Origin of the sequence: Ornithinicoccus hortensis (assembly GCF_006716185.1) — a bacterium.
GTDB lineage: Bacteria > Actinomycetota > Actinomycetes > Actinomycetales > Dermatophilaceae > Ornithinicoccus > Ornithinicoccus hortensis.
On sequence record NZ_VFOP01000001.1, the window covers coordinates 3,876,693 to 3,933,066 of the forward strand.

52 protein-coding genes and 2 riboswitches (2 of these 54 only partly in view) are annotated in these 56,374 nt (G+C 70.4%); of the genes, 24 read left to right on the plus strand and 28 right to left on the minus strand.

The window, feature by feature from the left end:
* Positions 1-604: the 5' portion of a GTP-binding protein gene (locus FB467_RS18105; RefSeq protein WP_141786339.1), read on the minus strand. Its footprint begins 494 nt before the window's first position; only the first 604 of its 1,098 coding nucleotides appear in the window; it begins with the start codon at positions 602-604; its stop codon lies beyond the left edge, outside the window.
* A 78-nt stretch (positions 605-682) separates the two neighbouring features.
* On the opposite strand from FB467_RS18105, the gene FB467_RS18110 reads away from it, so the two are divergent.
* Both FB467_RS18110 and FB467_RS18115 read left to right on the plus strand, forming a co-directional pair.
* Entirely contained in the window at positions 683-1,816 is a 1,134-nt protein-coding gene (locus tag FB467_RS18110) for a GNAT family N-acetyltransferase (RefSeq protein WP_141786340.1), read from the plus strand.
* Complete coding sequence (locus FB467_RS18115) at positions 1,813-2,565, plus strand: class I SAM-dependent methyltransferase (protein WP_141786341.1); 753 nt, start codon at positions 1,813-1,815, stop codon at positions 2,563-2,565. Before FB467_RS18110 ends, FB467_RS18115 begins: the two co-directional genes overlap by 4 nt.
* On the opposite strand, the gene FB467_RS18120 is transcribed toward FB467_RS18115, so the two are convergent.
* From FB467_RS18120 to FB467_RS18135, 3 genes are all read right to left on the minus strand, one after another.
* Entirely contained in the window at positions 2,562-2,978 is a 417-nt protein-coding gene (locus tag FB467_RS18120; protein ID WP_170230830.1) for a CobW C-terminal domain-containing protein, read from the minus strand. The two genes, FB467_RS18115 and FB467_RS18120, sit on opposite strands and share 4 nt — an antisense overlap.
* A 41-nt stretch (positions 2,979-3,019) precedes the next feature.
* Positions 3,020-4,705: an ABC transporter permease gene (locus FB467_RS18125; RefSeq protein WP_141786343.1), complete on the minus strand. Its 1,686-nt coding sequence runs from the start codon at positions 4,703-4,705 to the stop codon at positions 3,020-3,022.
* Positions 4,699-4,810, minus strand: a riboswitch (TPP riboswitch). (Overlaps the previous gene by 7 nt.)
* 391 nt (positions 4,811-5,201) lie before the next feature.
* Complete coding sequence (locus FB467_RS18135) at positions 5,202-6,230, minus strand: LacI family DNA-binding transcriptional regulator (protein WP_141786344.1); 1,029 nt, start codon at positions 6,228-6,230, stop codon at positions 5,202-5,204.
* Between the two features lie 119 nt (positions 6,231-6,349).
* Between FB467_RS18135 and FB467_RS18140 the strand changes: the two genes are divergently transcribed.
* The 3 genes from FB467_RS18140 to FB467_RS18150 are packed head-to-tail and all read left to right on the plus strand — an operon-like array spanning position 6,350 to position 9,638.
* Entirely contained in the window at positions 6,350-7,561 is a 1,212-nt protein-coding gene (locus FB467_RS18140; RefSeq protein ID WP_194288350.1) for an amidase, read from the plus strand.
* On the plus strand, positions 7,558-8,448 hold the full coding sequence (locus FB467_RS18145) for a nitrilase family protein (RefSeq protein WP_141786346.1): 891 nt from the start codon (positions 7,558-7,560) through the stop codon (positions 8,446-8,448). Before FB467_RS18140 ends, FB467_RS18145 begins: the two co-directional genes overlap by 4 nt.
* Positions 8,445-9,638, plus strand: a complete 1,194-nt coding sequence (locus FB467_RS18150; protein WP_141786347.1) for a hypothetical protein — start codon at positions 8,445-8,447, stop codon at positions 9,636-9,638. Before FB467_RS18145 ends, FB467_RS18150 begins: the two co-directional genes overlap by 4 nt.
* A 61-nt stretch (positions 9,639-9,699) precedes the next feature.
* Here FB467_RS18150 and FB467_RS18155 read toward each other — a convergent pair whose 3' ends face one another.
* Genes FB467_RS18155 through dctP form a run of 5 tightly spaced genes read right to left on the minus strand, consistent with a single transcriptional unit; the run spans position 9,700 to position 13,942 of the window.
* Complete coding sequence (locus FB467_RS18155) at positions 9,700-10,044, minus strand: PNPOx family protein (protein WP_141786348.1); 345 nt, start codon at positions 10,042-10,044, stop codon at positions 9,700-9,702.
* A 44-nt stretch (positions 10,045-10,088) separates the two neighbouring features.
* On the minus strand, positions 10,089-11,060 hold the full coding sequence (locus FB467_RS18160; RefSeq protein ID WP_141786349.1) for a 3-hydroxyacyl-CoA dehydrogenase family protein: 972 nt from the start codon (positions 11,058-11,060) through the stop codon (positions 10,089-10,091).
* 7 nt (positions 11,061-11,067) lie between these two features.
* Positions 11,068-12,351 carry a TRAP transporter large permease gene (locus tag FB467_RS18165; protein ID WP_141786350.1) on the minus strand — a complete coding sequence of 428 codons (1,284 nt, stop codon included), beginning with the start codon at positions 12,349-12,351 and terminating at the stop codon, positions 11,068-11,070.
* 3 nt (positions 12,352-12,354) lie between these two features.
* Positions 12,355-12,885 carry a TRAP transporter small permease gene (locus FB467_RS18170; protein ID WP_211350639.1) on the minus strand — a complete coding sequence of 177 codons (531 nt, stop codon included), beginning with the start codon at positions 12,883-12,885 and terminating at the stop codon, positions 12,355-12,357.
* A gap of 46 nt (positions 12,886-12,931) precedes the next feature.
* Entirely contained in the window at positions 12,932-13,942 is a 1,011-nt protein-coding gene (gene dctP, locus FB467_RS18175; RefSeq protein ID WP_141786351.1) for a TRAP transporter substrate-binding protein DctP, read from the minus strand.
* 201 nt (positions 13,943-14,143) lie between these two features.
* On the opposite strand from dctP, the gene FB467_RS18180 reads away from it, so the two are divergent.
* Positions 14,144-14,872, plus strand: coding sequence for an SDR family NAD(P)-dependent oxidoreductase (locus FB467_RS18180; protein ID WP_244932754.1), 729 nt, complete (start codon positions 14,144-14,146; stop codon positions 14,870-14,872).
* Positions 14,873-14,911: 39 nt separating this feature from the next.
* Here the strand turns inward: FB467_RS18180 and kce are convergent, their stop codons facing one another.
* The 5 genes from kce to FB467_RS18205 form a co-directional block, all read right to left on the minus strand.
* A complete protein-coding gene (gene kce, locus FB467_RS18185; protein ID WP_141786353.1) occupies positions 14,912-15,844 on the minus strand; it encodes a 3,5-dioxohexanoate:acetyl-CoA acetone transferase in 933 nt (310 codons plus the stop codon).
* A 22-nt stretch (positions 15,845-15,866) separates the two neighbouring features.
* Positions 15,867-16,634 carry an SDR family oxidoreductase gene (locus tag FB467_RS18190; protein ID WP_141786354.1) on the minus strand — a complete coding sequence of 256 codons (768 nt, stop codon included), beginning with the start codon at positions 16,632-16,634 and terminating at the stop codon, positions 15,867-15,869.
* Entirely contained in the window at positions 16,631-17,785 is a 1,155-nt protein-coding gene (locus FB467_RS18195; RefSeq protein ID WP_228393362.1) for a LacI family DNA-binding transcriptional regulator, read from the minus strand. Before FB467_RS18195 ends, FB467_RS18190 begins: the two co-directional genes overlap by 4 nt.
* Positions 17,786-17,991: 206 nt before the next feature.
* Positions 17,992-20,115: a cell wall-binding repeat-containing protein gene (locus FB467_RS18200; protein WP_141786355.1), complete on the minus strand. Its 2,124-nt coding sequence runs from the start codon at positions 20,113-20,115 to the stop codon at positions 17,992-17,994.
* A gap of 282 nt (positions 20,116-20,397) precedes the next feature.
* Positions 20,398-23,433 (minus strand): M14 family zinc carboxypeptidase, encoded by a 3,036-nt coding sequence (locus FB467_RS18205; RefSeq protein ID WP_141786356.1) that lies wholly within the window; start codon positions 23,431-23,433, stop codon positions 20,398-20,400.
* 349 nt (positions 23,434-23,782) lie between these two features.
* On the opposite strand from FB467_RS18205, the gene FB467_RS18210 reads away from it, so the two are divergent.
* From FB467_RS18210 to FB467_RS18235, 6 genes are read left to right on the plus strand one after another with little or no spacing between them, the layout of a single operon-like run.
* Positions 23,783-25,030 carry an amidohydrolase family protein gene (locus FB467_RS18210; RefSeq protein ID WP_141786357.1) on the plus strand — a complete coding sequence of 416 codons (1,248 nt, stop codon included), beginning with the start codon at positions 23,783-23,785 and terminating at the stop codon, positions 25,028-25,030.
* The gene (locus FB467_RS18215) at positions 25,027-25,368 is read left to right on the plus strand and encodes a TIGR04076 family protein (protein WP_211350640.1); all 342 of its coding nucleotides are present in this window, start codon (positions 25,027-25,029) and stop codon (positions 25,366-25,368) included. Before FB467_RS18210 ends, FB467_RS18215 begins: the two co-directional genes overlap by 4 nt.
* Positions 25,365-26,432 (plus strand): LLM class flavin-dependent oxidoreductase, encoded by a 1,068-nt coding sequence (locus tag FB467_RS18220; protein WP_141786358.1) that lies wholly within the window; start codon positions 25,365-25,367, stop codon positions 26,430-26,432. Before FB467_RS18215 ends, FB467_RS18220 begins: the two co-directional genes overlap by 4 nt.
* Complete coding sequence (locus FB467_RS18225; RefSeq protein WP_141786359.1) at positions 26,429-28,090, plus strand: DUF885 domain-containing protein; 1,662 nt, start codon at positions 26,429-26,431, stop codon at positions 28,088-28,090. Before FB467_RS18220 ends, FB467_RS18225 begins: the two co-directional genes overlap by 4 nt.
* A gap of 3 nt (positions 28,091-28,093) precedes the next feature.
* The gene (locus tag FB467_RS18230; protein WP_141786360.1) at positions 28,094-29,680 is read left to right on the plus strand and encodes a DUF885 domain-containing protein; all 1,587 of its coding nucleotides are present in this window, start codon (positions 28,094-28,096) and stop codon (positions 29,678-29,680) included.
* Between the two features lie 19 nt (positions 29,681-29,699).
* Positions 29,700-30,242 carry a helix-turn-helix domain-containing protein gene (locus FB467_RS18235; protein ID WP_141786361.1) on the plus strand — a complete coding sequence of 181 codons (543 nt, stop codon included), beginning with the start codon at positions 29,700-29,702 and terminating at the stop codon, positions 30,240-30,242.
* A 126-nt stretch (positions 30,243-30,368) separates the two neighbouring features.
* Here FB467_RS18235 and FB467_RS18240 read toward each other — a convergent pair whose 3' ends face one another.
* From FB467_RS18240 to FB467_RS18255, 4 genes are all read right to left on the minus strand, one after another.
* On the minus strand, positions 30,369-31,004 hold the full coding sequence (locus tag FB467_RS18240; RefSeq protein ID WP_141786362.1) for a hypothetical protein: 636 nt from the start codon (positions 31,002-31,004) through the stop codon (positions 30,369-30,371).
* Between the two features lie 154 nt (positions 31,005-31,158).
* Positions 31,159-33,033 carry an ABC transporter substrate-binding protein gene (locus tag FB467_RS18245; protein WP_141786363.1) on the minus strand — a complete coding sequence of 625 codons (1,875 nt, stop codon included), beginning with the start codon at positions 33,031-33,033 and terminating at the stop codon, positions 31,159-31,161.
* A gap of 188 nt (positions 33,034-33,221) precedes the next feature.
* Positions 33,222-33,671 carry a hypothetical protein gene (locus FB467_RS18250; RefSeq protein WP_141786364.1) on the minus strand — a complete coding sequence of 150 codons (450 nt, stop codon included), beginning with the start codon at positions 33,669-33,671 and terminating at the stop codon, positions 33,222-33,224.
* A gap of 167 nt (positions 33,672-33,838) precedes the next feature.
* Positions 33,839-34,771, minus strand: a complete 933-nt coding sequence (locus tag FB467_RS18255; protein ID WP_141786365.1) for an alpha/beta hydrolase — start codon at positions 34,769-34,771, stop codon at positions 33,839-33,841.
* A 298-nt stretch (positions 34,772-35,069) separates the two neighbouring features.
* Here FB467_RS18255 and FB467_RS18260 point away from each other — a divergent pair, with 298 nt between their 5' ends.
* The 3 genes from FB467_RS18260 to FB467_RS18270 all read left to right on the plus strand — a co-directional run bounded on the left by FB467_RS18260 (position 35,070) and on the right by FB467_RS18270 (position 38,112).
* Positions 35,070-36,137, plus strand: coding sequence for a putative F420-0 ABC transporter substrate-binding protein (locus FB467_RS18260; RefSeq protein WP_141786366.1), 1,068 nt, complete (start codon positions 35,070-35,072; stop codon positions 36,135-36,137).
* A 176-nt stretch (positions 36,138-36,313) separates the two neighbouring features.
* A complete protein-coding gene (locus FB467_RS18265; RefSeq protein WP_141786776.1) occupies positions 36,314-37,288 on the plus strand; it encodes a putative F420-0 ABC transporter permease subunit in 975 nt (324 codons plus the stop codon).
* On the plus strand, positions 37,285-38,112 hold the full coding sequence (locus tag FB467_RS18270) for an ABC transporter ATP-binding protein (protein ID WP_141786367.1): 828 nt from the start codon (positions 37,285-37,287) through the stop codon (positions 38,110-38,112). Before FB467_RS18265 ends, FB467_RS18270 begins: the two co-directional genes overlap by 4 nt.
* 228 nt (positions 38,113-38,340) lie before the next feature.
* Here the strand turns inward: FB467_RS18270 and FB467_RS18275 are convergent, their stop codons facing one another.
* Positions 38,341-39,066, minus strand: a complete 726-nt coding sequence (locus tag FB467_RS18275; RefSeq protein ID WP_141786368.1) for a hypothetical protein — start codon at positions 39,064-39,066, stop codon at positions 38,341-38,343.
* Positions 39,067-39,074: 8 nt separating this feature from the next.
* Between FB467_RS18275 and FB467_RS18650 the strand changes: the two genes are divergently transcribed.
* A complete protein-coding gene (locus tag FB467_RS18650) occupies positions 39,075-39,218 on the plus strand; it encodes a hypothetical protein (RefSeq protein ID WP_153390330.1) in 144 nt (47 codons plus the stop codon).
* 141 nt (positions 39,219-39,359) lie between these two features.
* Here FB467_RS18650 and FB467_RS18280 read toward each other — a convergent pair whose 3' ends face one another.
* Positions 39,360-40,073 (minus strand): helix-turn-helix domain-containing protein, encoded by a 714-nt coding sequence (locus FB467_RS18280; RefSeq protein ID WP_141786369.1) that lies wholly within the window; start codon positions 40,071-40,073, stop codon positions 39,360-39,362.
* An 88-nt stretch (positions 40,074-40,161) separates the two neighbouring features.
* Here FB467_RS18280 and FB467_RS18285 point away from each other — a divergent pair, with 88 nt between their 5' ends.
* Positions 40,162-41,181: a TIGR03557 family F420-dependent LLM class oxidoreductase gene (locus FB467_RS18285; protein ID WP_228393377.1), complete on the plus strand. Its 1,020-nt coding sequence runs from the start codon at positions 40,162-40,164 to the stop codon at positions 41,179-41,181.
* A gap of 9 nt (positions 41,182-41,190) precedes the next feature.
* Here FB467_RS18285 and FB467_RS18290 read toward each other — a convergent pair whose 3' ends face one another.
* Entirely contained in the window at positions 41,191-41,634 is a 444-nt protein-coding gene (locus tag FB467_RS18290) for a PaaI family thioesterase (protein WP_141786370.1), read from the minus strand.
* A gap of 68 nt (positions 41,635-41,702) precedes the next feature.
* Here FB467_RS18290 and FB467_RS18295 point away from each other — a divergent pair, with 68 nt between their 5' ends.
* Positions 41,703-42,521, plus strand: a complete 819-nt coding sequence (locus FB467_RS18295; protein ID WP_141786371.1) for a hypothetical protein — start codon at positions 41,703-41,705, stop codon at positions 42,519-42,521.
* Positions 42,522-42,545: 24 nt separating this feature from the next.
* Here the strand turns inward: FB467_RS18295 and FB467_RS18300 are convergent, their stop codons facing one another.
* From FB467_RS18300 to FB467_RS18320, 6 genes are all read right to left on the minus strand, one after another.
* Positions 42,546-42,776 carry a YbdD/YjiX family protein gene (locus tag FB467_RS18300; RefSeq protein ID WP_141786372.1) on the minus strand — a complete coding sequence of 77 codons (231 nt, stop codon included), beginning with the start codon at positions 42,774-42,776 and terminating at the stop codon, positions 42,546-42,548.
* Between the two features lie 5 nt (positions 42,777-42,781).
* Positions 42,782-45,046 carry a carbon starvation CstA family protein gene (locus tag FB467_RS18305; RefSeq protein WP_141786373.1) on the minus strand — a complete coding sequence of 755 codons (2,265 nt, stop codon included), beginning with the start codon at positions 45,044-45,046 and terminating at the stop codon, positions 42,782-42,784.
* A 51-nt stretch (positions 45,047-45,097) separates the two neighbouring features.
* Complete coding sequence (locus FB467_RS18310; protein WP_141786374.1) at positions 45,098-45,652, minus strand: dihydrofolate reductase family protein; 555 nt, start codon at positions 45,650-45,652, stop codon at positions 45,098-45,100.
* Positions 45,653-45,770: 118 nt separating this feature from the next.
* Positions 45,771-45,944, minus strand: coding sequence for a hypothetical protein (locus FB467_RS18655; RefSeq protein WP_153390332.1), 174 nt, complete (start codon positions 45,942-45,944; stop codon positions 45,771-45,773).
* Positions 45,945-46,003: 59 nt separating this feature from the next.
* The gene (locus tag FB467_RS18315; protein ID WP_141786375.1) at positions 46,004-46,213 is read right to left on the minus strand and encodes a hypothetical protein; all 210 of its coding nucleotides are present in this window, start codon (positions 46,211-46,213) and stop codon (positions 46,004-46,006) included.
* A 1,235-nt stretch (positions 46,214-47,448) separates the two neighbouring features.
* On the minus strand, positions 47,449-48,555 hold the full coding sequence (locus tag FB467_RS18320) for a thiamine ABC transporter substrate-binding protein (protein ID WP_141786376.1): 1,107 nt from the start codon (positions 48,553-48,555) through the stop codon (positions 47,449-47,451).
* Positions 48,553-48,662, minus strand: a riboswitch (TPP riboswitch). Its footprint overlaps the gene before it by 3 nt.
* Positions 48,663-48,787: 125 nt before the next feature.
* Between FB467_RS18320 and FB467_RS18325 the strand changes: the two genes are divergently transcribed.
* The 3 genes from FB467_RS18325 (at position 48,788) to FB467_RS18335 (ending at position 51,934) form a co-directional block, all read left to right on the plus strand.
* Positions 48,788-49,069, plus strand: coding sequence for a DUF4235 domain-containing protein (locus FB467_RS18325; RefSeq protein WP_141786377.1), 282 nt, complete (start codon positions 48,788-48,790; stop codon positions 49,067-49,069).
* Positions 49,070-49,256: 187 nt separating this feature from the next.
* On the plus strand, positions 49,257-51,071 hold the full coding sequence (locus tag FB467_RS18330) for a nucleoside-diphosphate sugar epimerase/dehydratase (RefSeq protein ID WP_228393378.1): 1,815 nt from the start codon (positions 49,257-49,259) through the stop codon (positions 51,069-51,071).
* On the plus strand, positions 51,068-51,934 hold the full coding sequence (locus FB467_RS18335; protein WP_141783262.1) for an MraY family glycosyltransferase: 867 nt from the start codon (positions 51,068-51,070) through the stop codon (positions 51,932-51,934). The genes FB467_RS18330 and FB467_RS18335 overlap by 4 nt, the downstream gene beginning before the upstream one ends.
* Before the next feature lie 5 nt (positions 51,935-51,939).
* Here the strand turns inward: FB467_RS18335 and FB467_RS18340 are convergent, their stop codons facing one another.
* Positions 51,940-53,088 carry an LCP family protein gene (locus tag FB467_RS18340; protein ID WP_141783263.1) on the minus strand — a complete coding sequence of 383 codons (1,149 nt, stop codon included), beginning with the start codon at positions 53,086-53,088 and terminating at the stop codon, positions 51,940-51,942.
* A 111-nt stretch (positions 53,089-53,199) separates the two neighbouring features.
* Here FB467_RS18340 and FB467_RS18345 point away from each other — a divergent pair, with 111 nt between their 5' ends.
* The 3 genes from FB467_RS18345 to FB467_RS18355 all read left to right on the plus strand — a co-directional run.
* Positions 53,200-54,099 carry an SGNH/GDSL hydrolase family protein gene (locus tag FB467_RS18345; RefSeq protein ID WP_141783264.1) on the plus strand — a complete coding sequence of 300 codons (900 nt, stop codon included), beginning with the start codon at positions 53,200-53,202 and terminating at the stop codon, positions 54,097-54,099.
* Positions 54,100-54,112: 13 nt separating this feature from the next.
* A complete protein-coding gene (locus FB467_RS18350) occupies positions 54,113-55,990 on the plus strand; it encodes a glycosyltransferase family protein (protein ID WP_141783265.1) in 1,878 nt (625 codons plus the stop codon).
* A 13-nt stretch (positions 55,991-56,003) separates the two neighbouring features.
* Positions 56,004-56,374: part of a bifunctional glycosyltransferase/CDP-glycerol:glycerophosphate glycerophosphotransferase coding region (locus FB467_RS18355; RefSeq protein ID WP_141786378.1), annotated on the plus strand (this coding region is incomplete at its 3' end). 2,176 nt of the annotated region lie beyond the right edge of the window; the window shows 371 of its 2,547 annotated nt.

A 56,374-nucleotide genomic window follows, 5' to 3' on the forward strand; every position in this document is an offset into this window, starting at 1 on the left:
GCCCGAGGCGGACGCCGGGCCTGGCCAGGTGGCGCAGCAGGTCGGTGCCGTCCGGACCGACGTCGCCGAAGACGGCGACCAGGTCGGCGTACTCCACCATCGCGGCGAGCACCTCGCCGACGCCGCGGTGGTCACCGGCCGTGGCGACGGGGAACCGTTCGCTGAGCAGGTCGTCCCCCAGCAGGTCGCCGACGACGCCCGGACCGTCCAGGGCGAGCACGACTGCCGCGGCCCGGACGCTCGGGGCCACGCGACGGTCGGCCCCCAGCACCCGGCATACCGACGATCCGTCCGCGGCGACCGGCAGGTGCACCACGATCGCCTGCCACCGGTCCAGCTGCCCGAGCCGCTCCAGGGTCGGGATGACGTCCTCGCGCACCGCGCAACTGGCACACGCGTGCTCCAACCGGACCACCTCGCGCTCCAGGACGCCGGTGATGTCGCTAACCGTGCGCCGCAGCGTCCCGGCCGCGACGTCCACCTCGTGGCGGACCACGACCGGGTCGGGCAGGTCGAACTGCAGGCCGAGGGTGGCGGCGGCCATCGACTCGGCGTGCAGCCCGGTGACCAGGTAGAGCGGGGTCGGCATGGTGAGCCCTTCCATGTGACTTGATATGAGAATCGTTCTCATTTTAGTCTCAGCGGACCACCTGCTGACAAGTCACCCACCGAGAGGCCGTCGATGTCCCGCACCCGCCTTGCCACCGGAGCACCACCCGCCACCCTCCGTGTCACCGACCTCACCGCCGACCTCCTGGACGGGGTCGCCGGGCTCCTCGTGGCGGCCACCGTCCACCGAGCAGCCCTGGCCGGACGGGCGACCGACCCCGCCGATCGGTCGGCGACCGCACTGCGCGCCGCCGCGCGGGCGGTCGTCGAACCGGCCCTGGACGACGCCGACAGGTTCTGCCTCGTCGCCCTCTGCGGACCTGGCGGCCCCGGGGGCGAGGATGTCGTGGGCGTCCTCACCGGACTGGTCACCCGGTTGACCCCGGAGGACGCGGGCTACACCTACCTGCCGCCGCGGCACGCGCTCGCCCCGCTGTCAGGATGGGCCGTCCGTGACGGGTCCGACCCCGCGGTCCTGGCCACCCTGTGGGAGGTGGCCCGGTCGCGCTCGGCGGCGCTCGGCCTGGACCGTCTCACCGTGCAGGTGCTCGACGCGGACTGGCCGGCCATGGGCCACTGGCGCACGCTCGGGCTCCGGCCGGACACCGCCCTCGCCTGCCGGTCCACGGCAGTCCCGGGGCCGGTCGGCCCGTCCTCGCCCACCATCCGCCCCGCCGTTCCTGCCGACCTCGAGTCGGTGGTCGACCTGGCGCTGGAGGAGCAGATCTACCACGCACGACATACCGGGTCCGGGATGGCGGCGGACCAGAGCCGGGACACCGTGGCCGCCGTATCCGAGGCATGGCTCGACCCCGACGCCCCGGAGGAGACGGAACGCGCTTTCGTTGCGGAGGCCCCCGACGGCACCCTCATCGGCGTCACCACCGTGCACACCCTGCGCGTCCCCGACACCGTGCTCAGCGCACGCGTCCTGCCGCGACGGCACGGCTACATCGGGCTTACCTGCGTCAGCGCCCCGTGGCGTGGTCGCGGGGTGGGCAGGGCACTGACCGGTCGCGCCCTGGACTGGCTGCGGGCGCTGCCCGACCCAACGGCCTTCACCGGGCTGCACTACGTGACCGACAACGTGACCTCGGCCCCGTTCTGGAGCGGGCTCGGCTTCGCCAGCGTGCTCACCCACCTCACCGACGCGGCACCGCACCACCCACACCCACCGCAACCATCCGCGAGGAGAACGACCCGATGACCCACACCCTGCCCACCGAACCGACCTATGAGGGACTCGGTGAGTTCCACGACCTGTCCATGACCGCGCCGTGGGAGCGCCTGCGGCCACACGTGCGCACCCTCTTCGCCGGGCTGCCCGCTACGTCCACCGTCGCCGACCTCGGCGCGGGGAGCGGCATGGGGACCCGGGTGCTGGCGCAGGAGAGCGGGGTGCGGATCGTGGCCCTCGAGCCGAGTCTGGTGATGCGGTCGGTGCTGACCGCCAGGGTGGGCGACAGCCCGGACCTGTCCCGCCGGGTGACCGTCCTGGCCGGTGCCCTACCGGTCGACCTGGACGCGTTGCCCCGGCCCCTCGACGGGTGCGTCTGCGCGCACATGCTCGGGCACCTGGACACCTCGGCCCGGCGCCGGCTGTGGCGCGGACTGGCCGACCGGTGCACCACCGGTGCTGTGGGACTGGTGACGACGGAGGAACGCCACGAGGACGACCTCGCCCGCACCGGGCGCCGGGCCGGCGAGCCGCTGGTCGAGACCCGCGTGCTCGGCGGCCTGGAATACCGGGCGGTCTACCGCGACGCGGGGACGCTCGGGAGCACCGACCGGTTCAGCACCACCTACCAGGTGCTGGCGGACGGCGAGCTGCTGCGGGAGGCGACCTTCGCCGGGAGCTGGGCGCCGGTGTCCTACGAGGTCCTCGTCGACGAGCTGGGCAGCAGCGGTCTCCGGGCCCGCACCCTGGCTCCCGGTGTCGCGGCCATCACCCGTTAGGCGACCTGGGACGTCCTCCCGAGCCACGGCTCCAGCCCGTTCGTGGCCACGTCCCAGTGGGTTCCCCGGCTCCGCAACTCGGCCTCGGTCAGCACGATGTCGGCAACGACCTCCTCCAGCCGGTCCCGCGGGTCATCCTCCAGCAGGCCGTTGAACAGCCATCGGGTGAAGGGTCGGGCGCGCCCCCACGGACCCAGGGCTCCGATGCTCAGCTGGCCGCCGGCGCCCTCCCAGACACCTACCTGCTGCGGACGGCTCAGCGCCCAGAAGCACCCGCGTGACCGGAACCGGCCATCGACCAGGGAGTCGATGTCCCACTGCCACCGCTGCGGGTGCAGGGGCACGCTCGCCGCGAGTTCTATCCGCCAGGCCCGACGCGTCTCGACGTCGCGACGCGGGCCCTGTCCGGACACCTGCACCCAGGGTTCGCTGTTGCTTCAAGGCTAGCCCCGCCTCAGAAGGTGCCGACGTTGCCGACCCGCAGCCGCTCGACTACGCCCATCACGGTGACGGTGAGCAACGACAGCACGACGGAAGCGGCGAGCGCCATCCCGAGGTTGTCGGCGCCCGGGCGGCTGATCAGGTCGTAGATCACGACCGGCACCGTGGGCCGGTCCGAGCGGGCCAGGAAGCTGGTGGCACCGAACTCCCCCAGCGATACCGCGAAGGCGAAGCCCGTCGCGGCCAGCAGCGGCCGCAGCATCACCGGGGCCTCCACCGTCCACGAGGCCCGCAGCGGTCCGGCCCCAAGGGTGGCAGCCGCCTGGCGCAACCGCGGGTCGATCGAGCGCAGCACCGGGGTGAGGGTGCGCACCACCAGCGGAAGCGCCACCATCGCCTGGGCGATCGGGACCAGCACGGGCGAGGTGCGCAGGTCGAACGGCGGCCGGTCCAGGGTGATCAGGAAGCCGAAGCCGACCGTGACCGCCGAGATCCCCAGCGGCAGCATGAAGGCGCCGTCCAGCCCCGCGACCAACCGGCGGGCGGACGGCATACGGGGCCGCCGGGAGACCACCACGGCCACGCACACCCCGAGCACCATCGCCAGGACGGTGGCGTCCAGGGCCGTGCGCAGCGAGTTCTCGACCGCCTCGGTGACGCTGGCCCGCATCGCCGGCGAGGCCTCCGGGTTGGTCAGCGCCCGGTAGTTGCCCAGGCCCCACCCGTCCCCCACCCGCAGCGAGCGGATCACCAGCGAACCCACGGGCAGCAGGATGAGCAGCACCGCCAGACCCGACACGGAGAGCACCGGGACGTCCCCCCGACGGGGAGTCCGCGCGGCCGAGCCGGTCCCGCCGCGCCTCAACGACTGCTCCCGCCGGCTCCTGGTGCGGGCGGCGATCGCCAGCATGGCCACGACGGCGACGAGCTGGACGATGGAGAGCACCGCGGCCGCCTGCAGGTCCAGGAACTGCGTAGTGAGCAGGTAGATCTCGGTCTCGATCGTCCCGTAGCGCAATCCGCCTAGCGTCAGCACGACCCCGAAGGCGGTGGAGCAGAACAGGAAGACCAGCGTCCCCGCCGACACGATCGCCGGCGCCAGCGCGGGCAGCGTCACGGTCCGCAGCACCTGCCAGGGCGTGGCTCCCAGTGCCGCCGCGCTCTCCTCGGCCCGCCGGTCCAGCCCCTCCCACATCCCGCCGACGGTGCGCACCACGACCGCCAGGTTGAAGAAGACGAAGGCCATCAGGATCGGCACCCAGTGCCCGTCGAGCCCGAGGAAGCCCAGCGGTCCCCCGCTGGAGAGCAGCGAGCGGAACATCACCCCGACCACCACGGTCGGCAGCACGAACGGCATCACCACGACCGCCCGCAGCAGGCCGCGCCCGGGGAACCGCAACCGGTACAGGGCAAAGGCCAGCGGTATGCCGAGGAGCAGGGTGATCAGACTGCCCGCCGCGGCCATCAGGAGAGTGAACAGGAGCACCCGCCCGGTCCGCGCTCGGCCGAGGACCTCGGGGATACCGGAGAAGTCCCACGCCCCGTCGGGCCGCAGGCCGCGGTCGAGCATGCCGCCGACCGGCCACCCGAAGAAGACGACCAGGAAGGCGACGGGCAGCAGCGCCAGCCCGACGAGCCCGAGGGCGGGCACCAACCGCAGCAGGCGGGACGACCTGCGGGTACGGGTGGGACGCAGCATGTCGGTCGACTTCCTCCACCGGTACGAACCGGATCAGGTTCAAGGGTCTGCGGCGTCCTGTTCTCGCCGCACTCTCAGCGCTGACGCGCTCCCCTGTCGTGCGCTGGCCACCCTACCGCTCCCCGGGAGGCCACCCGGTGGCACGGCCGGCCGACCGGCGGACCCGCGGGAGCCCCACCCCTGCTGCTGCTCCAGGGACAGGCGAATTCGCACCGCTGGTGGGACGGCTTGCGTGCCTCGTTCGAGGCGACCTTCCGGACCATCACCATCGACTACCGCGAGGCGAGCACCCTGCTGGGTGATCCGAGCATGACTCCGGAGGAGACGGCCGCCCTGTCCGGGCGGATCCCCGGTGCCCATCTCCGTGTGTGGCCACCGGGGAAGGCACGGGTTCTTCGAGAAGTTCTCACCAGAGGTGAACCCCATGGTGCTCGACTTCCTGGTGTCCCAACTCCCCTGACGCATCCGTCCGTGCTGCCGACGATGCGCTGCCCCGTTAGGTGGCGACGCGGCCCAGCGTGGACTCCCGTGGCACCAACTCGGGCGCCAGGACCACGGATTCCACCGCGACCCCCTCGATGAGGTCGATCATCAGGTCGGCGGCGGCGGTCCCCATGTCGCGCATGGGCGAGCGCACCGAGGTCAGCGGTAACGGCGCGACCTCGGCCAACGACGTGTCGTTGTATCCCACGATGGCAACGTCCCTGCCGACCTGCAGACCGAGCGAATGCGCCGCGCCCATGGCGCCGAGGGCCGCGAAGTCGTTGACCGCAAAGATCGCCGACGGCGGGTCCGGTCGCTCCAGGCAACGCAGCGCCGCCGCGTAGCCGGACCGCGCATCGAAGCCGTTCTGCACCCGCAGATCCGTGGCCACCTCCCGGCCGAGCTCACCCAGGCGACCGATGAATCCCTCGATCCGGTCGACCGCCGTGCTCGCCCAGGGGACACCGCCGATCACCGCCAGCCGCTGATGCCCGAGACCGGCCAGGTGATCCGCCACCAGCGCCCCACCTGCCACGTCGTCACACGTGGCGCTGATGTGATCACCCGATCGCCTGCTCACCAACACCACCGGTACGCCACGCCCGCGCAGCTCGTCCAAGAAGGTGTGGTCCAGGCTTGCATCACCGAAGATCAATCCATCCGACCGACGGGCCAGCGCCACGTCCGTGAGCCGCATCCGCAACTCGTCCTGGTCCTGGGTGTTCGCCACGTATGTCGTGTAGCCGCGCTCGATGGCTCTGCCCTGGATGCCCTCATAGATCGTGGCCAAGACCAGGTCGGACAACCGGGGCACCAATACCGCCAGTTGACTGCTGCGCCGGGTGCGCAGCTGTCGGGCTGCAGGGTCTCGCATGTAGTTCAACTCACGCGCGACCTGCCGGATCCGGTCCGCGGTCTGCGGGCCAGCCGCCCTGCGGGACTCAGCACCCGTCGAGTGCAGCACTCTCGAGGCCGTGGACAGGTGCACCCTGGCGACCCGGGCGACATCGGCGAGTGTCGCCGGGCTCTGTGGTTCGGACACACACCCATCTTCTCCTGTCCCTTGACAACCACCAAGCCACCGGGTTGACTTGCCCAAACGTTTGGGCCAATCGATTGGGTAACATGCGGAAAGATGGGCAACGGGCGGGATCTCCGGCGATGGAGGCGCTGCAGCGCGCCCGGGCGGTCGCCTCCCTCAATGCGTTCGTGACGCTGGTGGACCCACCACGCTCAGGCTCATCCCGGGAGCCCGGGCCGCTGGCCGGCGTGCCCTTCGCCGCCAAGGACAACATCGACACGGCGGGCATCCGCACGACCTGCGGGTCGCACCACTTCGCAGACCGAGTCCCCACCTCCGATGCCGACTGCATCGCCCGGCTCCTCGACGCCGGAGCGACGCTCATCGGGAAGACGCTCACCCACGAGTTCGCCTACGGCCCGACCGGTGATTCCTCAGCGACCGGGCCGGCCCACCACCCCACCGATCCGGGGCGGATCACGGGTGGATCGAGCGCCGGTTCCGCCGCCGCCGTGGCCGCCGGCGTCGTGCCGTTCGCCCTGGGCACCGACACCGGTGGCTCCTCCCGGATCCCGGCTGCCTTGTGCGGTGTGCTCGGTTTCAAGCCCACGTACGGCGCGTTGTCGACCGCGGGTGCGTTCCCGCTGTCGCCGACCCTGGACACGATCGGCATCCTCGCGGCCTCGAGCGGCTGGCTGTCCCGCGTCTGGGCAGCCCTGACCCGCACCGCGGCGGTGCCGCACGACCCCGGCAGCATCGCCTGGGTCTCGTTCACGGACGACGCGCCCGTCGACCCCCGCGTGGGGTCCGCCGTCGCAGCCTGGGGAGCGGACGCGATCACTGGCTCCGTCCGCCTGCCGTCGACGGCCCGGTTCACCGCCATCTACCAGGCGATCCAGGGGTGGGAGGCCTCCCAGGTGCACGCCGACCTGCTGGCCGGCAGCCCCCAGCTGTACCAGTCCGATGTCCGGGAACGACTCCTCGATGCCTCCCACGTCACGGCGTCGAGCTATCGGCGCGCGCTCACCCAACGGGACCAGCTGCGTCTGGAGTTGGGCGGGATCTTCGACTCGGTCGGATTCCTCGCCCTGCCCACCTGCCCGATCACGGCACCGCCGCTGGGCGTCGAACAGGTGGTGGTGCAGGGGCGGCTCATCCCGGTGCGCGAGGCCCTGTTGAGTCTGACCAACCCCTGGAGCGTGCTGGGTTGGCCCGCCCTGAGCATCCCTGCCGGCACCGTGGACGGACTCCCCGTCGGGATCCAGCTCGTCGGGCCGCCGGGCAGCGACGCCCACCTCATCTCCATCGCCCACACCCTGATAAACCGCCATGCACCGAAGGAGTCTTCATGACCGACACCCAGCCGATGAGCCCACTGAAGGTCGCTGCCGTGCAGTTCGATATGCAGGTCGGCCTGGACAACAAGGAGGCCAACGTCGAGTCCTGCGTGCGGCTGATCCGGGAGGCCGCCGCCGCAGGCGCCCAACTGGTCGTGCTCCCGGAGCTCGCCACGACGGGCTACTCGTTCAGCAACCGCGAGGAGGCCTACCAGCACGCCGAGGCCGTCCCGGACGGGCCCACGATCCAGCGACTGGTCCAGCTCTGCGCGGACGAGGGCTTGTATGTCGTGTGCGGGGTCGCCGAGCTCGACGGCGTGCTGATGTATGACACCGCGGTGCTGATCGGGCCCGACGGCTACGTCGGCCGCTACCGCAAGACGCACCTCTGGAACAGGGAGAAGCTCGTCTTCGAGCCGGGCAACGAGGGCTTCCCCGTCTTCGACACCCCGGTCGGCCGGATCGGGCTGCTGATTTGCTGGGACATCTGGTTCCCGGAGGTCGCCCGTATCCTTGCGGCCCAGGGCGCCGACATCATCTGTTCCACCAACGACTGGGTCTTCACCCCACCGCCGCTGTTCGACGAGTCCGGCAAGGCGATGGCCAGTTACCTCACCATGGCGGCCTCGCACTCCAACGGGGTGCCGATCATCGCTGCCGACCGGGTGGGCGAGGAACGCGGGGCCAAGTTCCTCGGGTGTTCGCTCATCACCGGGCACAACGGGTGGCCCATCGGCGGCGTCGCCAGCGCCGAGGAGGAGACGATCCTGTATGCCGACCTGGACGTGGTCGCCAGCCGGTCGGCCGTCGTCTGGAACACGCTGAACGACCTCCCGCGGGACCGCCGGCGGGACCTGTATGACGAGCTGCTGGGCTACCCGGGGCAGGCGCAGGCCCGGTGAGCGCACCAACCATCCCGGCGAATCGTCGCGACAGCGCCGCGGCGCTTTGGGGCGCCGGGATCGTGCTCATCGGGGTCGTCTCACTCCTGGGCTGGGGGCTGTCCCGGTTCCCCGGATGGGATGCCTGGCCCTCCTACGAGACGTGGGCAGGGGATCTGACGTCGCCGCTCAACTGGGCCCTGTGGGTGATCGGCGACACCAACGAAGCGCCGTTCTACAAGAGTGCCCTGGCCGGGATCGGGATGACCCTGGGGGCGCTCCTGGCGCACGTCCTGTGGCGCCGGCGCAGCAGGGCCATGGGGATCCCGGTCTCCTATGGCAGTGGGCGCCTGCCCTGGATCCTGGTCGCGTCGTGGGTCTCCCTGATCCTGGCCAACGGGATGTGGCAGTGGACCATCAGCGATGAGTTCCCCTGGCAACCCACCTTCGTCACCTTCGTCTCGGTCCCTGCCGCGGTCGTCCTGGTGTACGGCGGCGGCTGGGCGCGGGCCCTGACCGCAGCCGTCCTCGGGGCAGTGCTGACCACGCCGATCTCCATCCTGACGGTGATGTATGTCTGCACCCCGCTGGAACTCCCCTCGGTCGTCGGCAACGTCACCGGGATGTGGGCCGGGGGTCTCATCGCCTTCGCCCTCTGTCGCCGACTCCCCCACATGGCCCGCACGACCGAGCCGGCCGACGAGGACGCCGGCCCGCCCGCTGCTCCATCGATCCAGACTCCGGGCTGGGTGGTCCGCCGGGCGCTGGCCGACTTCACCGAGCCCACCTTCTACGGCAACGAGTGGGCCTCGGCCGGTCTGCTGCTCGGCGCGACCCTGGAGTTCCTCCTCAACCCGGCATCTCCTGTGTATGGGTCAGGGCTGTTCCCCGGGGTGCTGGCTGCCCAGTTCATCGCGGCAACCCTCGGCGTGCTGCTCTTCCGCAGGCAGTGGGCGGAGAAGGGCTTCTACTCGACGTTCATCCCGATCGTGTCGATCGCGCCGGCCCTGGTGGTGACCTTCGGCTCAGCACCCCTGGTGGTCGCCGTGGCAGGCGTCCTCGGTGCACTCGCCGGGCCCCCGCTGGGCGATGTTCTCTCTCGGGTGCTGCCGCCCGACTTCCACCCGTACATCGCCTATGTCTTCGCCATGACGGTGAGCGTGGCCGTGCTGGTGCCGCTGTTGCGGGCCGTCCCGGGTTTCGGCCCGTAGCACCCTGATCGCGCCCTCGCACGGACGCGGGCCCGGCCGCGCTGGAGTGAACGGGTTGCGCTCAGGCCGGGTCGAGTTCGACCTGCACGGTCACCCGCCCCCGCGCGTCTGTGGCGCTCACCGCGTGACCGGTGCGGCGGACCCCGTCGAGCACGAGAGACAGTGGCGCACCGGTGCCGCTGAAGTTGCGCCACCAGGACTTCTGGTCCGGCAGCGCCACCTGGATCGTGACCCGGTCACCGCGCCGGCGATACCCCACGACCAGCCGGAACGCCCGGCCCGACCTGCGGCCCGTGTATTCGAGTTCGGCGAGCGACCGTCCGACAAAGGTCCCGACGAGCGGCAGGCGAAGCAGCGGCCGGACGGCACGGTTGACGACCGGGGCGGTCTTCTGGAGCAGGGTCATGGCTCCATTCTCTGGCGTCCCCACCCATCGACCGAATCCGCCGGTCAGCCCTCGAACCGCGGCTCTCGCTCGGCAAGGTCGGCGCGCAGCTGCACAAGCCGCGCGTATGCCGTGTCGCGGTAGGCGCGCACCCGCTCCGCGTCCTCGGGGCCGTGGGTGTAGAAGCCCTGCCCGGACTTCATCCCCAACCGTCCGGCGTCGACGTGCTCGCGGACCACGGCCGGCACTGCGAACCGCTCGCCGTAGTCGCGTTCCAGCGTGGCGATCGATCCGGCATACACGTCCAGGCCGGCGATGTCGGAGATCGCGAACGGGCCGAAGAACGGCAGCCGGAAACCAAAGGAGTTACGCACCACCTCGTCGATCTGGTCAGGTGTGGCGATGCCCTCCTCCACCATCCGCGTGCACTCCTTGAAGAGTGCGAACTGCAAGCGGTTGGCCACGAATCCGGGCGAATCGGACACCACGGTGGGGACCTTGCCAATGGCCCGGATGAGGTCGACGGAGCCGGTCAGCACAGCGGGGTCGGTCGCCTCCGTTGGGATGATCTCGACGGAAGGCACGAAGTAGGAGGGGTTCATCCAGTGCACGCCGAGGAACCGTTCCGGACCGGTCACGCCCCGGGCCAACTCCCCGATCGGGATGGCCGAGGTGTTGCTGGCGATGGTGGCCTCAGGCGATGCTGCGGCAGCCACCGCCGACAGCACGTCCAGCTTCAGCGAGGGACTCTCGGGCACCGCCTCGGAGATGTATGCCGCTCGGCTGGCGGCCTCCTCGAGGGTCGCCGCGGTTAGTCGCTCCCGGAGTGTGGCCGGGGCGCCGCGGGGGAAGAGCCCGCTGGCCTCGTGGGCTGCTCCTTCGGCGACGAGGCGCTCCACCGCCCTCTCCGCCTGCTCGAGGGTGGCATCGGCCACCAGCACCGGGTGGCCGGCCAGCGCGAACGTCTGCGCGATGCCACCGCCCATGTAGCCGGTGCCGATCACCGCCATTGTCGCGTCGGCTGACAAGGTCGTCATTGCTCAGTCACTCTCCCGCCAGGATGCCCGGCAACCAGGTCGACAAGAACGGTAGGTACGTGATCAGGAGCACGTCGGCGAAAAGGATGGCGACGTAGGGAACGACCGCTCGGCTGATCTTGACGATGGACAGCTCCGCGATCTGCGCGGCCACGAACAGGTTGATCCCGACCGGCGGCGTGATCAGGCCGATCGCCAGGTTCACGACCATGATGATGCCGAAGTGGACCGGGTCCACACCGAGCTCGGTGGCCACCGGGAGCAGGATCGGTGTCAGGATCAAGATGGCCGCCGCCGCCTCGATGAACATGCCGGCGATCAGCAGCAGCAGGTTGACCACGAGCAGGAACAAGACGACGTTGAAGTTGGCCTCGAGGAAGAACGAGGCGATGTCGGCCGGAATGCCCAGGATGTTGAGCAGGAATCCGAACAGGCCCGCGGTGCCGATGACGATCATCACGATCGCGGTGGTCAGCGCCGACTTGGTGAAGATCGTGGGCAGGTCGCGCAGCCGGATCTTCCGGTAGGCACCGACACCGACGACCAGCGAGTAGGCGACCGCCACGACCGCCGCCTCGGTGGGGGTGAAGACACCGCCATAGATGCCGCCCAACACCAGCACCGGCATGATCAGCGCCAGGATGGCCCGGCTGAACGACTGGGCGACCTGCCTGAAGCTGGCCCGCTCGGGGGTGCCGTGGTATCCCCGACGGCGCGCCACGACATACGAGGCGATCAACAGAGAGAGCGTGATGACCAGGCCAGGAATGACGCCTGCCATGAACATGTCACCGACCGAGGTGTTGGCGGCGATGGCGTAGATGATCAGCGGGATGCTGGGCGGGATGATGACGCCCAGCGCGCCGGAGGTCGCCTGGATCGCCCCGGCGTACCTCAGGTTGTAGCCGGCGGCGACCATCGCCGGGATCATGATCGAGCCGATGGCGGCCGTCGTCGCCGCACCGGAGCCGGAGATCGCGGCGAAGAACATGGACGTGACCACGACCACCATGGCCAGGCCACCGGTCAGGTGTCCGACGATGGACTTGGCGAAGTCCACGAGCCGTTCGGAGATGCCGCCCTCCTGCATGAGGAAACCGGCGAGGATGAAGAACGGGATGGCCATCAACGGGAAGGAGTTCATCGCGTTGAAGATCTGCTGCGGGATGACGACCAGCCCGAAGGTGTCGCTGGTGTAGACGGTCAGCATCGTCGCCACGCCCAGCGCGACGGCGATCGGGACCCCGATCGCGAAGCAGACCAGCAGGCTGCCGAAGAGGAGTGTTGGCACGGCTCAGCCCTCAGCTTCCAGAATGAGGTGGTCCTGGTGCGGGGACTCCCCGCCCTGGAGGATGTCTTCGATCACGACCGCGATCGTGTTGATCAAGCAGAGCGCGCCGCCGGCGCAGAGTGCGAACATCGGCCAGAACATGGACACGCCGGTCGCCGGAGCGCTCTGGAAGGCGACGGCCTGGGCGATGTTCCAGCCGTAGACCACCAGGACCACGTAGAAGGCCAGGGACACCAGGTGGGCAACCAGGTTCACGATGAACCTGGCGCGCCCGCTGAGGAGTTCGGGCACCAGGTCCACGGCGAGCAGCGACCCCCGACGGACGGCGTACGCCGACCCCAGCATGGTCAGCCAGATCATCAGGAACCGGGAGACCTCCTCGGAGAAGGTCAGCGAGTTGCCCATCGCGAACCGGGCGAAGACCTGCCAACTGATCAGGACCGTCATGGCCCCGAGGCACAGGGCCATCAGCCAGCCCACGATCTTGTTCAGGCCGTCAATGACGCCTAACAGGCGCACGGTAAACGTGTTCACGCTCAAACCTCTTCGTCAGTGCGGTTGGGTCTTGGGACTGGGACGGTCAGTGGTCGAAGTTGCGGGCGGCCTCGATCCGGTCCTCGCCCAATTGGGGCGCCCATTTCTCGTAGACCGGCTCGACCGCCTCGCGGAACAGGTCTAGGTCGGGTTCGGTCACCTCCATGCCCTCGCTCTCCAGCGTCGCCACGGCCTCCTGCTCCTGCTCGTAGCTGGCCTCGCGCTGGATCGGCAGGGCGTAGTCGGCGGCCTCTTGGAACATCGCCTGGTCCTCCTCGGAGAGGCTGTCCCAGAGCTTGCCGCTCATCATCATCGGTGCGGGCGAGTACACGTGCTGGGTCAGGGCCAGGTAGTCCTGCACCTCGAAGAAGCGCACGTCGACGATGGTCGGCAGCGGGTTCTCCTGGCTGTCCATGACGCCCTGCTGGAGGGCGGTGTAGACCTCGGGCCAGGCCATCGGCGTGGCGTTGGCACCGAGGGCGGACCAGGTGTCGATCTGGACCTGGCTCTCCTGGGTGCGGTGATCGATGCCCTCCAGGTCCTCAGGCGTGTTGATCGGACGGACGCTGTTGGTCTGGTGCCGGAAGCCGTTCTCCATCCACGCCAGGATCTGCACGTTGGCCGTTTCCTTGAGCAGGTCCGTGAGCTCATCCCCGATCTCACTGTCCAGCACGGCGTGGGCGTGCTCGTGGTTCTCGAAGAGGTAGGGCAAGTCGAAGACGAAGAACTCGTCCACGAAGCCACCGATCGGCCCGGTGGAGGTGATCCCCATGTCGATGGAGTCGATGAGCATGCCCTCGACCACCTCGCGCTCGCCGCCCAGGGCGTTGTCGTAGTAGTAGGACACGGTGATCCGGCCGTCGGACAGCTCGGTGAGTTTGTCGCCGAAGGCCTTGGCCCCCACGTGGTGGTGCGAACCATCACCGAGGGCGAGGCTGAAAGTGATGTTGCCCTCGAACTGGCCGTCGTCACCGATCGGGACGCTGTCGCCGCAGGCACTCAGCCCGAGGGCAGCGGCGACGGCCGTGACGGTCAGGGCCAGGGACCTGGTCCGCATCTGCTTCCTCCAACACCTCGTCGTGAATAGTCGGGTTCGACCCGAGGAGGCGAACTTATGCGGCCCCCCCGGACGTTAAGCAACGTTAAGTGATTTCCTTGCCTCACCGATCGGACCTGGCACACGATCAGCCGTATGCCGAATGATCGCGACCCTCACTCACCGCATGCCTGGCCCGGGGTTTGCGGCCTTCGGGTCCTCGTGACCGGGGCGAGCCGGGGCATCGGGCAGTCCATCTCCGCGAGCATGGCCGCTGCCGGGGCGACGGTCGCCGTCACGGCGCGCGACGCGACCGGCCTCGCCGAAACCGTCACCACCATCCGTGATTCAAGAGGACGCGTGCAGAGCCACCAGGCCGACCTGGCCGACACCGCTGCCCTGCCACGTCTCGTCGGTGAGGCCACTGCCTCGCTCGGCGGTGTGCCCGATGTCGTCGTCCACGCGGCAGGCGCACAGGCCCGCGGTCCCGCGCTGGAGATCGCGGACGAGGACTGGGACAGGGTGCTCTCGATCAACCTGACCGCACCGTGGCGGCTCAGCATCGAGGTGGCCCGTGCTCAACAGGCGGCCGGCCGGCACGGCAGCCACATCTTCATCGCCTCGATGCTGGCGCTCACCTCCCGGCCTGAGGTCTCCCCCTACATCGCGAGCAAGACCGGCCTGCTCGGGGTGGTCCGCGCGCTGAGTACCGAATGGGCACCGTCCGGCATCCGAGTCAACGGCATCGCACCCGGCTACATCGAGACCGCGCTGACCAGGCCCCTGTTCGAACGGCCCGGGTGGCGGGAGGCAACCTTGGCGCGGGTGCCGATGGGCCGGTTCGGCGAGGTGGACGACATCGTCGGCCCCGCACTCTTCCTCGCGTCGTCGGCCAGCGCCTACATGACCGGCCAGCTGTTGACGGTCGACGGCGGGTGGACCAGCAGCTGAGGCCGGCCACCCGCCACGGGTCAGCGGTCGTGCGCCCGGTCAGAAGCCGACCGAGTCCTGGCCCTTCAGCCCGAGCATCTGCCGGGCCTCATCCGGGGTGGCGATCTCATAGCTGAGGTCCTCCAGCGACCGGCGGATCTTGGCGACCTGCTCGGCGTTGGACTTGGCCAGCTCCTTCGGCTCCAGCCAGAGGGAGTCCTCCAGACCCACCCGCACGTGCGAGCCCATCTGGACACCCATGGTCGCGAGCGGCATCTGGTTCTTGCCCGCGCCCAGGATCGACCACAGGTACTCCTCCCCGAGCAGCCGGTCCGCCGTGCGGCGCATGTGCATCAGGTCCTCCGGGTGCCCACCGATCCCGCCGAGGATGCCGAAGACGGATTGGACGAACAACGGACCGTCGGTCAGGCCCCGGGCGTGCATGTGCTGCAGGTTGTACAGGTGGGAGATGTCGTAGCACTCGAACTCGAATTTCGTCCCGTTGGTGCGGCCGATGTCCAGGATCGTCTCGATGTCCTGGAAGGTGTTCTTGAAGACGAGGTCGCGGGAGTTCTCCAGCGACTGGCGCTCCCAGTCGTGCTTGAACTCGGTGAACCGGTCCAGCATCGGGTAGAGCCCGAAGTTCATCGAGCCCATGTTCAGCGAGGCCAGCTCGGGCTTGAAGGCCATCACCGGGCGCATCCGCTCCTGCACCGTCATCGCCGGGCTACCGCCGGTGGTGATGTTGACGACCGCGTCGGAGTTGTTCTTGACCTTCTCCAGCACCGGGGCGAAGTGCTCCGGGTCTTGAGAGGGCCGACCATCCTCGGGGTCGCGGGTGTGCAGGTGCAGAATCGCCGCACCCGCCTCCGCGGCACCCAGCGCTGCCTCGGCGATCTCGTCCGGGTCGGACGGCAGATAGGGCGACATGGACGGGGTGTGGATCGCGCCGGTGACGGCTGCGGTGATGATGACCTTGCGGATGGTTGCCATGTGGTTCTCCTGGGGGGTGTGGTCAGTAGAGCTTTTCGGTGTTTCCGTCGATGGCCAGCGCTTGGCCGCTGACCATCCGGCCGGCCGGGCCGGCGAGGTAAAGGGCGGCCGCGGCGATGTCGTCGGCGGTCACCAGTCGCCCGAGGCTGGACTGCCCGTGATAGAGCGCGGTGACCTCCTCGACCGGCCGGTCGAGCATCTGTGCCTTGGCCTCGATGACCGCCTGGATCCGTGGCCCGTCGACGGCGCCGGGGCAGATCGCGTTGACCGCGATGCCGTCCGGCCCGAGCTCGATAGCCAGGGTCTTGGTGAACCCGACGACGGCCCACTTGGACGCCGAGTAGGGACTGCGCCCCGCCATCCCGAGACGCCCGGCAGCCGAGGACAAGTTGATGATGCGGGCGTCGGCCGACCGTCGCAGGTGCGGCAGCGCGTGCTTGACGCAGTAGAACTGGCCGTGGATGTTGACGTCGAAGGTGCGTCGCCAGGCCTCGGAATCCAGCCCCTCCACCGGGCCGGTCGGCCCGGCCATGCCGGCGTTGTTGACCAAGACGTCCAGCCCGCCCAGGCGCTCCACGGCGACCTGCACCATCGCCTCGACCTGCGCCTCCTCGCTCACGTCGCAGACGGTCACCTCGAACCCCTCGTCGCGTGCGGTGGCGAGCGCGCCGTCGCTGATGTCGCTGACCAGGACGTCGGCCCCGGCGTCCCGGAACACTTGCGCGATGCGAAGGCCCAGGCCGGACCCTCCTCCGGTGACGACTGTTCGGGAATGCTGGATCTGGTTCACTCCGGCTCCTGCTGGGTGGTGTGGTTCGGGGTGGTCTCGTTCTGGCGGACAAGGTCCGGCGTGGGGGTGTCGGGATGTGACTGACTCTCAGGGGGGCAGCCGCAGGTGCGGCCGATCCACAACTCGTGCGGCATGACCAGGCTCTGGTAGGGCGCCGCCGGGTCGTCGATCCTGGCCTGCAGCACGTCGAAGGCAGCCTTGGCCATGCCGATCTGGGGCTGGACCACGGTGGTCAGCGAGACCAGCGCAGATCGGCTGTGCGGCAGGCCGTCGAACCCGGTGACGACAACGTCCTCAGGGACCTTCAGTCCCTGCTTGAGCAGATACTCGATCACGCCGATAGCCACCTCGTCACTGCCGCACAGGATCGCGTCGGGCGGGCTTCCGCCGGCCAGCAACTCCTGGGCGGCCAGCCTCCCGCCGGCGTTGTTCAGCCGGGTGCTCAGCCGCCACTCGGGCGGTACCCGGATGCCCAGCGCCTCGGCCGTGGCCAGGTAGCCCCGTTCCCGCGCCGCCGAGGCGGAGGAGAAGCGGGGGCCGATCACCGTGGCCACGCGATGTCGCCCGTGCCCGATGACGTGGTGCATCATGGCCTCGGCAGCGGCGGCGTCCTCGATGCCCACGAAGTCTGCGGCCACGAAGTCGGAACGCCGGGAGAGCTGGACGTAGGGCACCCGCGCAGCGCGCAGGAGCTGCAGGGCCGCCACTTCCTCCCGCGGGATGGAGGCCAGGATCAGCCCGTCCACCTTGCGGGCGATCATGGCCTGGACCGTGCTCGTCATGACGTCGGCGTCGTCGCTGGTGGAGGCCAGGAACACCTCGTGACCGATCTCTGCCGCACGGTCGACCACGCCCTGTGCCCACCGCGGGAACATCGGGTTGGTCATGTTGGGGACGACCAAGCCCACGACGTTGTTGCGCCGGGCGTCGGGGATCCGGGGACCGCTCCGGGGGCGGTAGCCCATCTCCCGGGCGAGTGTCAACACCCGCCGGCGGGTGTGCTCGGAGACTCCGCCCTGGCCGTTCATGACGTAGCTGACGGTCGCCGTGGAGACTCCCGCCTCCCGGGCCACCGCGGCGGCGGAGACGGTCCGCGCGGAAACAGCGGACGCCTTCGAGGAGCGATCGCCCTCGGGCACCCTGCCGGTCACGGTGCCTCCTCAACCCTTCGTGTCCCGCGTCTGTCGCCGGTCCGTCCTGCCGAAACGCTAAGGAGCCTCGAGAACATTAAGCAATGTTAAGTAGGTGATCAGCCGGGCCAAGAACGCGTTCGGCGCGGGCAGACGGGCCGGGGGGAGACGCGGCACGGCCCGGACCCACCGGAGTGGGACCGGGCCGTGTCCGTGGCCTGGACGCGCTAGTCGAAGTAGACGACCAAGTCGTTCTGGATCTGCTGGGAGACCGCGGCGGTGCCGCCCAGCACGATGATCCGTTGCGGGTCGAGCCGCTCGAGCTCGGCGATCGTGGCGTCGGGCAGCTCGTCCGGTCGGGTCATCAGGATCGGGCCGCCGATGGCGACCGAGATCGGCCCGCCCGTCATCGCGTCGGCATACACCTGACCGGTGGCCACGAAGACGGCGTTCACGCCGGGGTCGTAGTCCGTGGACAGGGCGGCCGCCGTGCCGTACCGGTCCTCACCGGAGACCCGGGTGACCGTGCCGTCGGTGTAGTCCTCGAGCGCGGTGACCACGTCGTCCGAGACGGCCTCGGAGCCGCCGAGCACGATGATGTTGTCCGCGGCCAGGTAGGTCAGCGCGTCCGCCGTGGCCTGCGGCAGCTCACCGTGCCGGGTGAGCAGCACCGGGGCCCCGAGGGCGCCGGCCCGGGAGGCCGCCGCCAGCGCGTCCGGGAAGTCGGTGCCCGCGGCCACGTAGGCCAGGGCACCGCCGGTCGGGTACGTCTGGGCGGCCATCCCGGCCGTCTCGTACCGGTCCGCCCCGAAGATCCGGCTGACCTCGTCGTCGGTGTCCGCCTGGGCGAGCTCGGCCAGCTGCGCATCCAGGGTGGTGGACACCGCGGCGTTGCCGCCCAGCACGACGATCTTCTGCGGCTGCAGCCGCTCCAGCTCGGCCACCGTGTCCTCCGGGAGGCTGGCCGTGCGGGTCAGCAGCACCGGTGCGTCGTGGGTGCCGCCCAGGGCGCCGGCCGGCATGGCGTCCGGGTAGTTCAGGCCGGTCGCCAGGTAGACCGTCTCCTGGCCCGGGTCCCACGAGGTCGCCGAGATCGCCGCGGCGGTCCCGTAGCGGTCCGAGCCCCAGATCCGCTCGACGGCCTTGCCGTCCTGGGTCCAGGTGAAGGAGACCGTGTCCGTCGCCGTGCACGCCTCGCCCGCGACGGGCCTCGCGCACCCGCTGATGGTGTCGGTGCCCGGAGCGGTCCCGGTGTAGCTGAAGGCCGCCGACCCGTCCGCGTCGGTGGTGGCGGTGCCGGAGGTGCTGTTGGCCCCGGTGACCGCGAACTCGATCGTGGTGTCCGCGACCGGGGCACCCGTGTCGTCGGTGAGGGCGGCGGTCACCGTGTGCTCCGTGCCGACCTCGGCGCTCCCGGAGTCGGGGTCCAGGTCGAGGTCGTGGGTGACCACGACGGCACCGGGCGCGCAGTCGACCTCCGGGTCGGGGGTGAAGCCCACGACCAGGTTGTCCAGGAACACCGCCGAGTCGAGCGAGGAGTCGCCCTGGTCGAAGATGGAGAAGTAGACCGAGTGGGCGCCGGGCGTGACCTGGGAGGAGGCCGCCAGCCGCACGGTCGCGGCACCGTTGGTGTCCCCGCCGTCCGGACCCGTGCCGCCGTCGAAGGCCGTGCCGCCACCGTTCTCCGGGGTCATCCCGCCGATGCCGGTCGAGTTGATGCTCACCACATTGCCCTCGGCGTCGAAGGCGAAGTTGTCGGGGGCGTTGATCTCCGACCCCGAGGTAGTCCAGGTGGACTCGTCGAGCTCGGCGATGAACGCGTCGTTGAACTGCGACCCGACATAGACCGGGTACTCCTCGGACAGGAACCGGAAGTCGAAGCTCAGGCAGTTCGAGCCGGTCGGCACGTCGAGGTCCACCCGCAGGACCGTCACGTCGCGGTCGGAGTCACCCCGCACGGCCGGCCCGCCGAGGGGCGTGCTGGCGAAGATGCCCGGCTGGTCGACACTCGCGACCTGGCCCGAAGAGAGGATGGCGAAGGTTCCGCCGTCGGTCGGAAAGCCGGCCAGCGAGCTGTCGGCCGTGCCGGCCGAGACCTCGGCCGGCTGCGTCTCCATGGCGGCGCCGGTCACGCTCGCCGACGGGGACGCAAGCGCCTGTGCCAGCGCGTTGGCGTTGCCGACCGTGACCGCGCTCGGCCCGGCCCCCAGGGCGTCGGGCGAGACCGTCGCACGGTCCGGGGTGTCCTCGCTGGCCTGGGCGATCCCCGGCGCGAGCGCCATCGCGAGCAGCGGCGCGACGCTGCCTACCGCCAGCCCGGCACGCAGCCGGGACCTTCGAGTGGGATGCATCTGTGCTCCTTCGATTCCGGGCCGCGCGCGACCCTGGGAGGAGGGCAAGACGCGACTGGGGGAATGCCGAAGTAGACCGGTCGTCGACCGGTCGGATGGATCACGAACAGGACAGTCACGGTTGCCCACGTGGGTAGAGGTTCTACACCCCGTATGTCGCTCCTCCGGCGCAGGTATCACGTCACCTGCCCGAAAGGGCACCAGGGAAAGGACCAGTCGCGCAGGACAACCGGCACGGTCGTCCTGCGCGACGGGTCCCGACCGTCAGCTCCCGTCCAACCGTCAGTCCGCGGCCAGGAGCGCCTCCAGCTCCTCGACGACCGACTGGCCCACGGCCTGCGTGCCGCCGAGGACGTAGGCGTGCGCGGTGTCCCCGCTCGCCGCGATCCAGTCGCCGGTCTCCGGCGGCAGCTGTGCCACCCGGGTGAGCAGGATGGGCTCGCCCAGCACGCCGCCGGGCAGGGCGTCGACCAGGTGTCCGGGCTCGCCGGAGCCGACGGTCACCGAGGAGGCGTCCAGCCCCGCGGCCACGTAGTGGTCGGCGACGGCGACCGCGGTGGACCACCGGTTCGCCCCGGAGACCCGGACCGCGTCGGGCAGCTCGCCCAGCACGGCCTCGGAGATCGCGGCGCTGCCGCCGACCGCGACGCTGGAGTCCGTCTCGGCGTCCAACCAGGCCGCGGTCGGGTCCGGGACCTGGTCGCGCCGGACCAGCACGATCGGCACCGCGGCGTCGGAGGCAGCCCCGGAGACCGCGAGCGCGTCGATCAGGTGACCGGGCTCGCCGGAGGCGACGACGGCGGTGGTCCCGCCGATCAGGTCGGCCACACCGACCGCCGTCTCGTAACGGTCCGCGCCCCCGACCCGGGTGACCGTGATGCCCATCGCCTCGAGGTCCTCGACCACGCCCTCACCGACCGCGGCCGTGCCGCCGACCACCGTGACCTCGGTGACGTTGCGGGCGGCCAGGTCGTCCGCGACGACCGGGGACAGCTGGGCGGAGCGGGTGGCGAGCAGCGGCGCCTCCCTCTGGTAGGCCAGCGGGGCCGCGACGAGCCCGTCGACCAGGTGCGACTCCTCGCCGCTGACCAGGGTGGCCGTGGTGGCCTCCGGGAAGGCCTCCTGCCCGATCGCGACGGAGGTCGCATACCGGTCCTCGCCGCGCAGCCGGGTCACCGACCGGTTGGCGTCGGCGGCGACGCGGACCAGCTCGACCAGGCCTGCGGCATACTCCTGCGACTCCTCGTGCGCCTCGTCCCACTCGGGCTGGAAGCCGACGCCCTGCCACTGCTGGAAGTCCTCGCGCCACACGTCGTTGCCGACCTCGAAGTCCCAGGCGATGATGTCGAACTCGTAGTAGAGGTGGTCACCGGAGTTGCCGGCCGCGCTGTAGAGCACGTCGGTCACCGGGCCAGTGTTGGAGGTCCAGGTGACGGTGTCCCGGTGCCCGGCGATCGCGGCGATGATCCGCGCCGAGGCGTCCTGGAACTCGGCCAGCGTCGCTGGGTCCGGGTAGGGCAGCGTCTCCCGGCCGGGCATCTTGTAGGCGCCCGGCGACCACATGAAGTAACCGCCGTAGCTGTGCACGTTGATCGCGTGGGTGATGTTGGGGTAGCTCTCGGCGACCGCCACCACGTTGCTCGACTCCGGCTCGGACAGCTCCGCCGGGCCGGCATAGGTGCCGGACAGGCAGTTGGCCGACCCGCCGACATACCCGTCGTGGTAGGACCCCACCGCATAGTTGCGGTTGATGTCCACGCCCCAGCCGTCGGCATACCGCGGGTCGCGGTCCTGGCCGGTGCAGTGCTCGGTCATGTTCTTGCGCTGCCAGTTGTCGTCGTAGAAGGAGTAGTTTGCGCCGTCCGGGTTGACCACCGGCAGCACGAAGATCTCGGTCTCCTCCAGCAGCTGGGCCGTCTCCTCGTCGGTGTGCGCGTTGGCCAGCATCCGCTCGGCGAACTCCAGGTTGGCCAGCGGGGTGACCCACTCGCGCGCATGCTCCTGGCTGTAGGTGAAGACCCCCGGCCGGGAGCCGTCGCGGTGCTTGCCGATCCGCAGCAGCCGCACCGTCTGCCCCTCGTCGGGCAGGTGGCTGGCGGCGAGGTCGTCGCTCAGGACGGCGTCGGCCTCGGTCATCGTCTCCCCCTCGGAGGTCTGGGCGACGAAGGCGTTGAAGGTGTCCGGGAACTGCGCGGTGATGTATGCCGCCACCTCGTCGGTCGTGCTCGTCACCTGCCCGTCCGCGTCCGTGGCGAGGGAGATGAACAGCGTCCGGTCGATGTAGTCGCCGGTGAGCTCGGCGTCGGGCTCGGTCGGCGCCTCCACGATGACCTCGGTGTCGTTCATCCCCTCCGAGCCGTAGTCGACCGACTCCACGATGATCGCGGCGGTCTCCCGGTCGCCGACGACCGCCTTGGCGGTGCGCCGGTAGCCGTTGGTCGCGTTGGGCAGCTCGACGACGTCGACGAGGTCGGAGTACTGGTCGGCGAGCCGGTCGATCCGCTCGCCGATCTCGGCCGGCGTCATGTAGTGGTCGATGAAGTCGTGCTGGTAGCCCTCCGGGAGCTCCGGCGCGTCGGTGCCCGGCCAGGGTGCGGTGCCGGCGGTGGCGGTGCCGCCTTCGCTGGAGGTGGCCGTCACCGAGACGGGGACGTCCGGCAGCGGCATCGGGAGGTAGTAGTGGTACATGTACTGCCCGGCGTCGACGTACCGGAACAGCGGGAAGCTGCCGGTCGTGCCGTCCTGGGTCTCCCACTCCACCTCGATCTCCAGGTCGGGGTCGGCGGTCGCCGAGGTCGAGGCCTGGACCTGGAGGAAGACCTGCCCGCCCGACTCCCACCAGTAGGCGTAGTCGACCGCCACGGTGTCGGCCGGTTGGACGACGCCGTCGACGGTCTGCGGGCTCAGCCCGGCCGCGTGCCGCTCCTGCGCGGCCTCCCGGCTCGCCTCGAAGCGCTGCTGGGCATCGCCCTCGCGCTGGATCACCTGGCGCACCGTCGCGCCGTCGGCGCGCAGCGCGGTCAGCTCGTCGCCGGTCAGGACCAGGTCGACCAGGACCAGACCGTCCCGCGACTCCGGGGAGGGCGCCGGGACCGCTGCGATGTCGGCGTCCGCGGCCACCAGGGCCTCCAGGGCCGCCCGGTCCGGCAGCGCGAGCCGGACCAGCGCCCGCTCGCTGCCCTGCGGCAGGTCCTCGGCCGCGACCGCGCCTGCGCCCTGTGCGCCCGGTGGATCCCCGCCGCCCGGATCCGCGAACGCAGCCGGCGTGGCGACCAGGAGGGCGGCGGAGAGCACAGCGGCAAGGCGACGACGCGACATGTTCGGTCCTTCGACGGAGCGGACAGCCGGCCGTGACAGGGGACCCGGATCGGACCGGGCACAGCAGACGGTTGCTGGCCATCGTGGCCGAGGTGGCGAACCCCGTCAACCGATCGGGCGGGGACGGGAACCGCCCGTCCACCTGCGGGGCGGCGCCGAGTGGACGCGTTGTGGACGCTCCCGGCGAAAAATCCGGCAACAACTCGTGCATTCGGCGCACCGGCGCCCGACCGGTCGCCCGACGGGGCCGCCCCGTCTCCCGGGCGTTCCATTGGGACGAATGGTGTTTACTGTCAGCGTACGGAATTCACTCAGGCCGACGGAACGACGCGACGAGGCGGTGACGCGCATGGCAGGCCACGGCGGCACGGTGTATGCCGGCTGCTCGGTCTTCGACGGGGCGGGCGAGAGCTCGCTCCCGGACCAGGCGATCTGGGTCCGGGAGGGCACGGTCGAGCAGGTCGGGGACCGGGACGCGGTGCTGGCAGCGGCCGAGCCCGAGGGGGTCGAGGTGGTCGACCTGGGCGGCGGTCACGTCATGCCGGGCCTGATCAACATGCACGTGCATCTGGGGTTGGCGCTGCCCGGGCCGATGGGCGACGCAGTGGCCCGCGGGGGCGATGCCGACCTCGTGCTCCTGATGGCCGGTGCGGCGCGACGCGCCCTGCACGCCGGCGTCACCACGGCCCGGCTGGTCGGCGAGAGCCGGTATGCCGACTTCGCCCTCCGCCGGTCGCTCGAGCGGGGCGAGGTGGTCGGGCCCCGGCTGTTCACCGCGGGGCACGCGCTGTGCTGCACCGGTGGGCACGGGCACGACTCCGACGCCCTGGAGGCCGACGGCGCGGACGGCTTCCGCCGGGCCACCCGGGAGCAGCTGCGCGCCGGGGCGGACCTGATCAAGGTCTGCATCTCCGGCGGGATCGCCGGCGAGCACGAGGGCATCGACACCCCGCAGCTGACCGACGAGGAGATGGCGGCGGTGATCGGCACCGCCCACGACTGGGGGCGGCAGGTGACCGCCCACGCCGGCCCGTCGTCGGTCATCGCCCGGGCGGTCGAGCTCGGGGTCGACGGCATCGAGCACGGCTACCAGCTCACCGAGCAGGTGTGCGCGCTGATGGCCGAGCGCGGCGTGCGCTACGTGCCGACGATCACGGTCAGCCGGTGCCGGGAGTTCCTCGAGCTGCACCAGGTCCCGGACTGGATGATCGACCGCGCCCTGTCGGCGGCGCCGGAGCACTGGGCGAGCCTGCAGCGGGCGATCGCCGCGGGGGTCACCATCGTGATGGGCAGCGACACGCCGCCCGATGCGGCGCTGGACGGCACGACCGCCACGGTCCGCGAGATGGAACTCATGGCCGAGGCCGGGATGACCCCGGCCCAGGTGCTGCGGTCGGCCACCAGCGGCGCTGCGGAGTGGCTGGGCGCCGCCGACCGCGTCGGCACGCTCGCGCCCGGGGCCGCCGCCGACTTCCTGGTGCTGGACGCCGATCCGGCCGCCGACGTCGCGGCGCTGCGCACGCTGCACACCGTCGTCCAGGGCGGCGAACCCGTCCGCGACGACCGGGGCCTGCTCGCCGGGAGGGGACGCCGGTGAGCGAGGACACCCCGCATCCGGTGGAGGCCGTCACCGAACTGTCCGACCTGCGCGTGGTCGTGGACCGCATCGAGGGCCGCTCGGTGTGCGGGCTGCGGCCGGGCGACTTCTTCGAGGTCACCGAATCCAACCGGGTGCAGATCAAACCGGGCCGGCACTTCTGCCTGTATGCCCTGGCCGCGGTGCTCCCGCTGTTGCCGGCCAAGCAGCGGGCGCTGGACCCCGGTGACTGGATGGCCCGGGACAGCGAGGTCGCCTGCCCGGACCCGGAGGAGCGGCTGATCATGCGGATCGAACGCACCGGGACCCGCCGGATACCGACCGAGGACCTGACGTGACAGCCGCCGCCACACCCTGGCCCGAGCGCGCGGTCAGCGTCGCCGTCCAGTCGGACAAGACGCCGCGGGACTACGCCCGGCTGGCCACCCAGGCCCAGGGGTGGGGCTTCGACGGGGTCAGCGTCTACGCCGACCTCGGCTTCCAGCCCCCGGTCCCCGCGCTGCAGACGATGGCCGAGCACTCCGAGCGCCTGGTGCTCGGGCCGGCCTGCCTGAACCCGTTCACCGTGCACCCGGTCGAGATCGCCGGTCAGATCGCGGCGCTGGACGCGGTCAGCGGGGGCCGCGCCTACCTCGGCCTGACCCGCGGCTCCTGGCTCGGCGAGCTCCACCTCGAGCAGCGGGCGCCGGTCGCCGCGCTGCGGGACACCGTGGAGATCGTCAACCGGTTGCTGGCCGGCAACACGGGCGGCTACCGGGGGCAGGCATACGGCATCAGGCCGGGGTTCCGGCTGCGCTACCGCCCGCTGCGCGACCGGATCCCGGTGCTGCTCGGCGTCTGGGGACCGCGGGGTGCGGCGCTGGCCGCCGAGTTGGCCGACGAGGTCAAGATCGGCGGGTCGGCCAATCCTGCGATGGTGTCCACCATGGCCCACTGGCTGGCCGAGGGCTGCCGACAGGCTGGCCGCCTCCCGGATGCCGTGGGGGTCGTGGCCGGAGCGGTCACCGTGGTCGACCACGACCGCGCCGCCGCACGCGCCCTGGCCCGCACCGAGGTCGCCATGTACCTCGACGTCGTGGCCGCCCTCGACCCCACGGTCACCGTCGACCCCGACCTACTGGCCCGGCTGCGCGACCTGCTCACCGAGGGCCGCGACTCCGACGCCGGAGCGCTGCTCCCCGACGATTTGCTCGACCGCTTCGCGTTCGCCGGGAACCCCGCCGACCTGGCCGAGCACGCGCTGACCCTGTTCGACGCCGGGGCGACCCGGATCGAGTTCGGCACGCCGCACGGCCTGGACTCCGGGCGCGGGCTGGACCTGCTCGGCCGGGAGGTCCTCCCCCGGATCCGCAGCCGCCACCCGTCCGAGGCGTCCCCCACCACCTACCCGGAGCCCGCATGAGTCGCACCACCGTCCGGACCATCGCCGACAAGTACGTCGCGGCGCTGGCCACCACCTCACCGTCCGCCGCCGAGGCGCTGGGCCAGGTCCCGGAGATCCTCGTGCCGGACCTGTCCCCCCAGGCCGCCCACGCCCGGAACGACCTCCAGCGGCGCACCCTGCACGCACTGCGCGACGTCCCGGCGGAGGGCGCCGAGCGGGTGCTGGCGGTGGCGATGCGGGAGCGGCTGGCCAGCGACCTCGCGCTGGACGACGTCGGGTTCACCCCCCGGCTGCTGGCCCCGCTGGCCACCCCGGTGCACCAGGTCCGGCAGGTGTTCGACAACCTGCCCACCGGCGACAGCGCCGAGGTGGACCGGGTGCTGGCCAACCTGGAGCGGGTCCCCACGGCATACGCCCAGTACCGCGAGGCGCTCACTGCGGCCGCCGCCGACGGGCACGTGGTGCCGTCCCGCCAGGCCCGCATCGTCGCGCAGCAGTGCCGCACCTGGATCGACCCGGCGGGCGCCGACTACTACACCGCGCTGGCCGACCGGGCCGCCGAGCACGCCCGGGACGCCAGGGCGGTCCGCCGCGCCGCGGAGGCGGCGACCACGGCCACCGCCGAGCTGGCCGACTGGCTCGAGCACACCCACGCGCGGCTGGGCTCGGAGCAGGACGGGGTGGGCATCGACTTCTATGAGGTGACTTCCAAGGCACTGCTCGGCACCGTGGTGGACCTGGAGGAGACCTACGCCTACGGCTGGGCCCGCCTGGCCATGCTGACCCGCGAGGTGCAGCAGGTCTCCCGCCGGATCACCGGGGGCAACGGCGGTCTGACGGAGGCCACCGCCATCCTCGACGCCGACAGCCCCCGGGTGCCGGTCGGCCCCCTGCTCGTCGACTGGATCCAACAGCGAATCCAGGCCTCGGTGGACGCCGTGGACGGCACCGTCTTCGACCTGCCGGACGCCGCCCGCCACTGCGAGGGGCGGCTGTCCACCCCCGGCTCCGGCGTCATCTACTACTCCCCGCCCGACATCGCGCGGACCCGCCCCGGCCGCGTCTACTGGTCCACCCCGCCGGACGCGGAGACGATGCCGGTCTGGCGCGAGGTCAGCACGGTGCACCACGAGGGCGTGCCCGGTCACCACCTGCAGTACGCGATCTCGATGAGCCAGCCGGACCTGCACCCGTGGCAGCGCTACCTGTGTCACGTGCACGGGTATGCCGAGGGCTGGGCCCACTACGCCGAGGGCCGGGCCGAGTCGTGGGGCCTGGTGCACGACGACGCCGACCGGCTCAGCGTGCTGCTCGCCCAGCGCTGGCGCGCCGCCCGGATCGTGATCGACATCGGGTTGCACCTGGACCTGCCGATCCCGCCCGGCAACGGCGTCACCCGCCGCCGCCGGTGGACCCGCACCTCGGCGCGCGAGGTGTTGGTGCAGGTCAGCGCGCTGGACGCGCACACGGCGACGTTCGAGGTGGATCGCTACCTCGGCTGGCCGGGGCAGGCCCTCGCCTTCTGCGTGGGCGCCCGCCTGTGGGAGCAGGCGCTCACCCAGTCCCGCGCCGTCGGCGGGGCCAACTTCACCGAGAAGGGCTTCCACATGACCGCGTTGCAGCTGGGTCCGATGGGGCTCGGACCGTTGCAGACCCTGCTCACCGAGCAGGTCTGAGGCATGGCGACCGATCCGGTCCTGGCCGGCTACGCCGACGAGACGCACCGGGCCGACCCGCTGTCGCCGGCCGGCCGCGCGCTCGGGCTGTGGGACGGCCGGCTGCCCGATCCCGCGGCGGAGGCCGACCGCGCCACGGCGCTGCGCGCCCACCTGGCCGACTTCGACCGGCTCGACCCGCAGGACGCGACCGGGCGGCTGGACCTGGCGGTCTCCCGGATCGACGCGACCCACCGGTTGCGTGAGCTCGAGGAGCTTGCCCCGTGGACCCGGATCCCCTACCGGGCCACCGAGACGCTCGGGGCGGCACTGCAGCACGCGATGACCGGTGAGCTCCTGCATACGACCCTCGCCGACGTGCCGCGGTTCCTCCGCGACGCCGTCGCCGCCCTCGACCCGCGACGGGTGCCCGGGGCGTATGCCGAGGCCGCCCTGGCCGCCCTGCCCGGGCTGGGCGGGTTGCTGGCCGAGGCCGAACGGGTCGGTGCCGACCCCGCGGCGGTGAGCGGCGCGCGGACCGCGCTGACGGCATACGAGGAGCAGGTGCGGGACGTCGCCGCGGAAGCGGGCGGCAGCTGGGTGGCCGGGCGGGACTACCTGGAGCACTGCCTGCGCGACTACTTCCGGCTCGACGTGGGCGTCGACGAACTGGCCGCCTGGGGGCGCGAGCAGGTGGCCCGCGACCAGCAGCGGCTGACCGAGCACGCCGCGGCCACCGGCACGGGCAGCTGGCAGGAGCAGATCGAGGCCATCCGGGCCGACCACCCCGCGGCCGAGGACCTGCTCGACACCTACCGCGCCGCGGTGGCCCGCTCCCGGCGGCACACCGAGGAGCTGCGGCTGGCGGACCTGCCCGCGGGCGAGGAGTGCCTGGTCGACGAGGTGGCCGAGTTCCAGCGGCACACCATGCCGATGGGCTTCATGGACCTGGCGCCGACCACGGGTGAGTCACTGCGCAGCTACCTGCGGATCACCCCTGTGCGCCGGCTCGAGGACGGCCGCCCCGACCCGGACCACCTGGCCGAGAGCTGCCACGCGCTGATCACCACGATCGCCGGGCACGAGACCTACCCCGGCCACCACCTGCAGCGGGTGCACCACAAGCGGGCCACCGCCGGCAACGCCTCGATCCGCCGGACCTTCACCTCGGCGGTCTTCGTCGAGGGGTGGGGTCTCTACGTCGAGGACGTGATGCGGGAGACCGGTTTCATGGACAGTCCTGGACTCACCCTTTACGCTCTCCGCAACTCGCTCTGGCGATCCGCACGTGTGGTCGTCGACGTGGGGTTGCACACCGGGACGCTGAGTCAGGAGGAGGCGGTGGAGGTGTTGATGCGTGAGGCCGCGCTGGGGCGGCACATCGCGGAGGGAGAGGTGCGTCGCTACATCCGGCACGACAACCCGTCGTACCCGTCGGCGTATGCGTTGGGCCGGGACGCCTTCCACGACCTGCGGCGGCGGTGGGACGCGGCGGGCGGCGGGCCGCTCGGCGCCTTCCACGACGCCGTCATGGGCTACGGGAGCATCCCGCACGCGCTGTTCGCCGACGACCTGCTGGCGCGCGCCGCGGCCGGGGCGGGACCCCGGTGACCCGCCGGGGAGGGCGGCGATGAGCGGCCTGGGGACGCGGCTGGCGGAGCTGCGCCACCGGCGCGGCTTCACGCTGCGCGGGCTGGCGGCCGAGGCCGGGGTCTCCCCCGCACTGCTGAGCCAGCTGGAGAACGGCACGACCGACCCGTCGCTGTCGACGCTGCGCAAGCTCGCCGGGGTGTTCGACACCTCGATCGCGGCGCTGTTCGAGGACCCCGACGCCCCACTGGTGCACCACAGCCGGCCCGGTGAGCGGGTGACCCTGACCGCACCCACCGGGAGCTTCGGCTACGACCGGCTCACCCCGGGCCGCGGCGACCTGGAGGTGCTGCACGTCGTGCTGGCCCCCGGGGACACCAGCTCGGCCACCGGCTGGTCGCACACCTCGACCGAGTGTGTCTACGTGGTGGCCGGGGAGGTCACCGTCGAGCTCGCCGGCGAGGACCACGTGCTCCCGGCCGGCCACGCCCTGACCTTCGACTCCCAGCTGCCGCACCGCTACCTGAACACCTCCGACACCCCCGCCGAGGCGATCCTCGCGGTCACCCCGCCGACGCCCTGAGGGGGCAGGGGCACCGCCCGCCCGCGAAGTGGCGCCAGGCACGGGGTGGCGCCAGGCACTTTGGGTCATGCAGATTGCGTCGCGGGCCACCCAAGGTGCATGACGCACACTGCATGGCGTGTCACGTCAGGGCGCGTCAGGACGCCACCCGGAGTCGTACCCCGGCATCGCCTGACGCCGTGTCGTCAGCAGGACCCCGGCGAGGTCCACCGGACTGCGGCCCGCTGAAGCGTAGGCCTGCTCGCGGGGCACGCCGTGCGCCAGGAGTGCCCGTCGCAGCTCGTCGGCCACGACGTCCGCGTCGGGCGTGGCGAACAGGACGAACCCGTCACCGGCGACCGGTGGGGGCGGCTGGCCCGGTCCGACCACGCTCGCGCGGGCCGGCCCGACGAACGACACCGCCTCCTTGGAGTTGACGAAGATGAACCACCGGGGCCACACGAGCGGGCGGGCACTGTTCACGATCCGGGAGATGTCGGCGTATGTCGCGATCGACGCCGGGTGGATCGAGCCGTACGGGATCGAGCGCACGCGACCGAGCCGCCGCCCGACCCGCACCCCGTGCCGGTGCAGAGTGAGCACCGCGGACGCCGACCAGGTGAGCCAGCCGGCGGAGAGGAGGGCAAACAGGAGGGTGAGGCCCCCGAAGAGCCACCGCTCCTCCGGGTCCGCCATGAAGAGGGTGCCCACCAGCAGGCAGGCGGGCGGCAGCGCGAGGTAGCACACGTCATACAGCGGGATCCGCGGGCGGAGGGTACTCACCGGCGGTCCGAGCCAGCCGGGCGCGCTCATCGGGCGGTGTCCGTCCGTCGTCCCCACTCCCCACACACCCGACCGATGCTCTCACGGGCCCCCTCGGCACCGAAGCGGGCCGGGTGTCCTACGGGGTGGGAGGAGAAGGACACCCGGCCCAGTCTTACTGCATACGGACCCACTGCTCGGCGTTCCAGGTGACGCCGTTCTGCGTTGCGGTGGACCGTACGTTCGCGATGGCGGAGTCGTAGGCGATCACGTTCGGGTGCGCGAACAGCGGGATGCCGTAAAGGTCCTGCCACAGTTCAGACTCGATCGTGGTCACCTGCTCCAGCCAGACGTCGTCGTCGGAGGAGGCGGCCAGGGTGGACCACGCCTCGTCGACCGTCTCGTTGCTGTAGCCGCCCATGTTCTGCCCGCGGCCGGTGGCGTAGATCTCCTGGCCGGAGGCCTTCTGACCCGAGCCGGCCCAGGCGAATAGCGCGACCTCGTAGTCGCCGGTGAACAGGGCGCCGTCCGGGGTCAGGAAGCTGCCGTCGCCGATGTCCTCGATGTCGAACCCGACCTGGTCGCAGCTGGACTTGATCAGGCTGACGATGTTGGTGCGCCGCTGGTTGGGCGCGGAGTAGCCGATCCGGATGGTCGTGCCCTCGGCGAGTCCGGACTCCTCGAACTTGGCCTTGGCCGCCTCGAGGTCGACCTCGTCGTAGCGCCCGTCGTAGGCCGCGTCGACCACCGTGTCGTAGGTGTCCTGGAACGGGAACACCTCGCGGGCGTTCATCACCTGGGCCTCGGGGTTGATCGGCGCGATCAGGTTGTCCACGATCTGCTGTCGCGGCACGCACAGCGCGAACGCCTCCCGCGCGGCCAGCCCGCCGTCGGACTCGGCGAACGGACCGGCGGCGAAGTTGAAGTCCAGGTGCTCCCAGGTGAGCTCGTCGCTGGTGACCAGGGTGAACTGGTCGCCGAGGCCCTCGATCTGGCTGATCGTGTCGACCGTGGCCTGCGGCTCGATGACGTTGAGGTCGCCGTTGGCGAGCGCCTGCACGTGCGTCTCCGCCGCGGCGAACCGGAAGGTCAGGTTGGCGGTGGCCGGCGGGGCGGCCCAGTAGTTCTCGTTCGGCACCAGGGTCAGCGACTGGCCGGACGTCCAGGACCCGCCGTCGAGGGTGTACGGGCCGGAGCTGGGCACGATGGCCGGGTCGGGCAGTTGCCCCGCCGTCGGGGAGAGCCAGCCCTGGTTCCAGAACTCCGCCGCGGCCGCGAGCGCGTCCTGGTCGCGGTCCTGGATGGCCTGCACCAACTCGTCCGAGGTCATGCCGGCCTGCTCGGCCACGACGTGGGCGGGCAGGAACGCCCCGACCGTGATCTCCCAGTCCGGGTAAGGGTCGGGGTAGACCACGGTGAACTCCTTGCCACCGGCCTCGCCCTGCGGACCGTCGGGCACGTACTCCCCGAACGCGCTGCCCACGTTGTTGAACAGCGGGGTGTCCGCGTCCTCGGTGAGGACCGCCGGGTTCTGCGAGGCCCAGTCCAGCAGCACGTCGGCGTAGTCGATCGGGGTGCCGTCGGACCAAACCGCCTCGTCGGAGATGGTGTATGCGACGGTCAGCGGGTCCTTGGAGGTCACCTCGTACGTGCCGAAGTCCTCGTTGGGATAGATCGTGCCGTCGGTGCCGTAGTCCCAGAACCCGGTGAGCATCCGGTCGTTGATGGTGGCGTTGTAGGTGGAGTTGGTCTCCGGCTGGTTGCCGTTGAACCCGCTCCACTCCACCTCGCCGGAGGAGAAGAAGATCTCGTCGTCCGCGGTTTCGGTGATGCCCAGGTCGGCCTTGGCCGAATCGCCAGTCCCGGCCGCCCCGTCGTCCCCGCCCTCGTCGGCCGTCGCGGTCGCGTCGTCGCCGGAGTCCCCGCCGTCCTCCGCGGCACCGCCCTGCGCGCCGTCCGAGGAGGAGTCGTCACCGCCGTCGGAGGTACACCCGCTGACCACGAGGGCGGCGCTGAAACTCAGGGCGACGGCAGCACGAGCGAGCTTCATCGAGGACCTCCAGGTGTCCGGGCAGCGGCCACCTGACTGTGACTAAACGCTGTTCAGTTGCACTGAACCATGCCATCGGTGGGGGTGTCAACGTCATTTGTCGCGACCCGCCGACGTTGCCGGCACGCGGACGGCAGGGCGGTGGCCGGATCTCCCGACCCACCGCCCCACGCAACCCCGTGCGCCGCTCAGGTGGTCCCCGAGATGGTGGCCATCAGGTTCTTCCCGCTCCCGTCGGAGGCCAGGTCGTCGTAGGCGTACACCTTGATCGGGAGGTTCTCCGCGACGAGGCCTCCGTACACCCCATACCGCTGCCCGGAGTCGAGGCGGAAGATCGGGCCCCGGTAACCGTCCAGCTCGATCTGCCAGTAGATGGCATCCCCGTTGGCCTTCGTGTCGTAGACCCAGATCTCCTCGCCGCGGGGGTGGAACTCCATCTTGCCGACCAGCTCGTTGCCCGAGTAGATCCTGCCCCGGGCCGCCTTGCCACCCTGGTCGTGCTGGAAGTAGGTCCCGTCGTACTCGTCCCACAGGGTGCAGGGACACGAGGAGGTCTTCCGGGTGTCATAGTCGGCCCAGACGTTGCTGTGCGCCTGCGCGGCCGGCGCCGACCCCGCGAGCGCGGCGCCGAGTGCCATCGTGGCGGCCAGTGCACGGACGGTACGGCGGCGGGCCCTGTCAGATCGTAGAAACATGGCGTGGTCTCACTCCTCCATCGGAAAACATTGAGTGGGACCGATCGTCGAGGTCGTCGCTTTCACAGGTCCTTCACCGTGCTTTCCCGCCCTGGGCACGATTCCCGGCGTCATACTCGCCGCAACGTCCCCGTGACGCTCTCGGCCCCGTAGCACTCCCGCAGGAACGAGAAGTAGGAGACCGCGCTGCCGGTGGCGTGCGACTCGGTGGGCGTGAACGCACTGGTGACCGTGAGCCCCTCCACCGGGTTGCGACCGGCCCGGGCCAGCAGTTCGACGGCGCCCTGCCCGACCAGGTCCTGGTAGCTGGAGGCGTAGGTAAGCTCACGCTCACACACCGTGACGTGCAGGTGCCCGGCGGTGGGACGGGTCGGATCCTTGGCGGCCAGGTCATAGAGGTCCAGCACCGTGGACTCCATCAGGATGCCCGGGCTGCCGGCCCCCACGACGTCGAAGTGGTCAGTGCTCAGCGCGGCGTAGGAGGCGAACAACCCGCCATAGGAAAAGCCGTGCAAACCGGTCCCCTCGTCGCTGACTCGGTAGCGGGCACGCAGTGCCGGGTCCAGCTCCTCAGTCAGGAAGGTCAGGAACCGGTCGGCGTGGGGGTCGCGGAGGTGCTCCAGGTAGAGCCGGGCGTCCGCCTCGCTGAGGATCCCGGCGGCCGGCAGCCGTTCGATGGTGCTCTCGTCCGCCCCCGGCGCAAGTGGCTCGCCGGGTGGCAGCAGATCACGGGCCCGGACGGCCAGGAGCCGAGCGGCGTCCTCGGCCGGGTAACCGACACAGACCTGGATGAACGGTTTGATCGGGTTGATCGGGTCGTCCCGCAACAGGCCGTATGCCGAGGCGGTGGACGGGGCGGCCTTGTTGCCGTCCGCCTGGAACACCAGGGGGTATGCCGTGTCCTCCCGGTCGTACAGCAAGGGCAGGGTCACCCAGACGGCGAAGCGGGCGCCGACGCCCTCCGAATCGATCTCGAAGTACCGGGTGCTGGGCAGGACCGACGACAGGTCGGCGGTTGCCTCGATCAGGGGGGATGCGCTCAATCATGCCCGGCCGGTGGGTGCCCTCCAGGATGTCGTCCCGGATCCGGCGGTAGGCGCGCTCGGCGGCACTGTCGGCGTGGCTGGGCTGCGCCATCGGTCCTCTCCCTCGACCTCGGGCGGCGGGGGTCTCGCGCCGCTCGTCAGGGGCCCTGCCCGTCCGGGGCACCCTCGCATATGATGGCCACGATCCCTCGGGCGCTGGTTCCCCCGAGTGCGGTATCGCCTGGATTGGGCGGTGGATCACCTGCGCCGATTGCGCGCGGGGTCCTCCCCTGCCCATCTCCGCCCGAGGAGCACCATGCGCCGCCCGAGTCACCCCACCTCCCCCACGTTCTTCGCTGTGGCCTGCACGGTCTCCCTGCTCGCGGCGTGCGGGAGCGCGGCCGACGGCAACGGGGGCGACGCCGGCGGGTCCGCCGGGGACGGCTCCGCAGCCACCGACGACACGGGTGAGGCGACCTACCCGGTGACGGTCGACAACTGCGGCACCACGGTGGAGTTCACCGCGCCGCCGGAGCGGATCGTCACCATCAAGTCCACCTCGACCGAGCTGCTGCTGGCCCTCGGCGTCTCGGACCGGATCGTGGGGCAGGCCTTCCAGGACGGCCCGGTGCCAGAGCAGTGGGCCGACGATGCGGCCGACATCCCGACGATCTCGGACTCGGCACCCGGGCAGGAGACGGTGCTGGAGCTCGAGCCGGACCTGGTGCTGGCCGGGTGGGAGAGCAACCTGGCGGCGGACACCGCTGGCGAGCGGGACCTGCTGGCCAGGCTGGGGGTGAACAGCTACGTCTCGCCGGCGGCCTGCCAGGAGGAGGCCTACCGGCCGGACCCGCTGACCTTCGAGGTGCTGTTCGCCCAGTTCGAGGAGGCCGGACAGATCCTGGGGGTGCCGGACGCGGCCACCGACCTCGTGGCGCAGCAGCGGGCCGAGCTGGCGCAGGTGCAGCCGCTGGAGCCGGGCACCACGGCCCTGTGGTGGTCCTCCGGTGGTGACACCCCGTACGTCGGCGGCGGCATCGGTGCCCCGCAGATGGTGATGGACGCGGTCGGGCTGGAGAACGTGGCCGGCGACCTGGACCAGACCTGGAGCTCGCTGAGCTGGGAGGCGATCATCGACGCCGACCCGGACGTCTTCGTCCTGGTCGACGCGGCCTGGAACACCGCCGACTCCAAGATCGAGTTCCTGGAGTCCACCCCGGCCACCTCCGAGCTCACCGCGGTCCGCGAGGACCGCTACCTGGTGCTGCCGTTCCCGGCCAGCGAGGCCGGGGTGCGGTCGGTGCCCGCGGTCACCGAGCTCGCCGCGGGCCTGCGCGACCTGGGTCTCGGCGGGGACGACGCCAGCGACGGCGCCGGGGACTGACGGTGTCGATCCTCACCCCGGCCCACCGTGCCCCGGCGCCGCTCCCGGCGCACGGGCCGCACCCGTCGCCGTCCGAGCCGGACGACGGCGGGCGAGGCGGGCGCAACCGGCGCGGCCGCCGCGGACGAGGAGGCCGACCCGGACAGCGCGGCGGCACCCTCGTCTGGGGGGTCGGGCTGGCGGTGGCGCTGGTGGCCTCGATCAGCGTGGCCATCACGATCGGCCCGGCGGGGCTGTCGGTCGCCGAGGTGTGGACCGTGGTCGGTGACCGGCTCGGCTGGGCGCACAGCGACCTGACCCCGATCCGGGAGGGCATCGTCTGGGAGATCCGGCTGCCTCGGGTGCTCACCGCGGCCGCGGTCGGGGCGGGCCTGGGGCTCAGCGGCGCGGTGATGCAGGCGCTGACCCGCAACCCGCTGGCCGACCCGTTCCTGCTGGGGCTGTCCTCCGGCGCCTCGACCGGTGCGGTGCTGGTGCTGCTCCTGGGGCTGTCCGTGGTGCTGCCGCTCGCCGCCTTCCTCGGCGCGATCGCCGCCCTGGTCGCGACCCTGCTGCTGGCCCGCTCGCTCGGCACGATCACCCCGAGCCGCACCGTGCTCGCCGGGCTCGCCGTCTCCTCCTTCGCCGGGGCGATCACCTCGCTGCTGGTCTTCTGGAACGCCCAGGGCGACGCCTTCCGTGAGGTGCTGAACTGGTTGCTCGGCTCCCTCGCCGGCGCCGAGTGGGACGCCGTGGCCATCGCCTGGGGCGCGTTGCTGGCGGTGGGGATCCCGATGGTCCTCTACGGGCGGGTGCTCGACGCCTTCGCGTTCGGCGACACCGCGGCCGCCACCCTGGGGGTCGACGTGGCACGCACCCGGTGGCTGCTGCTCAGCGGCGCGGCCGTGCTCACCGGGGCGATGGTCTCGGTGAGCGGCTCGATCGGCTTCGTCGGGCTGGTCCTGCCCAACGCGGTGCGCCTCGTCGTCGGGTCCCGGCACCGCCAGCTGCTGCCGCTGACCGTGCTGCTCGGCGCCGTCTTCATGGTCTGGGTGGACACCCTCGCGCGGACCCTGTTCGACCCGCGGGAGCTGCCGGTCGGGATCATCACCGTCCTCGTGGGGGCACCGGTCTTCGTGCTGGTGCTGGTGCGCAACCGGGCCCGCGCATGACGGGCACCCTCGAGGTCCACCACCTCTCGTATGCCGTGTCCGGGCTCCCGCTCGTCGACGACGTGTCGTTCGCGGTGCCCGGCGGCGGCCTGGTCGCCCTGGTCGGGCCCAACGGCGCCGGCAAGACCACGCTGCTGCGGCTGATGGCCGGCACCCACCGCGCCGCCTCGCCGGAGCAGGCGGGTGTGCTGGTGGACGGGGTGGACCTGCTGGGGCTGGCCCGCCGCGACCGGGCCCGGCAGCTCGCGCTGGTCGAGCAGGCCTCGCACGCCGAGTTCATGCTCACCGTGCGCCAGGTCGTCGAGCTCGGCCGGATCCCGCACCAGTCCCGGTGGGCGGTCGGCTCCGAGGATCCCGGGGTGGTGGAGCGGGCGATCGACCTGGCGGGGGTGCGCCACCTCGCGGACCGGGAGCTGTCCACCCTGTCCGGCGGGGAACAGCAGCGGGTCCACCTGGCCCGCGCCCTGGCCCAGCAGCCGCGGCTGCTCCTGCTCGACGAGCCCACCAACCACCTGGACATCCGGGCCCAGCTGGAGTCGCTGGACCTGTTACGCCGGCTGGCCGGGCAGGACGCGCAGGGCGGAGGGGACCTCACCGTGGTCGCCGCGCTGCACGACCTCAACCTGGCCCTGGCCTACTGCGAGCACACGGTGCTGCTGGCCGGCGGTCGGGTACGCGCCGTCGGGCGCACCGAGGAGGTGCTCACGCCGGAGGCGATCGGCACGGCATACGGCGTCGTCGCCGACCTGGTGCCGCACCCGCGCACCGGCCGGCCGATGGTGGCGTTCACCCCGGCCCACGCCCCGGTCCCGGCCCACCGGTAGGCCGACCCCCGCCGCCCCCAAGAATTGACCGCCTGCCAGCGCTTCTCGACAGCGTCTCAGCGCCGTGTCCGCCCGTCAGGTCCAGTTCGAGCGATCACCGCCCACCTACTCGGGTCGTCGCCAGTTCGCCGCGTTGGACGGTCCGCCTCGGCGGGGCGTCATGGTTGCCCTCACGCGGGTTCCTGAGGGTTGGCCAGCCGGTCGAGGAGTGCGTACACGGCCTCGGGGTCATCTGCTGCCTGGAAGTACCGGTGGTCTGGGGTGAGGCGGCGCAGGAATCTGCGCAGTACCTTGCGGTCGCCGGGACGCGCGTGTTGGAGGACTGCGCGGGGGTCGTTGAGCCCGATCTGTCCGAGAGTCCACGAGGTCCTCGGCGTGGCGGTCGACGTCGCGGCTGTCGGTGACGTAGGCGTGGGCCTTGACGACGAGCGAGCCCAGCAGGTTCGGGCGGCGCACCTGACCTGTCGCATCGTCGATGATGATGGGTACTCGTTCGGCACGAGCGAGCGCCTGCCGACCCCCCTCCATGGAGAACCCAGGGCGACCGGAGGTGGTCCTGGGGAAGGCGTGCTGCCGTTCCAGTCCCTCGGGCAGCAGAACGTCGATGACGGTGTCCTCGTCGCGACGGTAGCGGTAGCCGTACCCGTCACTGGTCTTGTCCTCAGCGAACCCACAAGACCGGAGGAACCGGCTTGTCGCCGTCAACGCGTCGCGGCGGGTCCACACACCGACCACCACGTCACCGTCGTCGGTTGGCCGGGTCGGGGCGATGCCGTTCTCCAGGCAGTGGAGCATCGTCATCTGGCCACCGACGAGCACCCATGGATGACCGAGGGACTCCAGACCGAGGACGGTTTTCCACATCTCGGCCTGGTGGGAGGGAAGCTGCGGCAGCACCACTGGTAGGCGGTCGATGGCCGGAACATGCTCAGGTGTATGCCGCAGCAGTCCCACGCGAACAGATGGCTGCGAGTAATAGTCACCTCGGGGTCGCCCAGCAGGGCATCAAGAGTCGCGGCGAGGTCGCGGGCCTGGTCGGGGTCGACGGCGGGTGCCAACCCGAGGCGAGTCTTGATCCTCCGCAGCACCTGCTCGACCTCATCTGATGAGGCGTAGTGCATGTCCCTGTACTCGCGTGTGGCCTCGTGGTACTCCTCCGCCATGTCGGTGTCCGACTGGCCGGTGATCGCTGCGAGCGCGGCGAGGACTTCGACGTTGCCTCTGCGCTGATGGCACGACACGGGGCCTCACCTCCCCTGCTTCTGCTCATCGAGCACGACTGCGAGTCGGTCGCGGCCCGCGCTCTTGGTGCGGGTGTCGCGGTCGTCGGCAAGGTCTGCGGCGACGATGAGCCGGGTGGAGACACGCTGGTCATCGACGGCGCGGGCGGTGAGCAGGTGGAGGTTGTGCTCCACGACCCGCAGTGTCAGGTTCCCGGTCCGGGACTCGATGAGGAAGAAGTCGCGGATCAACCGGGCCGCCACGTCGGTGGTGACGTAGGCGTCTGCGGCACCACCCGTGCTGAGACCGAGCCGGTACGCAGCAGCAGCACTCACGCCAGTCCGAACAACATCGTCGCTGTCGAGCAGCGCGTCGAGGTCGCGGTCGCCGACCCGGTACCTGGTCACGGTCGCGGAGCGGGAGCTCAGCCACCTGCGCAGTACGTCGATGCTGGACGCGGAGCGGAGCCGCTTGCGGAGCCGTGACCGCTCGGCAGCGCTCAACCAGGGCGCGTCACCGCCATCGGCAAGGTCGGCGGCGGCCCAGGCCACCCGCGGGGCCATCGCCCGCCCCGTCGCCTTCGCAGCAGTGAAGGTGGCCTGACGGTCCACGCTGTCGGCATCGATCAGCCACTGGGGGCCGACCCGACGCGCGTCGAGGGTGCCGGCAGCGACCAGGGCCCGTACCCGAGACTGGTTCACCCCCAGCCGCTGCGCGGCCTCACGCGTCGTCAACTCCATAGGCACTAATATAGCGTCTGCGCTACTGTAGTGTCAGTCGAAGAACAGGATCGGCTGAGCCAGGACATCGCCCTCCTAGACTGCCGGGGTGAGCCGCGCGAGCCAGGGAGGTGGGGTGGACACCCGAGTCGGGTATGTCGTGCCCGCCGACGGCGTGACCCCGCGGTCCGCGGTGGACCTGGCCGTACTGTCCGAGCGGGCCGGCTTCTCCGGGGTGATGGTGGCGGACACCTTCCAGCCGTGGCTGCCCAGCCTGGGCCACGCACCGCACGTGTGGTCGCTGCTCGGCGCGCTGTCCGAGCACCTGACCGGGGACTTCGGGGCGGGCATGGTGGCCCCCGGCGGGCGGATGCACCCCGTCGCCGTCGCGCAGGCGGCCGCGACCCTGGCCAGCCTGCACCCGGGGCGGCACTGGGTGGCGATGGGGGGCGGCGAGGCGCTGCACGAGCATGTCACCGGCGACTACTGGCCCGAGCCGTCGGAGCGGATCGGGCGGCTGTTCGAGGCGGTGGAGGTGGTCCGGCGGTTGTTCGCCGGGTCGGCCGCGGGCCGCGACGTGCGGCACGCCGGGGAGCACTTCCGTGTGGAGAGCACCCGGATCTGGACCATGCCGGAGCAGCCGCCGGCGGTGCTCGTCGCGGCCAGCGGCCCGGTCACCGCCCGCCGGGCCGGTCGGTCCGCGGACGGGCTGCTGGCGGTGGCGGTGCAGCCACAGCAGGCCGCGCTGGTCCTGGAGCGGTTCCGCCAGGGCGCCGAGGAGTCCGGCCGGGACCCGGCGGCGATGCCCGCATGGCTGCACCTCAACCTGTCCTGGGCGGCGACGACGCAGGACGCGATCGACAACGTCACCAAGCGCTACCCGATGGCGGCGATGCGGTTCGCCCGCGGCGACCTGCGCTCCCCCCACGTGGTCGAGCAGATCGCCAAGCTGGTCCGCCCCGAGGACTTCGCCGGCCGGATCCCGACCACGCACGACCCGGACGTCCTCGGCGAGGTGATCCGGTCCTACCTCGACCTCGGCTACGACCGGGTGTTCCTGCACAACGTCGGCGGCAACCAGGTCGCCTTCCTGGAGGCCGTCGGCGCGGCCGGCCTCGCCGGGCTGTAGCCGCGCCGGTTATCCGGTCGGCGCCTCGACCCGCATCATCGTGGCGACCATGGTGGCGCACTGTTGCTCGCCGTCGGCGATCCAGGCGAAGACCTCCCCCTGGCACACCGTGATGGTGCGCCCGGAGCGCACCACCTGCCCCCGGGCCACCAGCCGCTCGCCCCGGGCGGGGGCGAACAGGTTGATCTTGAACTCCACCGAGACGACCTTCGAGCCGGCCGGCATCAGGGTCAGCGCCGAGTAGCCGCAGGCGGTGTCGGCGATCGAGGTGGTCACCCCGCCGTGGAACAGGCCGTGCTGCTGGGTCAGCTCCGGCGCGAAGGGCACCTCGATGGTGACCGCACCGGGCTCCACCTCGGTGACCTCGGCCCCCAGGTGGCGCATCAGCCCCTGCTTGGCGAAGGACGTGCGCACCACGTCCTCGTAGTCGTCGTTGCGGACCGCGTGGGTCATCGGTACCTGCCTCTCACTCCGTCGTATGCCAGGGCCGCTTCCTCGACCGCGGATGCCAGGATGGACCCATGGGACGATCGAAGCGACCACCGCGCCGCGATGCCACCAGAAAACGTCAGGCCCTGTCGATCGTGCCTCCCGCCCGGGCCACGGCGACAACCATCGCCGACGGATCGGAGCCACCGATCGATCCGGTGGTCGGTTCGTTGCTCGCAGACATCGCCTTGGCCCGCGACGCGTTCCAGGCCGAGCTGGTGCTCTGCGAGGTCTTCCGGGCCACCCAACTGGGGCTGCCCGTCGGGACCGACGAGGAAGAACGGTTGGAGATGCAGAGTCACCTGCTCCACGAGGTGATCACCCACGCCGGGACCCTACGCAGCGCCGACGCGTTGGCCCTGTTGCGGGTGTGCTCGACACTCGGACCGCAGACCACCCGCGAGGCAGCGCGCGCAGAGGCGGGTCGACTAGCGGATGCTGGGGTGCCGGACCGCCCCTGGGCAGGCCTGGTCGGCCATCCCCGTCTGCTGTCCGCCTGGCACTACGGCGACACCTTCGGAGAACAGGAATCGGTGGGCGCCCTCTTCGACTATGCCGGCCGCGACCACGCCATGATGATCCTCATCGACCATGACCTGGGCGGCGGCGTGAAGGACGCCTGGCTCGCCAAGGGGCGCCGTGCAACAGACCTGCGCAATCGCGTGGCCTCAGGACTCGAGGACAACCCCGAGGCGATCTTCCGCGACGTCGATGCCGCGGACGTGGTCCGGGTGTTGGATCAGGCCCTGGACCGGCCCGCCTGCCCGAGGGAGCCGGACCAGATCGAGGACGTGGCCTGCTACCTCGACCTGGTGCGGAGCAGGGTCGACTCCCTCCGCGAGCCGGCCTAGACCCTTTCGCCGCGGCAGCTCACCTCAGCAGCAGCGGGTCTGCGGGTTCTTCGCCTGCCGGTCGGTCTGGTCCCGCCAGAACTCCCGGGCGGTCATCACCGGTTCGCCGGGGTGCACGCGGCCCTGGTGTTCCAGGTAGACCTCGTAGGCGTCGGCGCCGACCACGCCACGCACGAAGCTGCGGGCCAGCCGCAGCCGGCGGCGGAGCCCGCCACCGGCCGCGCCGCGCGGCTCCGCGGAGCCAGCTGTCCGCATACCGGTCATCGGTGTCTCGCCGCGGCCGGGGCGGGGTCCAGCCCCGCCTCCTCCCACTGCCGCAGGATCTCCTTCTCCTCCGGGGTCGGGAGGAACCCGGAGGGGGCGAAGATCTTGGACGGCACGTCCTCGGCCTCGCTGGTCGGCAGGCTGCCGGCGCGCACCGCCTTGATGCAGACGCCGATCGCGGCCAGCACCACCACGATGACGAACAGCGCGAACAGGATCGACATCACGCCCTGGATCATCGTGTTGGTGATCACCTGGCCCATCTGCCCGTCGTCCTGGGCGGGGGCGAGCACCTCACCGGCGTCCCGGGCCTGCCGGAAGCGGGAGTTCTGCGCGAAGTAGCCGATCGCCGGGTTGTCGCTGAAGATCTTCTGCCAGGACGCTGCCAGGGTCACGACCAGGTCCCAGACCAGCGGGACGCCCGGGATCCAGGCGTACTTCACCTTGCCCTGCTTGACCAGGATGGCGGTCACCACGGTGAGCGCGATCGCGGCCAGCAGCTGGTTGGCGATGCCGAACAGCGGGAACAGCGTGTAGATGCCGCCGAGCGGGTCGTTGACACCCATCACCAGGATCGAGCCCCAGCCGCCGACCACGACGAGGGTGGAGACCCAGGCCCCGACGGTCCACGACGGGTCCTTGAACTTCGCCAACCCGGGGATGTTGCCCACCGAGTCGGAGAACATGAAGCGGGCGACCCGGGTGCCGGCGTCGACGGTGGTGAGGATGAACAGCGCCTCGAACATCACCGCGAAGTGGTACCAGAACGCCTTGAGCCCGGCGCCGCCGAGCGCACCGGACATCACCTCGGCCATGCCGAACGCCAGGGTCGGTGCGCCGCCGGTGCGGGAGACGATCGACTCCTCCCCCACGTCCTGGGCGGCCTGGGTGAAGACCGAGGCGTCCATCGGTGGCAACAGCTCACCGCCCGGGCTGGTCAGTCCCAGCCCGTTGACGAACTCGGCCGCGCCCTCGGGGGTGCCCCCGGTGAGGCCGCCGGCCGCGTTCATCGCGAAGTAGACGTGCTGGTCGATGCTGATCGCCGCGACCAGGGCCATGATCGCCACGAAGCTCTCGATCAACATCGAGCCGTAGCCGATCAGCCGGGCCTGGGACTCCTTCTCGATCAGCTTCGGGGTGGTGCCGGAGGAGATCAGCGCGTGGAAGCCGGACAGCGCGCCACAGGCGATGGTGATGAACAGGAACGGGAAGAGCGACCCGGCGAAGGCCGGGCCCTCCCCACTCGAGGCGAACTGGGTGGTGGCCGGCATCTGCACGACCGGGGCAGCGATCAGGATGCCGATGGCCAGCATCACGATGGTGCCGACCTTCATGAACGTCGACAGGTAGTCGCGCGGCGCCAGCAGCAGCCACACCGGCAGCACCGCGGCGGCGAAGCCGTAGCCGATCAGCCACCAGGCCAGGGCCTGCGGGGAGAGGGTGAAGAACTCGGCCCAGGAGGACTCCGCGACATACCCGCCGGCGATGATCGCGGCCAGCAGCAGCACGACGCCGATGACCGAGACCTCGCTCACCGCGCCGGGGCGGATGAACCGCAGGTAGACCCCCATCAGGATGGCGATCGGCACGGTCATCGCGATGGAGAAGACCGCCCAGGGCGACTCGGCCATGGCGTTGATCACCACGATGCACAGCACCGCGATCAGGATCAGCATGATCGCGAAGACACCGATGATGGCGGCCGTGCCGCCGACCAGCCCGAGCTCGTCGCGGGCCATCTGCCCCAGCGAGCGGCCCCGCCGCCGGATTGGCATGTGCAGCACCATGTAGTCCTGCACGGCACCGGCCAGCACGACGCCGACGATGATCCAGATCGTGCCGGGCAGGTAGCCCATCTGCGCCGCGAGGACCGGCCCGACCAGCGGCCCGGCGCCGGCGATGGCGGCGAAGTGGTGGCCGAACAGGACCCGCCGGTCGGTCGGCATGAAGTCGCGGCCGTTCTCGAACTCCTCGGCCGGCGTCATCCGGGTGTCCCGCGGCTGCAGCACCTTCCACTCGATGTAGCGGGAGTAGAACCGGAAGGCGAGCAGGTAGGTGCAGATCGCGGCGAAGACGAACCAGACCGCGTTCACCTCCTCGCCCCGCACGATCGCGATCATCGCCCACGAGACCGCGCCCAGCAGGGCGATGACGGCGTAGCCGATCCGGGCCTTGGGCCCCATCGGATCGGGCTGGGTCCGGCTGACCGCGACGGGCGGTCGCTCGGCGACCGCGGCGGAGGAACGGGAGCTGGCTGCCATGGCGTCTCCTGTGACGCCTGTGACGGGTGTGCCTGAAGTGCTCGCGGTACCTTACTCTCCTCGAAGCCGATACGTCAGGATCGCGTTGCCCACCGGGGTGATGGTGCTGTCCACCAGCTCCAGCCGGGTGACCGGCACGGACTCGTCGAACAGCCGCCGCCCGGTCCCGATCGCCGGGTGCGTGGTGAGGGTGAGCGTGTCGACGACGCCGGCCAGGAAGAGCGACCGCACCGTGTCGATGCCGCCGGCCACGGTGATGCCACCGTCCGTGCCGTCCCCGGCGAGGCGGCGCACATAGTCCACCGGGTCGCCGTCCACGGCGGTGCTGTTGGCCCAGGCCGAGACGTCGTCCAGCGTGGAGGTGACGACGTGCTTGCGGACCGGGTTAATGAAGGCGCCGAACGGGTCGCCCTCCCCCGCGTGCTGCCAGTAGTCGGCCCACTCCTGCCACAGCTTGCGGCCGATCACGACGTCGGTGACGCCAGCGAGGGACCGGCCCATGGCCTCCCCCTCCTCCGGCCCGAAGGCGTCGAACTGCCACTGGTCCGGCGACTCCACGGAGCCGTTGATCGCGTGGAAGAGATGGGCGGTGACGGTGCGTGCCATGAGGGTGTCCTCTCGTATGCCGTGGGTTGCCGGGACTGACCCGTCCACGGCGCAGGACTCATCGGTCCCCGGACTCAGATGTGCCCCGAGTCCGCCCGGCGCGGGGCAGAGGCTCGGGTCAGCCCTGAGCGGCGGGCACCCGTCCGGCAGGGACGCCGGCGCTGACGGGCCGGTCGTCGGGGAGGCTCATGGTCAGGAACGCACCGTCCACGACCCGGGACGCCTGGGCACACCCCAGGACGAAACGGATCAGGGCCAGGGCACCCACCGCGACTGCGAGTGTGATCCACATGTCTTCTAGTGCAGCGTGCCACGGGTCAACAGCACAATGTGCGGGGAGTAAACATCGGTCTACAAATGCTCACGGGTGGGTTTGACCCGTGCATGGCCGTTCGTATGGTTCTCACCCTCCGGCGCCGCCCCCTCGGCGGCCTCCTTGCGGGCCTCGACCTCGTCGAGCATCTCGAAGGCGCCGTCGACCACCTTGTTGGCTCGGGACAGGCCGAGGGCCAGCCAGATCAGGGCAAGGCTCGCCGCCGTCGCTCCGATCGCCCACCACATACCTGCAAGTCAACGGCGTTTTGTGCCAAAGGGGCTACCCACTGCGGGTAAGCATCCACCCACCGGGTTGGAAATCTTGCGTTAGGTCGGCGGCGCCTCGACAATGGGTGGCCCGTGCCCAGAGCGCCGAGGCTGCCCATCCGGCCGATGGCTGGCCCACGCACTACTCGCTGGCCTGCCGCACTCGACCCCGCTACCCGGTGCCTGCGCTCCCCATCGGCTCGGGCAATCCGACTTCATTAGGCGGCGCACACCCGCGCAACTACCGATTCAGGACCCCCTAAAAGACTTGGTCAGGATCATCAGCGCCCACAGTCGGACCCCCTACCCAAAAACAGGTAGGGGGTCCGACCCAGGAATTTACATCAGCAAGGGAGCGGCCACCCCGGGCCGGCCTGTCGGGGCTTCGCCGAAGCAATTCCTCCAACACCGAACGTCACAATTCCTTGTGAGGGGATGCAGATGTCACTAGGGGTCCCATCAGCGCCCGTGAGGAAAAACCGGGCCTCATACGGCATAGAGTTGTAGAGGCGCATGAACTGGGCGTTGTTCCAGTCCGTGGTGTTGAACCCCAGCGTGCACTGTCGGGTGGTGGAGTTGTAGTCCCAGCAGTCGAATTGGGGCGCAAATTCACTGTCAGTCGGTCCCACCTGCGCCTGCTGGACCTCCGCGGCCGTGGCGGGTTCCTGTGCTGCGACGGCCCCCGACGACCCGAACCCGAAGGCTATGGTCAATCCCAAGATGGCTGAACGAATCAATTTACTCACCGTTTCATCGATCTAATACAAATCGGAAATACTAGTTCGTGCGATTGCCACCTATCTCCTCCTTCCGAGGATTTCTTCACGCTAGCAGGCGCCTCCCAGGTGTCAAGGTGCCTCATGGAATTCATGGCGCCCACGGCGTCACGAAGACACACCCAAAGAGGGGCATGTATCGCATTCAAGCAGAATTGCGAACTACCCCCTACCCCTACAGGAAAGGATTTATATCCCTCGCTGCATTACCCCCACCCCGTACGCCCTATCCGGCGGGCCCTGGGCCTCTATTCGCCGCCCTTGTGTTTCCGCCTTGAACCTGTTCGTGATGATCCCGTACGGCTTTGGTCGCTGCTCACCCTGCGACGACCGCGATAGGGGACGTGCGGAGGTGGAGACCCGCGCCACGGACGTGGCGATGCCTCGGAGACCGTCGATCACCCGTTACCGCAGCGGCGCAGGCCAGAGCCTCCTGCCTCAGCCGGTGGCGATGTCCGCCCACTCCCGCACCCAAGTCTCCCGGTTGGCCTCGATGTCCTCGGGAGCGACCTCGATCGGGGCATCGGCCACGTCGGCCCACTGCGCCCACACCTCGGGGAGCTCTACCTGGGTGGAGACCGGGTAGACGTACATCGAGTCCGGGATGGCAGCCTGCACGTCGTCGGTGAGCAGGTAGTCGATCAGCGCCTGGGCCCCATCAGGGTTCTCGGCGCCCTCGATGACGCCGGCGTACTCGACCTGCCGGAAACACGTGTCCAGCAGCGCGCTGGTCGTCGGCTCCTCACCGTCCTCGGGGATCGTGAAGGGCGGGCTGGAGGCGTAGGACAGCACGATCGGTCGGTCCCCGTCCCCCCCACCGGCGGTGAAGTCGACGGTGTAGGCGTCGGTCCAGCCGGAGGTCACCTTGGCCCCGTTGGCCATCAGGTCCTCCCAGTACTGCTGCCACCCGTCCTCGCCGAACTCACCGATCGTGGCCAGCAGGAACGCCAGGCCGGGGCTGGAGGTGCTCGCGCCGGGAGTGACGAAGAGTCCCTCGTATGCCGGGTCGGTCAGGTCCTGCAACGTCCGCGGGGGCTCGATTCCCTCGTCCGCGAACCAGGTGTCGTCGATATTGACGCAGACGTCGCCGTAGTCGACGGGCGTCAGCATCCCGGACCCCTCACCTGTGAGCGCGTGCTCGGTCGCGCCCTCGGGCAGCTCGGCCGGCGTGTACTCGGCGAGCACGCCCTCGTTGACTGCCCGGGAGGCGAAGGCGTTGTCGATGCCGAAGACGGCGTCGCCGACGGGGCTGCCCTTGGTCAGTACCAACTGATTGGTGAGGGCGCCTGCGTCACCGGAGGCCTGGACCGTCACCCGGTAGCCGGTGTCCTCGGTGAACGCCGCGAGGAACTCCTCCGGCAGGTTGAACGAGTCGTGCGTCACGAGCATGACCTCCTGGCCCTGGCCCTGCCCCATGGCGGGTCCCGAGTCGCTGCTCGCGTCGTCCGTGGCGGTCTCCTCCGGCTCCTCGCCGCCGGTGAGCGAGCACCCGGCGAGCGCGAGCACGGCAAAGACCGTGATGGTGGGACGAGCAATGGATCGCATAGATGTCCTCCGACTTCCTCCGCCGGCGTTAACCGGATCAGGTTCGAGGGTCTGCGGCGATCTGTTCGCCGCACTCTCAGCGCGTGAGCGCTCCCCTGTCGTGTGCGTGACCACTGTACAGGCCTAGTTATTCACCCGATCCCCGCCCGTACGACGAACCCTCGCACCGCAGGTAGGCTCGTCATGAGCACGCCCGCGGAGACGGGTCCAGGGAACGAGGGAAGGTAGAGGCATGGGCAACCTGGTCTGGAAGTTGATGGCGACCGGTGCGGCGATGGCCGCCGGCGTCGTCGCCAGCAAGGCCACCGACGGCACCTGGAAGTTCGTCACGGGCGGCGACTCCCCGACCAACCCGGAGGACCCGGACATCGACTGGAAGGAGGCGATCGCGTTCGCGCTCGTCTCCGGCGCGATCATTGGCCTCAGCCGGATGGTGGCCAACCGCCAGGCCGCTGCCATCTACAAGAAGTCGACCGGGCACCTGCCGACCCAGCTCGCCAAGAAGGACAGCTGACCGAATCAGGCTTCGGCAAAGCGTTCGGTGACCCAGGTCACGATATGTCCACCGAGTAGTCGGGGTACGACAAAGAATCCACCTTTCCGTTACCGGTAAGACCCTTGGTTTTCCCACTTTGTTGGCCCGAACTTCCCTCCCGTGAGAGGATTCTCCGGTTCTTTGCCGTCGTCTCCGGAGGTGTGCCATGACACGACTCCGGCGCACCCCCGAGGCGGTCATCCAGGCGATGTGGGCCATCGCCGACGGCGCCTCGTGGTCGATTGCCATCGTCGGCATCGTCTTTATGCGGGTCGGTTACGACTACACCCGTGCCTTCTCTCCCGAAACCTGGACCATCGCGGTGTGGGCCGCCGTGATCCACATCGTGTTCGGCATGGTGTTCGGCCCCTACCTCATCAAACACCTGCGGGGTTCTTTCGACGAGGTGATCTCGGTCGCCCGAGCCGCCTTCCTCACCGCCCTCGCACTCGCCATCTGGGTCATCTGGATCGATCCGTTCGTCGTCCCCCGCTCGGTGCCTGCCGTCGCTGGCTGCGTAGCGCTCCTCCTCATGCTGGCGTGGCGGTCCGTGGTGCGCGGTTGGCGCTCGCGGGCGGCGGTGCGCCGGGACGTCGGAGCCAACGTGATCATCTACGGCGCCGGCGTCCTGGGCCGACGGCTGCTGATCAACATGGTCGAGGACGACCAGGCGTCGTTCCGTCCCGTCGCGTTCCTGGACGACGACCGGCGCAAGCGCAAGCTGAAGGTCGAGGGCGTCCCGGTCCGCGGCGGCAGGGACGCCATGATGCGGGTGGCCAAGCGCTATGACGCCACGCACCTGGCCGTCGCGATCCCTCTGGCCGACGCGAGCCTCATGCGGGAGATCAAGGAACTTGCGGCGAAGGCCCACCTGACCGTCAAGGTGCTGCCGACCCTCAACAAGTTGCTGGACGCCAACCCGCACGTCTCCGACCTGCGGGACATCAACCTCGAGGACCTTCTCGGCCGTCGGGTGACCCAACTCGACCAGGGGGCGATCAGTGACCAACTCACCGGGAAGGTCGTGGTGGTCACCGGGGCGGGCGGCTCGATCGGGTCGGAGCTCTGTCGCCAGATCCAGCGGTTCAACCCCGAGCGGCTGTTCCTGCTGGACCGCGACGAGTCCGCGCTGAACGCCACCCAGCTCTCGCTGAAGGGGCGCGGATTCGTCGACGGGGACGACCTCCTCCTGACCGATATTCGGGATGCCGAGGCGGTCGACCGTGTCTTCACCCGGATCCGCCCCGACGTCGTCTTCCACGCCGCAGCCCTCAAGCACCTCCCGATCCTCGAGCGGTTCCCCCGGGAGGCATGGACGGTCAACGTCCTCGGGACCCTCAACGTCCTCTCGGCCTCGGCGGCCAACGGGGTCGGCACCTTCGTCAACGTCTCCACCGACAAGGCCGCCAACCCCACCTCGGTGCTCGGCTACACCAAGCGGGTCACCGAAAGGATGACGGCGCACTACGCCGACTCCCACGCCGGCCGCTACGTCTCCGTCCGGTTCGGCAACGTCCTCGGATCTCGCGGCTCCGTCGTGCCGATCTTCACCGAGCAGATCCAGCGGGGTGGCCCTGTGACGATCACCCACCCCGAGGTCGAGCGCTACTTCATGCTCATCCCCGAGGCCTGCGAGTTGGTCATGCAGGCGGCCTCGATGGAGACCGACGGTGACGTCCTCGTGCTCGACATGGGGACGCCGGTGAAGATCACCGAGGTCGCCCAGACGCTCATCAGCATGTCGGGCCGGAGAGACATCGACATCGTCTACACGGGGCTGCGCCCTGCGGAGAAGATGTCGGAGGACCTCTATGGTGCGGCTGACCGCCGGGTCACGAGCCACCCGCTCGTCCTGTCGGTCGCCGTCCCCAGCCTCGACCCCCTCAACCTGCAACTGGTGGACCCCGCCAGCGTCGATGACCTCGTGGGGTGGCTGCGGGCCCGCTCGATCCCCGTGGAGAACGTGATCCGCCAGGCATGACCAGGTGGGTCCTCCTGGCGCTGAGCACCGCCCTCGCGACGTCCGCGCTCGCGCCCGCCGTGCTGTCGGTCCTGCACCGGCACGGCGCTATGGACGTGCCCAACCACCGCTCGTCGCACACCGTCCCCACGATCCGGGGTGGGGGCATCGCCTGCCTGATCGCGATCGTGGTGTGTGCGGCCGGGGCTCACTGGCTGGGCATGGGAGTGCCGTGGTGGGCTCTGACGGCTGCCGTGGCCATGGCGCTCCTCGGCCTGGTGACCGACCTGTGGGACCTCCCCCCTCTACCCCGGCTGCTCCTCCAGGTCCTGACCGGTGCCGCGCTCGGTGCCGTCCTCGACGGCCCGGGAAGCCTGCTGCTCGGGGCGATCGCCTTCCCCGTCCTGATCAACGCGGTGAACTTCATGGACGGCATCAACGGCATCACCGGGCTCACCGTCACCGCGTGGGCCACCATCACAGTGTGCTTCGGGCCCTCGCACGGCACCGCGGTGCTGCTCGTGCTCGCCGGGTCTGCCGCGGCGGGCTTCCTGCCGTGGAACGTACCCCACGCCCGGATGTTCCTCGGTGACTGCGGGAGCTACCTATTCGGCGCACTGATCGCGGCCAGTGTGGTCAACGACCGCGTCACTGGCGGGTCCGGGTGGCTGCTGCTCGCCCCGCTGCTGCCCTACCTGGCCGACACCGGAGTCACGTTGCTCCGTCGTGCGCTGCGGGGCGAGGACGTGACCCAGCCGCACCGGGAGCACCTGTACCAGCGGTTGGTCCACAATCGCGGGTGGAGTCACACCCGCGTGGCACTGCTGTATGCCGGGCTGGCACTCGCCTGCGGGGCCGGGGCACACCTGCTTGCGAGCGTCTGAGCCGTTCAGCCACCGGTGAGTGCGTAGGACGTCCCGTACTTGTCGACATAACTGGACAGGTCACCACGGCGCAGCGCGTCACCCAGTTCCTTCGTGCGACCGGAGTCGAGCACGTTGATGGATGCTCCGCCGTCGGTCATCCCGAAGTGGGACACCGGCACCATCAACGAGGTGATGTTCTCCGGATCGATGTCGGACGCCAGGTCCACCATCGTCATCAACTGCTCCAGCGTGAGGTCGCCGTCGATCTTGACGTTCTGGTAGAGCATCGGCAGGAGCTCCTGCAGTTTCTCGGGCTCCTCCTCCCGGATCTCGACCAGACGGTCCATCATGCCCACGAGCGCCGCCCGGTGCCGCTCGGTCCGGTCGAGGTCCCCCAGCGGCATCGTCTTGCGTTCCCGCACGTAGATCAGGCCGTCGGTGTTCTCCAGGAAGATCCTGCCCTCCTCGAACACGATCTGCCGCCCGGTGGACTCGACGGTGACTCTGGTCTCGTGGGTGTTGTCCACCCAGAAGCCCTCCATCCAACGGGTGAGCGCGATGAACATGTCGAAGTTGGTCTGGGCGACGAAGTCGATCTCCAGCCCACCCATCAGGTCCGACACGGTGTCCCTGGCCAACGGGATGCCACCCATGGCGTATGCCTCGTTGACCTTGTTCTTGCCGTGTCCAGGGATGTCGACATACGAGTCACGTGCGATCGAGACGAGGTTGAGGTGCTCGCGGTCCGCCGAGAGCTGCACCAGCACCATGACGTCCGACCTGCCGCTGAAGTCGTTCTCCCGCGAGTCCGAGCCCAGGACGAGCGCAGTGACGACACCCTCGGGCAACTCCTCCGCCGAGCCAGGGGTCTCCTCGTCCGTGTCGTCTTCATCGGTCGTCGTAGGGTCGGCCGGCCGCTCGTCCTCTGTTGTCTCCACCGGTTGCGACTGGCTGGTCTCGCTGCCGTCGTCGGTCGCTGTCGCTGACCCACGCGTGGTCGGCGCACTATCCGAGGTTGTGGTCCCGACCGTAGGCGCCCGACGGGCCGTTGTGGGGGCGGCCAGGCCCTCGGTCCCTGTCGGGGTCGAGTTGTCGTCGTTGTCACCGCAGGCGGTCACCAGCCCGAGGCACAGGACGAGCACGAGGATGCCGAGTCGACGGGCAATGGTCATCGGATCTCCTTCACGCCGAGAGGGCAAGCCAGCTTTTGCGGCTAACAGTGAACCACGCCAACCGTTCCACGACGTGGGCCCGGAACCATTTCGACTGGCACAATGGCCCGCATGACGACGCGCCGGGTGTTGGGGGCAGCCCTGGGATTCGGCTTCATCATCCTCAACATCGCAATCATTGCCCTGGTCGTGATCTCGACCTCGCAGCGAGGCTGGTCCGGGCTGCTGGGCCGCGAAACGACCGAGACCGCGGCGACAGCGGCACCAACCACGCCGCCATCCAGCCCCACCACTCCCTCGCCGACCGACGCCACGCCCTCGAGCACTCGTAGCGGGGACACCACACCGACGACCGCCAGCCCCACCACGACACCCGAGCCGGAACCCGAGCCAACTCTGGCAGAGCGGTATGCCGACGGCGAGGCCCTCACCGTGGTCGTGCTGGGGGACCAGACCGGCGTGGACCCCGCGGACTGGGTGCTGGCCTGGGCGCGACAGTTGTCGGGCGCGCACGCCGTGGAGGTCTACGCCACCTCGACGGGCGACCCCACGCTCTATCTCGGACCCGAGACTCTCGGCCTGGGTGAGCCCCGGATCACCCTCTACAACGCCAGCCACATCGGCAATACACCGGGCTACGCGGCCAACCGACTAGGGGCACTCCTGCCCGAGGACCCGGATGTAGTGCTCCTCAACTTCGGTCGCTCCAACGACCAGGAGGACATCACCGACGAGCTCCAGACGCTGTGGGAATCCCTGACGCAGGACCGCGACCTGGACACTCGCGTCGTGATCCAGCCGCCCCGACAGGACGGCCAGCCTCCCTTGGACGAGCTGACACGGCAGTGGACAGAGGACAGCGACGCGGAGACGATCGACGTGGCAGCCGTGTTCGAGGAAGAGGGCATCGTATGGTCCACCGTCTCGGTCCGCGACCCGTTGTCGGTCAACATCTATGGCGCGGGCCGGTGGGCGGAGATCGTGCAGTCCGAGCTGCTGGGCGGCGAGTAGACAGGATGGCGTCATGGGTCACACCCTGAGTTCAGTCCGCACCCAGCTCTGGCACCTCCGCAAGGGCGGCATCCGCCAGTGGCGGACGAACCGGGCGCGGGTGCGCGCGGTCGGCGGGCCCATCCCGACCCCCGCACGGGAGGAAGCCGTCAGCCTCAGCCGCGACCGGCAGGTGACGGAGTGGCCCCTCCCAGAGCGGCCCCCACGGCGCACGCTGCGCGTCGGCGTGATTCTGGACGACTTCAGCGAGCTGGCCTTCGGCTACGAGTGGGACCAGACCGCGCTGACGCCCAGCGGATGGCGCGAGGAGATGTCCTCACCACCCGACCTGCTCTTCGTCGAGTCGGCCTGGGCCGGCAGCGGTGGCGCGTGGCGCTACGCCCTCACGGGTCCCAACGCACCGAGCCAGGCACTGCGTGACCTCGTGGCATGGTGCCGCGACCAGGATGTGCCCACGGTCTTTTGGAACAAGGAAGACCCGGTGCACTTCGAGGACTTCATCGACACGGCATCCCTGTTTGACCACGTGCTCACCACCGACGACGCAGTGGTGGCCGACTACCAGGCACGGCTCGGGCATGAGCGGGTCTCGGTCATGCCCTTCGGGGCGGCCTCCTGGGTGCACAACCCCATGCGACCCGCCGGGCACGCCCGGCGCGACGTGGCCTTCGCGGGCACCTACTTCGCGCACAAGTACCCGGAGCGCCGCGAGCAGATGGAGTTGCTCATCGGCGCCGCCGCTGCCGTGTCGCGCCGACTACCGACCGGGCTCGAGATCTTCTCGCGTTTCCGGGGTGGGGACGAGCGATACCAGTTCCCCTCCCCCATGGACGAGTACGTCGTCGGCTCGCTGTCCTACCGGCAGATGCTGACCGCCTACCGGGAGTTCAAGGCCTTCCTCAACGTCAACTCGGTCACCTCAAGCAAGACCATGTGCCCCCGGCGCGTGCTGGAACTCGCCGCCTGCGCGACCCCTGTGGTCTCCACCCCCGCGCCTGCCATCGCCGAGATCTTCCCGCCGGACGAAGTTCTCACTGTCACCGAACGGGACCAGGCCGAGTGGACCATCCGCGCACTGGCCGGCAACGTCGAGTGGGGAGACCGGCTCGGTCACCTCGCTGCCCGCCGGGTGCTCGCCTCCCACACCTACCGCCACCGCGTCGACGGCCTGCTCGAGGCGGTGGGGCTGGCCCAGCACCGGGTCGAGGACCCGAGCATCTCGGTCATCTGCTCCACGAGGCGGCCCGAGCACCTCCGAGCCCTCGTGCAGACCGTCGCGAAGCAGCGGGAGGTCAGCCCCCAACTCGTGCTGCTCACCCACGGCTTCGAGCCCGACTTCGACGTGCGTACTGAGGCCGTGGCTCTCGGCCTCACGGACGTGGTCCTCATCACCGCCCGGGCGGAGGTATCCCTCGGGCAGTGCCTGAACCAGTGCATCGACGCAGCCGATGGCCAGGTGGTCGCCAAGATGGACGATGACGACCTCTACTCCGAGCACTACCTCGCCGACCAGCTCCGCGCGCTCGACTTCTCCGGGGCCGACGTGGTGGGCAAGCACGCCCATCACATGCTGATCACCGACATGGACGCCCTGGTACTGCGCTTCGGCACGATGGAGAGCCGGTTTACCCACCTCGTCATGGGCCCCACCCTGGTGATGCCCCGAGACGTCGCGTCGGAGTTCCGGTTCGCCGACCGGACGAGGGGCGAGGACACTGACCTTCTGGGCAGGATTGTCGCCGCCGGGGGCAAGGTCTACGCCTCGGACCGCTACGGGTTCGTGCAGGTGCGCCGACCCGACGGGCACACCTGGGACGCCAGCCACATGGAACTGCTAGCCAACGGCCGGGTCGTGGCCTACGGATCCTCCGTCGAGCACGTCCTGATCTGAGCGCAGCAGGCTCATGGATCCGGCACACGCAGCGCGCAAACTGGCTGGCGCGACCGTCCGCCGCTTCCGCAAGCCGACGGTGTCCGTGGTGATGCCCTGCCGGGACGGGGGCACACTCCTCGAGCCGGCCATCCGTAGTGTCCTCAACCAGGACCTGCGCGACCTGGAACTGATCGTCGTGGACGACGGTTCCACCGACGACTCGGTAGCGACCGTCAAGCGTCTCGCTGCCCGAGACCGTCGTGTCCGATATCTCAGCACGGGCGGTGACGGGCGGGGCCCGGGCAGGGCCCGCAATCTCGGAGTCGCAGCGGCCAAAGGGCGCTTCCTGGCCTTCGCAGACGCAGACGATCAGGTCCTCCCGGGCGCCTACAGCGCCATGTC

What these genes read in the sequence shown, in the direction of transcription:
- FB467_RS18110 (WP_141786340.1), top strand. Translation starts at nt 683, where the DNA reads ATGTCCCGCACCCGCCTTGCCACCGGAGCACCACCCGCCACCCTCCGT.
- FB467_RS18115 (WP_141786341.1), top strand. Translation starts at nt 1,813, where the DNA reads ATGACCCACACCCTGCCCACCGAACCGACCTATGAGGGACTCGGTGAG.
- FB467_RS18125 (WP_141786343.1), bottom strand. Translation starts at nt 4,705, where the DNA reads ATGCTGCGTCCCACCCGTACCCGCAGGTCGTCCCGCCTGCTGCGGTTG.
- FB467_RS18140 (WP_194288350.1), top strand. Translation starts at nt 6,350, where the DNA reads ATGGAGGCGCTGCAGCGCGCCCGGGCGGTCGCCTCCCTCAATGCGTTC.
- FB467_RS18145 (WP_141786346.1), top strand. Translation starts at nt 7,558, where the DNA reads ATGACCGACACCCAGCCGATGAGCCCACTGAAGGTCGCTGCCGTGCAG.
- FB467_RS18155 (WP_141786348.1), bottom strand. Translation starts at nt 10,044, where the DNA reads ATGACCCTGCTCCAGAAGACCGCCCCGGTCGTCAACCGTGCCGTCCGG.
- FB467_RS18160 (WP_141786349.1), bottom strand. Translation starts at nt 11,060, where the DNA reads ATGACGACCTTGTCAGCCGACGCGACAATGGCGGTGATCGGCACCGGC.
- dctP (WP_141786351.1), bottom strand. Translation starts at nt 13,942, where the DNA reads ATGCGGACCAGGTCCCTGGCCCTGACCGTCACGGCCGTCGCCGCTGCC.
- kce (WP_141786353.1), bottom strand. Translation starts at nt 15,844, where the DNA reads ATGGCAACCATCCGCAAGGTCATCATCACCGCAGCCGTCACCGGCGCG.
- FB467_RS18200 (WP_141786355.1), bottom strand. Translation starts at nt 20,115, where the DNA reads ATGCATCCCACTCGAAGGTCCCGGCTGCGTGCCGGGCTGGCGGTAGGC.
- FB467_RS18205 (WP_141786356.1), bottom strand. Translation starts at nt 23,433, where the DNA reads ATGTCGCGTCGTCGCCTTGCCGCTGTGCTCTCCGCCGCCCTCCTGGTC.
- FB467_RS18210 (WP_141786357.1), top strand. Translation starts at nt 23,783, where the DNA reads ATGGCAGGCCACGGCGGCACGGTGTATGCCGGCTGCTCGGTCTTCGAC.
- FB467_RS18225 (WP_141786359.1), top strand. Translation starts at nt 26,429, where the DNA reads ATGAGTCGCACCACCGTCCGGACCATCGCCGACAAGTACGTCGCGGCG.
- FB467_RS18230 (WP_141786360.1), top strand. Translation starts at nt 28,094, where the DNA reads ATGGCGACCGATCCGGTCCTGGCCGGCTACGCCGACGAGACGCACCGG.
- FB467_RS18235 (WP_141786361.1), top strand. Translation starts at nt 29,700, where the DNA reads ATGAGCGGCCTGGGGACGCGGCTGGCGGAGCTGCGCCACCGGCGCGGC.
- FB467_RS18245 (WP_141786363.1), bottom strand. Translation starts at nt 33,033, where the DNA reads ATGAAGCTCGCTCGTGCTGCCGTCGCCCTGAGTTTCAGCGCCGCCCTC.
- FB467_RS18250 (WP_141786364.1), bottom strand. Translation starts at nt 33,671, where the DNA reads ATGGCACTCGGCGCCGCGCTCGCGGGGTCGGCGCCGGCCGCGCAGGCG.
- FB467_RS18260 (WP_141786366.1), top strand. Translation starts at nt 35,070, where the DNA reads ATGCGCCGCCCGAGTCACCCCACCTCCCCCACGTTCTTCGCTGTGGCC.
- FB467_RS18270 (WP_141786367.1), top strand. Translation starts at nt 37,285, where the DNA reads ATGACGGGCACCCTCGAGGTCCACCACCTCTCGTATGCCGTGTCCGGG.
- FB467_RS18650 (WP_153390330.1), top strand. Translation starts at nt 39,075, where the DNA reads ATGGCTGCGAGTAATAGTCACCTCGGGGTCGCCCAGCAGGGCATCAAG.
- FB467_RS18280 (WP_141786369.1), bottom strand. Translation starts at nt 40,073, where the DNA reads ATGGAGTTGACGACGCGTGAGGCCGCGCAGCGGCTGGGGGTGAACCAG.
- FB467_RS18290 (WP_141786370.1), bottom strand. Translation starts at nt 41,634, where the DNA reads ATGACCCACGCGGTCCGCAACGACGACTACGAGGACGTGGTGCGCACG.
- FB467_RS18295 (WP_141786371.1), top strand. Translation starts at nt 41,703, where the DNA reads ATGGGACGATCGAAGCGACCACCGCGCCGCGATGCCACCAGAAAACGT.
- FB467_RS18300 (WP_141786372.1), bottom strand. Translation starts at nt 42,776, where the DNA reads ATGCGGACAGCTGGCTCCGCGGAGCCGCGCGGCGCGGCCGGTGGCGGG.
- FB467_RS18305 (WP_141786373.1), bottom strand. Translation starts at nt 45,046, where the DNA reads ATGGCAGCCAGCTCCCGTTCCTCCGCCGCGGTCGCCGAGCGACCGCCC.
- FB467_RS18310 (WP_141786374.1), bottom strand. Translation starts at nt 45,652, where the DNA reads ATGGCACGCACCGTCACCGCCCATCTCTTCCACGCGATCAACGGCTCC.
- FB467_RS18655 (WP_153390332.1), bottom strand. Translation starts at nt 45,944, where the DNA reads ATGTGGATCACACTCGCAGTCGCGGTGGGTGCCCTGGCCCTGATCCGT.
- FB467_RS18315 (WP_141786375.1), bottom strand. Translation starts at nt 46,213, where the DNA reads ATGTGGTGGGCGATCGGAGCGACGGCGGCGAGCCTTGCCCTGATCTGG.
- FB467_RS18320 (WP_141786376.1), bottom strand. Translation starts at nt 48,555, where the DNA reads ATGCGATCCATTGCTCGTCCCACCATCACGGTCTTTGCCGTGCTCGCG.
- FB467_RS18325 (WP_141786377.1), top strand. Translation starts at nt 48,788, where the DNA reads ATGGGCAACCTGGTCTGGAAGTTGATGGCGACCGGTGCGGCGATGGCC.
- FB467_RS18330 (WP_228393378.1), top strand. Translation starts at nt 49,257, where the DNA reads ATGACACGACTCCGGCGCACCCCCGAGGCGGTCATCCAGGCGATGTGG.
- FB467_RS18335 (WP_141783262.1), top strand. Translation starts at nt 51,068, where the DNA reads ATGACCAGGTGGGTCCTCCTGGCGCTGAGCACCGCCCTCGCGACGTCC.
- FB467_RS18340 (WP_141783263.1), bottom strand. Translation starts at nt 53,088, where the DNA reads ATGACCATTGCCCGTCGACTCGGCATCCTCGTGCTCGTCCTGTGCCTC.
- FB467_RS18345 (WP_141783264.1), top strand. Translation starts at nt 53,200, where the DNA reads ATGACGACGCGCCGGGTGTTGGGGGCAGCCCTGGGATTCGGCTTCATC.
- FB467_RS18350 (WP_141783265.1), top strand. Translation starts at nt 54,113, where the DNA reads ATGGGTCACACCCTGAGTTCAGTCCGCACCCAGCTCTGGCACCTCCGC.